The sequence below is a fragment of the Propioniciclava sp. LT432 genome (assembly GCF_059515965.1).
The window spans coordinates 57,112-110,046 of record NZ_JCAKNE010000017.1; the positions used below are offsets into that span (position 1 = coordinate 57,112).

General features: G+C 69.7%; 55 protein-coding genes and 3 pseudogenes (1 of these 58 only partly in view). 45 read left to right on the top strand and 13 right to left on the bottom strand.

The window, feature by feature from the left end:
• The 4 genes from AC5YDV_RS10885 to AC5YDV_RS10900 all read right to left on the bottom strand — a co-directional run.
• Positions 1-257, bottom strand: the beginning of a protein-coding gene (locus tag AC5YDV_RS10885) for a hypothetical protein (RefSeq protein ID WP_496182853.1). The gene continues 604 nt to the left of window position 1, outside the view; only the first 257 of its 861 coding nucleotides appear in the window; it begins with the start codon at positions 255-257; its stop codon lies beyond the left edge, outside the window.
• Positions 254-946: a hypothetical protein gene (locus AC5YDV_RS10890; RefSeq protein ID WP_496182852.1), complete on the bottom strand. Its 693-nt coding sequence runs from the start codon at positions 944-946 to the stop codon at positions 254-256. Before AC5YDV_RS10890 ends, AC5YDV_RS10885 begins: the two co-directional genes overlap by 4 nt.
• Before the next feature lie 80 nt (positions 947-1,026).
• A complete protein-coding gene (locus AC5YDV_RS10895; protein ID WP_496182851.1) occupies positions 1,027-1,548 on the bottom strand; it encodes a phage tail protein in 522 nt (173 codons plus the stop codon).
• A 13-nt stretch (positions 1,549-1,561) separates the two neighbouring features.
• Entirely contained in the window at positions 1,562-3,079 is a 1,518-nt protein-coding gene (locus AC5YDV_RS10900) for a phage tail sheath family protein (RefSeq protein ID WP_496182850.1), read from the bottom strand.
• A 171-nt stretch (positions 3,080-3,250) separates the two neighbouring features.
• Here AC5YDV_RS10900 and AC5YDV_RS10905 point away from each other — a divergent pair, with 171 nt between their 5' ends.
• Complete coding sequence (locus tag AC5YDV_RS10905; RefSeq protein WP_496182849.1) at positions 3,251-3,649, top strand: hypothetical protein; 399 nt, start codon at positions 3,251-3,253, stop codon at positions 3,647-3,649.
• Between the two features lie 24 nt (positions 3,650-3,673).
• On the opposite strand, the gene AC5YDV_RS10910 is transcribed toward AC5YDV_RS10905, so the two are convergent.
• On the bottom strand, positions 3,674-4,384 hold the full coding sequence (locus AC5YDV_RS10910; protein ID WP_496182848.1) for an AfsR/SARP family transcriptional regulator: 711 nt from the start codon (positions 4,382-4,384) through the stop codon (positions 3,674-3,676).
• 193 nt (positions 4,385-4,577) lie between these two features.
• Positions 4,578-5,618, bottom strand: a pseudogene (locus AC5YDV_RS10915) (AI-2E family transporter); the annotation flags it as partial.
• Positions 5,619-5,775: 157 nt separating this feature from the next.
• Here AC5YDV_RS10915 and AC5YDV_RS10920 point away from each other — a divergent pair.
• From AC5YDV_RS10920 to AC5YDV_RS11005, 18 genes are all read left to right on the top strand, one after another.
• Entirely contained in the window at positions 5,776-7,002 is a 1,227-nt protein-coding gene (locus AC5YDV_RS10920) for a M20 metallopeptidase family protein (protein WP_496182847.1), read from the top strand.
• 33 nt (positions 7,003-7,035) lie between these two features.
• Positions 7,036-8,637, top strand: a complete 1,602-nt coding sequence (locus tag AC5YDV_RS10925) for an ABC-F family ATP-binding cassette domain-containing protein (protein ID WP_496182846.1) — start codon at positions 7,036-7,038, stop codon at positions 8,635-8,637.
• A gap of 151 nt (positions 8,638-8,788) precedes the next feature.
• A complete protein-coding gene (locus AC5YDV_RS10930) occupies positions 8,789-9,283 on the top strand; it encodes a DUF456 domain-containing protein (protein WP_496182845.1) in 495 nt (164 codons plus the stop codon).
• A 286-nt stretch (positions 9,284-9,569) separates the two neighbouring features.
• A complete protein-coding gene (locus AC5YDV_RS10935) occupies positions 9,570-10,961 on the top strand; it encodes an acyl-CoA carboxylase subunit beta (RefSeq protein ID WP_496192489.1) in 1,392 nt (463 codons plus the stop codon).
• On the top strand, positions 10,958-11,428 hold the full coding sequence (locus AC5YDV_RS10940; protein WP_496192490.1) for a hypothetical protein: 471 nt from the start codon (positions 10,958-10,960) through the stop codon (positions 11,426-11,428). Before AC5YDV_RS10935 ends, AC5YDV_RS10940 begins: the two co-directional genes overlap by 4 nt.
• Position 11,429: 1 nt before the next feature.
• Positions 11,430-12,185 (top strand): hypothetical protein, encoded by a 756-nt coding sequence (locus AC5YDV_RS10945; RefSeq protein WP_496184672.1) that lies wholly within the window; start codon positions 11,430-11,432, stop codon positions 12,183-12,185.
• Positions 12,182-12,478 (top strand): hypothetical protein, encoded by a 297-nt coding sequence (locus tag AC5YDV_RS10950; RefSeq protein WP_496184671.1) that lies wholly within the window; start codon positions 12,182-12,184, stop codon positions 12,476-12,478. Before AC5YDV_RS10945 ends, AC5YDV_RS10950 begins: the two co-directional genes overlap by 4 nt.
• On the top strand, positions 12,475-13,287 hold the full coding sequence (locus AC5YDV_RS10955) for a hypothetical protein (RefSeq protein ID WP_496184670.1): 813 nt from the start codon (positions 12,475-12,477) through the stop codon (positions 13,285-13,287). Before AC5YDV_RS10950 ends, AC5YDV_RS10955 begins: the two co-directional genes overlap by 4 nt.
• 8 nt (positions 13,288-13,295) lie before the next feature.
• A complete protein-coding gene (locus tag AC5YDV_RS10960; protein WP_496192491.1) occupies positions 13,296-14,807 on the top strand; it encodes a hypothetical protein in 1,512 nt (503 codons plus the stop codon).
• Positions 14,807-16,306, top strand: coding sequence for an SCO6880 family protein (locus AC5YDV_RS10965; protein ID WP_496184668.1), 1,500 nt, complete (start codon positions 14,807-14,809; stop codon positions 16,304-16,306). Before AC5YDV_RS10960 ends, AC5YDV_RS10965 begins: the two co-directional genes overlap by 1 nt.
• Positions 16,303-17,844, top strand: coding sequence for a putative type IV secretion/conjugal transfer ATPase (locus AC5YDV_RS10970; RefSeq protein WP_496184667.1), 1,542 nt, complete (start codon positions 16,303-16,305; stop codon positions 17,842-17,844). The genes AC5YDV_RS10965 and AC5YDV_RS10970 overlap by 4 nt, the downstream gene beginning before the upstream one ends.
• Entirely contained in the window at positions 17,841-18,974 is a 1,134-nt protein-coding gene (locus AC5YDV_RS10975; RefSeq protein ID WP_496184666.1) for a lytic transglycosylase domain-containing protein, read from the top strand. Before AC5YDV_RS10970 ends, AC5YDV_RS10975 begins: the two co-directional genes overlap by 4 nt.
• Before the next feature lie 36 nt (positions 18,975-19,010).
• On the top strand, positions 19,011-19,469 hold the full coding sequence (locus AC5YDV_RS10980; RefSeq protein ID WP_496184665.1) for a hypothetical protein: 459 nt from the start codon (positions 19,011-19,013) through the stop codon (positions 19,467-19,469).
• Positions 19,466-20,950 (top strand): type IV secretory system conjugative DNA transfer family protein, encoded by a 1,485-nt coding sequence (locus AC5YDV_RS10985; RefSeq protein WP_496184664.1) that lies wholly within the window; start codon positions 19,466-19,468, stop codon positions 20,948-20,950. The genes AC5YDV_RS10980 and AC5YDV_RS10985 overlap by 4 nt, the downstream gene beginning before the upstream one ends.
• Positions 20,943-21,602, top strand: coding sequence for a hypothetical protein (locus tag AC5YDV_RS10990; RefSeq protein WP_496184663.1), 660 nt, complete (start codon positions 20,943-20,945; stop codon positions 21,600-21,602). The genes AC5YDV_RS10985 and AC5YDV_RS10990 overlap by 8 nt, the downstream gene beginning before the upstream one ends.
• 6 nt (positions 21,603-21,608) lie before the next feature.
• Positions 21,609-22,004 (top strand): hypothetical protein, encoded by a 396-nt coding sequence (locus tag AC5YDV_RS10995; RefSeq protein WP_496184662.1) that lies wholly within the window; start codon positions 21,609-21,611, stop codon positions 22,002-22,004.
• A gap of 122 nt (positions 22,005-22,126) precedes the next feature.
• Positions 22,127-22,486, top strand: a complete 360-nt coding sequence (cmtR, locus tag AC5YDV_RS11000) for a Cd(II)/Pb(II)-sensing metalloregulatory transcriptional regulator CmtR (RefSeq protein WP_028708027.1) — start codon at positions 22,127-22,129, stop codon at positions 22,484-22,486.
• The gene (locus AC5YDV_RS11005; RefSeq protein ID WP_030153505.1) at positions 22,483-23,079 is read left to right on the top strand and encodes a cadmium resistance transporter; all 597 of its coding nucleotides are present in this window, start codon (positions 22,483-22,485) and stop codon (positions 23,077-23,079) included. The genes cmtR and AC5YDV_RS11005 overlap by 4 nt, the downstream gene beginning before the upstream one ends.
• Before the next feature lie 66 nt (positions 23,080-23,145).
• Here AC5YDV_RS11005 and merA read toward each other — a convergent pair whose 3' ends face one another.
• Complete coding sequence (merA, locus tag AC5YDV_RS11010) at positions 23,146-24,594, bottom strand: mercury(II) reductase (RefSeq protein ID WP_496184661.1); 1,449 nt, start codon at positions 24,592-24,594, stop codon at positions 23,146-23,148.
• Positions 24,595-24,672: 78 nt separating this feature from the next.
• On the opposite strand from merA, the gene AC5YDV_RS11015 reads away from it, so the two are divergent.
• Both AC5YDV_RS11015 and AC5YDV_RS11020 read left to right on the top strand, forming a co-directional pair.
• Entirely contained in the window at positions 24,673-25,062 is a 390-nt protein-coding gene (locus AC5YDV_RS11015; protein ID WP_496184660.1) for a heavy metal-responsive transcriptional regulator, read from the top strand.
• Between the two features lie 708 nt (positions 25,063-25,770).
• Positions 25,771-26,283: pseudogene (locus AC5YDV_RS11020) on the top strand (recombinase family protein); the annotation flags it as partial.
• Positions 26,284-26,363: 80 nt separating this feature from the next.
• On the opposite strand, the pseudogene AC5YDV_RS11025 reads toward AC5YDV_RS11020, so the two are convergent.
• Positions 26,364-26,546: pseudogene (locus tag AC5YDV_RS11025) on the bottom strand (IS110 family transposase); the annotation flags it as partial.
• 945 nt (positions 26,547-27,491) lie between these two features.
• Between AC5YDV_RS11025 and AC5YDV_RS11030 the strand changes: the two are divergent.
• A complete protein-coding gene (locus tag AC5YDV_RS11030; RefSeq protein WP_206080018.1) occupies positions 27,492-27,872 on the top strand; it encodes a DUF305 domain-containing protein in 381 nt (126 codons plus the stop codon).
• Between the two features lie 332 nt (positions 27,873-28,204).
• Positions 28,205-28,387 carry a hypothetical protein gene (locus AC5YDV_RS11035; protein WP_164987540.1) on the top strand — a complete coding sequence of 61 codons (183 nt, stop codon included), beginning with the start codon at positions 28,205-28,207 and terminating at the stop codon, positions 28,385-28,387.
• A gap of 225 nt (positions 28,388-28,612) precedes the next feature.
• On the opposite strand, the gene AC5YDV_RS11040 is transcribed toward AC5YDV_RS11035, so the two are convergent.
• Both AC5YDV_RS11040 and AC5YDV_RS11045 read right to left on the bottom strand, forming a co-directional pair.
• Positions 28,613-29,740, bottom strand: coding sequence for a sensor histidine kinase (locus AC5YDV_RS11040; protein ID WP_324523417.1), 1,128 nt, complete (start codon positions 29,738-29,740; stop codon positions 28,613-28,615).
• On the bottom strand, positions 29,737-30,450 hold the full coding sequence (locus AC5YDV_RS11045) for a response regulator transcription factor (protein ID WP_312722743.1): 714 nt from the start codon (positions 30,448-30,450) through the stop codon (positions 29,737-29,739). The genes AC5YDV_RS11040 and AC5YDV_RS11045 overlap by 4 nt, the downstream gene beginning before the upstream one ends.
• Before the next feature lie 387 nt (positions 30,451-30,837).
• Here AC5YDV_RS11045 and AC5YDV_RS11050 point away from each other — a divergent pair, with 387 nt between their 5' ends.
• The 6 genes from AC5YDV_RS11050 (at position 30,838) to AC5YDV_RS11075 (ending at position 39,580) form a co-directional block, all read left to right on the top strand.
• Positions 30,838-31,605, top strand: a complete 768-nt coding sequence (locus tag AC5YDV_RS11050; protein WP_496184659.1) for a M23 family metallopeptidase — start codon at positions 30,838-30,840, stop codon at positions 31,603-31,605.
• A gap of 325 nt (positions 31,606-31,930) precedes the next feature.
• Positions 31,931-33,436 (top strand): multicopper oxidase family protein, encoded by a 1,506-nt coding sequence (locus AC5YDV_RS11055; protein ID WP_496184658.1) that lies wholly within the window; start codon positions 31,931-31,933, stop codon positions 33,434-33,436.
• Positions 33,437-33,540: 104 nt separating this feature from the next.
• Entirely contained in the window at positions 33,541-33,858 is a 318-nt protein-coding gene (locus AC5YDV_RS11060) for a hypothetical protein (protein ID WP_496184657.1), read from the top strand.
• 89 nt (positions 33,859-33,947) lie between these two features.
• The gene (locus AC5YDV_RS11065; RefSeq protein ID WP_496184656.1) at positions 33,948-36,392 is read left to right on the top strand and encodes a heavy metal translocating P-type ATPase; all 2,445 of its coding nucleotides are present in this window, start codon (positions 33,948-33,950) and stop codon (positions 36,390-36,392) included.
• A gap of 103 nt (positions 36,393-36,495) precedes the next feature.
• Positions 36,496-39,264, top strand: a complete 2,769-nt coding sequence (locus AC5YDV_RS11070; protein WP_496184655.1) for a heavy metal translocating P-type ATPase — start codon at positions 36,496-36,498, stop codon at positions 39,262-39,264.
• Positions 39,236-39,580: a metal-sensitive transcriptional regulator gene (locus tag AC5YDV_RS11075; RefSeq protein WP_496184654.1), complete on the top strand. Its 345-nt coding sequence runs from the start codon at positions 39,236-39,238 to the stop codon at positions 39,578-39,580. Before AC5YDV_RS11070 ends, AC5YDV_RS11075 begins: the two co-directional genes overlap by 29 nt.
• A gap of 105 nt (positions 39,581-39,685) precedes the next feature.
• On the opposite strand, the gene AC5YDV_RS11080 is transcribed toward AC5YDV_RS11075, so the two are convergent.
• Positions 39,686-40,285: a DUF305 domain-containing protein gene (locus AC5YDV_RS11080; RefSeq protein WP_496184653.1), complete on the bottom strand. Its 600-nt coding sequence runs from the start codon at positions 40,283-40,285 to the stop codon at positions 39,686-39,688.
• A gap of 249 nt (positions 40,286-40,534) precedes the next feature.
• Here AC5YDV_RS11080 and AC5YDV_RS11085 point away from each other — a divergent pair, with 249 nt between their 5' ends.
• The 13 genes from AC5YDV_RS11085 (at position 40,535) to AC5YDV_RS11145 (ending at position 49,289) form a co-directional block, all read left to right on the top strand.
• Positions 40,535-41,308: a prolipoprotein diacylglyceryl transferase gene (locus AC5YDV_RS11085; RefSeq protein ID WP_496184652.1), complete on the top strand. Its 774-nt coding sequence runs from the start codon at positions 40,535-40,537 to the stop codon at positions 41,306-41,308.
• 28 nt (positions 41,309-41,336) lie between these two features.
• Positions 41,337-42,920, top strand: a complete 1,584-nt coding sequence (gene lnt, locus AC5YDV_RS11090; RefSeq protein ID WP_496184651.1) for an apolipoprotein N-acyltransferase — start codon at positions 41,337-41,339, stop codon at positions 42,918-42,920.
• 46 nt (positions 42,921-42,966) lie between these two features.
• On the top strand, positions 42,967-43,428 hold the full coding sequence (locus AC5YDV_RS11095) for a hypothetical protein (RefSeq protein WP_051208216.1): 462 nt from the start codon (positions 42,967-42,969) through the stop codon (positions 43,426-43,428).
• Between the two features lie 187 nt (positions 43,429-43,615).
• Entirely contained in the window at positions 43,616-44,791 is a 1,176-nt protein-coding gene (locus tag AC5YDV_RS11100; protein WP_496184675.1) for a YibE/F family protein, read from the top strand.
• 100 nt (positions 44,792-44,891) lie between these two features.
• A complete protein-coding gene (locus AC5YDV_RS11105; protein ID WP_496184650.1) occupies positions 44,892-45,512 on the top strand; it encodes a DUF305 domain-containing protein in 621 nt (206 codons plus the stop codon).
• 130 nt (positions 45,513-45,642) lie between these two features.
• Entirely contained in the window at positions 45,643-45,966 is a 324-nt protein-coding gene (locus AC5YDV_RS11110) for a thioredoxin domain-containing protein (RefSeq protein WP_166233264.1), read from the top strand.
• Positions 45,966-46,943 (top strand): cytochrome c biogenesis CcdA family protein, encoded by a 978-nt coding sequence (locus tag AC5YDV_RS11115; RefSeq protein WP_496184649.1) that lies wholly within the window; start codon positions 45,966-45,968, stop codon positions 46,941-46,943. The genes AC5YDV_RS11110 and AC5YDV_RS11115 overlap by 1 nt, the downstream gene beginning before the upstream one ends.
• A 5-nt stretch (positions 46,944-46,948) precedes the next feature.
• Entirely contained in the window at positions 46,949-47,569 is a 621-nt protein-coding gene (locus AC5YDV_RS11120) for a peroxiredoxin family protein (protein WP_166233266.1), read from the top strand.
• Positions 47,570-47,684: 115 nt separating this feature from the next.
• The gene (locus AC5YDV_RS11125) at positions 47,685-47,927 is read left to right on the top strand and encodes an SHOCT domain-containing protein (RefSeq protein WP_028707587.1); all 243 of its coding nucleotides are present in this window, start codon (positions 47,685-47,687) and stop codon (positions 47,925-47,927) included.
• A 65-nt stretch (positions 47,928-47,992) separates the two neighbouring features.
• Entirely contained in the window at positions 47,993-48,325 is a 333-nt protein-coding gene (locus AC5YDV_RS11130; RefSeq protein ID WP_496184648.1) for a heavy-metal-associated domain-containing protein, read from the top strand.
• A 79-nt stretch (positions 48,326-48,404) separates the two neighbouring features.
• Positions 48,405-48,806 (top strand): cation efflux transmembrane domain-containing protein, encoded by a 402-nt coding sequence (locus AC5YDV_RS11135; protein WP_496184674.1) that lies wholly within the window; start codon positions 48,405-48,407, stop codon positions 48,804-48,806.
• A complete protein-coding gene (locus AC5YDV_RS11140) occupies positions 48,766-48,996 on the top strand; it encodes a hypothetical protein (protein WP_232550274.1) in 231 nt (76 codons plus the stop codon). The genes AC5YDV_RS11135 and AC5YDV_RS11140 overlap by 41 nt, the downstream gene beginning before the upstream one ends.
• Entirely contained in the window at positions 48,993-49,289 is a 297-nt protein-coding gene (locus AC5YDV_RS11145; RefSeq protein ID WP_166233269.1) for a hypothetical protein, read from the top strand. Before AC5YDV_RS11140 ends, AC5YDV_RS11145 begins: the two co-directional genes overlap by 4 nt.
• Before the next feature lie 139 nt (positions 49,290-49,428).
• Here AC5YDV_RS11145 and AC5YDV_RS11150 read toward each other — a convergent pair whose 3' ends face one another.
• Positions 49,429-49,770, bottom strand: coding sequence for a hypothetical protein (locus AC5YDV_RS11150; RefSeq protein WP_496184647.1), 342 nt, complete (start codon positions 49,768-49,770; stop codon positions 49,429-49,431).
• A 267-nt stretch (positions 49,771-50,037) separates the two neighbouring features.
• Between AC5YDV_RS11150 and AC5YDV_RS11155 the strand changes: the two genes are divergently transcribed.
• Both AC5YDV_RS11155 and AC5YDV_RS11160 read left to right on the top strand, forming a co-directional pair.
• Positions 50,038-50,241, top strand: coding sequence for a CopG family transcriptional regulator (locus AC5YDV_RS11155; RefSeq protein ID WP_496184646.1), 204 nt, complete (start codon positions 50,038-50,040; stop codon positions 50,239-50,241).
• Positions 50,238-50,600, top strand: a complete 363-nt coding sequence (locus tag AC5YDV_RS11160) for a type II toxin-antitoxin system death-on-curing family toxin (protein WP_496184645.1) — start codon at positions 50,238-50,240, stop codon at positions 50,598-50,600. Before AC5YDV_RS11155 ends, AC5YDV_RS11160 begins: the two co-directional genes overlap by 4 nt.
• 56 nt (positions 50,601-50,656) lie before the next feature.
• Here AC5YDV_RS11160 and AC5YDV_RS11165 read toward each other — a convergent pair whose 3' ends face one another.
• A complete protein-coding gene (locus tag AC5YDV_RS11165) occupies positions 50,657-50,980 on the bottom strand; it encodes a hypothetical protein (RefSeq protein ID WP_496184644.1) in 324 nt (107 codons plus the stop codon).
• A gap of 432 nt (positions 50,981-51,412) precedes the next feature.
• Here AC5YDV_RS11165 and AC5YDV_RS11170 point away from each other — a divergent pair, with 432 nt between their 5' ends.
• Positions 51,413-52,783 (top strand): IS1380 family transposase, encoded by a 1,371-nt coding sequence (locus AC5YDV_RS11170; protein ID WP_496182203.1) that lies wholly within the window; start codon positions 51,413-51,415, stop codon positions 52,781-52,783.
• The last annotated feature ends 152 nt before the right edge of the window (positions 52,784-52,935 follow it).

Genomic DNA, 52,935 nt, shown 5'->3' on the forward strand with positions numbered 1-52,935 from the left:
CCGGGCACCGTCGCGTGAAGGGACACCGCCGCGCGAGGTGTGGCGCCGGGGTCTGGCGGGTTGACGCGATCGAGCGGAGAAGTGACATCACTCGCCGGCAGGGCTGGCGCCCACGTGGTTGGGACGAGCCCTCGGCGTTCCAGACCGGAGCCCTCGGCGTTCCAGACCGGAGCCCTCGGCGTGTAGAGGGCGGGACGCAGGCGCCAGCGGCCAGGGGAGTCGTCGCCGAAGGCGGCGAGGCGGTCGAACGTGGTCATGGGACACCGACCAGGTCCAGGTAGGCGTGGCGGCGGGCATCCGACAGCCCGAGGATCTCCGACTCGGACCATCCGAACGCCTGCGCCAACACGGCCACCTGGGCGAGCAGGCGTGGTGCTTCGAGCTGGATGCGGTCCCAGACGAGGGCGCCGGGATCCAACCCGGCCTCGAACGGCTCGCCACAATCGGGGCAGACCACCTGCGCGTGCAGCGCCGCGGGGCCGGCGAGTTCGTCCACGACGGCGTCCACGGCGGCCCACTCCACGGACGGCGACGGTTGCGGCCGGTCCATCGGGACCACGCACCACGCGCGAAGTTGTGCGCCGGCGTCCGGGCGGCCGTGGACGCGGTCGAGCTCGCGCAGCGTCGGCAGCCGGACGTCGAATCCCGCTACGCGGGCCGACGCCGCCTTCGGCGTCCGCACCGCCGGGCCGTGGGGGAGCTCGATCTCCGCCTCGAGTGCCGCTCCGCAGGACACGCACGCGACCACCATGTCGGCCGACGGGCCGAAGGCGTCCGCGTAGGACGCCCAGAGCAGCGACGCGGTGGTCGCCATGTCCAGTTCCAGAGCGGACGCCTCATCCGCGGGTCCGCCTGACCAGACCAGCAGCCTGGCCGTCCGCCGCGGCGGCGAGAGCCCGGACGCCGACTCCCACGCCGCCACGATGTTGGCAGCTGTCCACGTCATGTTCGTCCCTTCGCAGGTTCCTGCCACTGTTCAACCCGAGCCCTCGGCGCTCCGAACCCGAGCCCTCGGCGGGGGAGGCGTCAGGGTTCGGTGAAGGTGGGTTCGGTGGGCTCGTTGATGTCGGTGTCGCGTTCCCAGCCCTCGTTCTCCAGCTTGATCGACTGGATCGCCACGGCGTTCGCGTTGGCGTCCAGCTCCGGCAGCGCCTGGAACTCCGACACCCAGCACCGGAACACCTTGTAGCCGAGCACGACCTGGCCGGCCTCGTTGAAGACCTCCAGGATGATGTCCTTGCGGAAGTCCTTCAGGGACACCTCCACCCCCGCCCCCGCGCCGTAGTTCCAGACCTTGTTGGCCCACCGCTCGAACTCCGGGTCATGGGTGACACCGCGCTCGAGCGTGATCGCTTCGTACTCCGAACGTCCCGGCGACTTGCGGGACGAACTGGGATCCCCGCCGGCACGGTGCTTGACCACTTCCGTCGTCCGCTTCAATGCGCTGACCTTGCTGATGCCGGCGACGTACTTGCCGTCCCACTTCACCCGGAACTTGAAGTTCTTGTACGGATCGAAGCGCTGGGCGTTGACGGTGAACTCGGCCATGGGTCGTCCTTCCTCACGCCTGCGCTGCCGCGGACTTCTGCTGGATGGAGATCAGGACGAACTCCGCCGGCTTCAGCGGCGCGAACCCGACCTCGATGTTCACGACACCGCGATCGATGTCGTACTGCGTGGTGGTCTCCGAACTGCACCGCACGAAGTACGCCTCGCGGGGGCTGGCGCCCTGGAAGGCGCCCTTGCGGAACAGGTCCTGCAGGAACGCGCCGACCGACAGGCGGATCTGCGTCCACAGCGGTTCGTCGTTGGGTTCGAACACCACCCACTGGGTCCCGCGGTACAGGCTCTCCTCGAGGAACAGCGCAAGCCGCCGAACGGGGATGTACTTGTACTCGTCCGACAACCGGTCGGATCCGCGCAGGGTGCGCGCTCCCCACGAGACCGTCCCCGCACCGGGGAACGAGCGGATCGCATTGACCCCGTCCGGGTTGAGCTGCCCGTTCTCGTCATCGGTCAGGCTGATGGACGGCCCGAGCGCGCCCACCAACCCCGCCTCGATCCCGGCGGGCGCCTTCCAGACGCCGCGGGTGGCGTCCGTGCGGGCGTACACGCCGGCGATGGCGCCGGACGCCGCGAAGTTGCCGACGGCGCCCCCTCGCAACGGGTCGGAGGCCCTGACCCGCGGGAAGTAGATCGCCGCGTTCCGCGCGTCCGTGCCGACGAGGCCCGCCCCGGTCCCGACCCAGCCCGCCACGTCGTTGAGGGTGGCGTCCGCGGGCGGGTCGACGATCAGGAACGCGCGGCGTCCCTTCACGTAGGCGAGCGCGGACGCCCACACCGACTCGGGCAGGTCCCCGGCCGGGGTCACCGGTGGCAGGACCAGGATGTTGAACAGGTCGACGGCGTCCAGCGCGCGGATCCCCCGCTTGCCCGCATCCGCGGGGACGTAGGAATCGGCGTCCGGGAGGGCGCCGTCGCCGCCGTCGGTGGTGACGGCGAAGGCCGCCGCAGCCGGTCGCGCCGCCGGGACGACACCCTTCACCCGGGCCAGGCGCGAAGAGGCCAGGACCGTGTCCACCCGCCGTGGCCCGTCCGTGGTGGAGACGTTGACGAAGACCTCGACCTCGTCCTCGAGGGTGAGTTGGAGGGTGAACAAGCCATCCCCGTCCGGCAGGCCCTGGGCCAGGGCCACGTCCGCGGCGTCGTCGGCGGTGGGGTGCGTCACGACGGCCGTCATCTCGTTGGCCCACGCACCTGGCCCGTTCGCCTCCAGGACCAGGTCCCCCAGGGCCAACTCGGCCGTGCCGGCGTCCTTGGCCACGCGCACCACGAGGGCGGGTCCACCGCCGTTGAGGTAGAAGTCGCGGACGGCGTAGCCCAGCCCCGACTCGCGCCACAAGGGGCCGAAGGCGCGGACGAAGTCGGCCAGGCTCGCCACCCGAACGGGTGTGTCGACGGGTCCGCGCAGGGCACGCCCGACGAAGGCCGTGATGGACGTGGCCACCCCGGTCATGGTCCGGCTGCCGGAGGGCACCTCCGTCACGTAGACGCCGGGGTAGGTCGGAGTGATCGACATGGGGCCTCCGTCGCTCGCAGGTGGTCACAGCCTCCCGCGGCGCCGTCACCCGGGCGTCACCGGACGCCGCGGGCTGCGGCCACGTGGTGATGGTGGAGTGACGCTGCCCGGGGCACGCTGGGAAGGACGGCGTGCTCCCGGTGCGCCGCGCTCCGGCCTCCAGGAGGATCCATGGTCAAGGTCACCGTCAACGCCGGTCTCGCCGTCGAGGCGGGTCCGACGCTCAGCCTCACCACCGTCATCCAGCCCGACAGCTACTCCGTGGCCAGCGTGCCGTTGACGGGGTCAGGGGCGGGGGCCACCGCCGAGGTCCCCCTGTTGCCGGACGCCGGCACGGTCGTCCTGCTCGCGGTCAAGGCGTACCAGTCCGGCGGGCAGCCGGCCACCGTCACCGTCACACCGCTCAACGGTGCCGAGGCTGGACCGGTCCTCACCGTCAGCGGCACTCTCCTGCTGGCGAATGCCCAGGTGCTCACCGCCCTCGTGGACGGCGGGCCTCGGTCGCTCACGTTGGCCAACCCCGGGTCCAGCCCGATCACCGTGGACGTTCTGTGCGCACTCGACTCGTGATCGAGTCGGGCCCGGGTCGATGGGTCAGCCCCGTGCGTCGGGAGAGACCTGGGTGAGCCCGACCCGCGCGTAGAAGTCCGGGCTGGGCTGGACGCGCAGTTCGTTCCACAGGTGCCGCTCGAAGCGGGCGAAGGCGCGGCGTGCCTCCATGAGGTTGCCCTCGGCGAGGTGGACGTCCACCAGGACGCGCTGGGCCGACTCCCGCAGGGGCTCCGCGCCGACGGCGGCCGAGGCGACCTCGACGGCTTGGGCGAACTCCCGACGGGCGCACAGGATCTGGCCGACCCGGTCCAGCGCGTGGAGCACGCGCTGGCGGAGCCGTTCGCGATGACTCCACACCCAGTCGTCGAACCAACCCGGCAGGAGGTCGAGCGCGCAGAACGTCGTGCTGCCCAGCCTCAGGTCCTCGGAGGTGGGGATGCCGCCGAGGACGCGATCGGCCCAGCCGGCCGCCTCCTCCGAGTCGACCCGCACCTCGGGCGTGAGGAACAGCGACACCTTGGAGCCCTGGACCACGTCGAGGCCCGCTTGGCGCAAGCGCCACAGGCCGGTGCGGAGGCAGCCGCCGGCGCGGTTCTCGTCGCTGTTGGGCCAGAGCGTCCCGGCGACGTAGTGCCGGTCGAGCGGGCGGCGGTCCAGGGCGAGGAAGGCGAGCAGCCGCTTGCTTCCCTCGGGTACCTCGCGGTGAGTGCCGTCGATCGTGATCCAGGGGCCGCCCAACAGGTGGACGGTCATGTCAGGGTGCAGGGGGGCGGGGGGCGGTGCTCCCACGGATCTTGCCGGGGTGGTGGGCATGTTCGAGAGTAGCGCGGCGATCGTAATCCGGGAATGGCATGGGAGGCGGAGCCCTCGGCGCTGGAAACCGGAGCCCTCGGCGCTGGAAACCGGAGCCCTCGGCGCTGGGAACCCGAGCCCTCGGCGGGGACCGCTACTCGTCCGCCTCTTCGTCCGCTTGCCGCTGCTCGGTCTCGCGGGACTCCAGTTCGACCTGCCGTGGGTCGGCCAACTGGGGTTCGTTGGAGATGAACGCGTTGACCCACCGCATCTGCGGGTCGTGGTCGATCAGGACCGCCTTGGCGAGCAGGGTCATCGGCAGGGCGAGCAGCGCGCCGAGGGCGCCGAGCACCGAGCTCCACAGCAACAGCGACACGAACGACACGAGCGCGGTGACGCCCACGGCGTCCCCGTTGAACTTGGGCTGGATGATCGACTGGATGATGAAGTTCGCCACCGAGTAGATGATCACCACCAACAAGGCGGTGAGGGGGTCGTTGGCCAGCAGCGCCATGATCGCCGGCGGGATGAGGCCGATCACGAAGCCCACGTTGGGGATGTAGTTCGTGATGAAGCTGAGGATGCCCCACACCAGCGCCAGCGGGACGCCCAGGATCTCCAGCGCGATGACGTCGATCAGGGCCACGATGAGGCCGAAGGCCGAGGTGACCAGCCAGTAGCGACGGACGCCCGCGATGAAGTCGGCGATCGAGTTCCACACGCGGGGCTGGTGGCGCAGCAGCGCGCTGTTGCGCGCGCCGAACGTCTCCGAGTCGAACGCCATCATGAACACCATCACGATGATCACCGTCAGCATCGTCACGACGTTGGTGACACTGCCCAGCGCGCTGGACAGGACCCCGGCGAGGCTGGTCGGGTTGACGCCCCGGATCTGGTCGATGACCTCCTGCTCGGTGACGCCGAGCTGGGTCAGCCACTCGAGGGTGTCGTGGTAGAGCCTCCAGAACTGGTCCTGGTAGCGGGGCAACTCCTGGACGAGGGCGGTAATCGACCACGTGAGCGCGTACGCGAACAGGGCGAGGATCGCGAAGACGGCCAACGCCAGGACGATCTGCGCCAGCAGCTTGGGGACCTTCTTCGACACCAGCCAGGTGTAGATGGGGTACGCGGCGATGAAGAGGTTGGTCGTCAACAGCAGGGGACCGAGGATGTCGGCGTACTCGCGCATGCCGAACAGCACCACGATGCCAGCGGTCACGGTCAGCAGAATGACGGTGATGCTGGGCATCACCGGGGGGCGATTCGTCTGCTCCATGGGACCACCCTAGGGGCTCGCGCCGACATCAGCGCGGGGCCCCCAGAGTGTCAGTGGCTCGCCCTAGGGTGGGGCCATGCCCGACTACCTCGCCGAAGCCGCCGCACTCGCCCCGGAGATCACCGAACTGCGCCACAGGCTCCACCGCTGGCCCGAGCTCGGCGACGACCTCCCGCGCACGCAGGCGGCCGTGCTGGAGGCGCTCGACGGGCTGGACCTCGAGATCACGCTCGGCCGGGCGTCCACGTCCGTGACCGCGGTGCTGCGAGGCGGAGCGGCGGCGTCCGGGGCGGCGGCGTCCGGCGAGCGGCCCGTCGTGCTGCTGCGCGGCGACATGGACGCCCTGCCCGTGCAGGAGGAGACAGGCATGCCGTTCGCGTCCGAGCGAGCGGGCCACATGCACGCATGCGGCCACGACCTCCACACGTCGACGCTGGTGGGCGCGGCCAAGTTGCTGCACGCGCACGCCGACGAACTGCCCGGCGACGTCGTGTTCATGTTCCAGCCGGGGGAGGAGGTCCTCACCGGCGCGGTCAAGATGCTCGACGAGGGCGTCCTGGACGCGGCCGGACGCCGTGCCGACCGCGCGTTCGGCCTCCACGTCATGTCGGCCAACCTGGCACCCGGCATGTGGACCACGCGTCCGGGCACGCTGATGGCGGCGTCCGACCTGGTGGTGGTCGACATCATCGGACGCGGTGGGCACGGCTCGGCGCCCTTCCTGGCCAACGACCCGGTGCCCGTGATGGCCGAGGTGATCCTGGCGATCCAGACGATGATCGCGAAGAAGTTCAGGGCGTCCGACCCCGTCATCGTCAACGTGGGCGTCGCGAACGCGGGCAACGCGAACAACGTGATCCCGGAGCGGTGTCACCTGGAGATGTCCGTGCGGTCGTTCTCGAAGGGGGCGCGGGCGCGCGTCCAGACCCTGCTGACGGAGTTGGTCGAGGGCATCGCGTCCGCGCACGGCTGCCGAGCCGAGGTCAGCTGGCCCGGCGGCGTCCCCCCGACCGTGAACGACCCCGAGGCCGTGGACCTCGTCGGGCGCGTGCTCGGCTCGCTGGTGGGGGAGCGGTACTCCGTGCTGGCCGAACCCGTCGGCGGCTCCGAGGACTTCTCCCACGTGCTCGACCGCGTGCCGGGGGCGTTCATCTTCTACTCGGGCGTGCCGGAGGGGCACGACGCGGCCACGAGCGCGTACAACCACTCCGCGACGGCCTGGTTCGACGACGCTCCCATCGCTGAGGCCATGGCCGTCTACGCGACGCTGGCCCACGAAGCGCTCGTCGAGCTGGCCGGGTAGCCGTACTGCTGGCCGGAGGTAGACTCAGCCCACGTGATTGTCGCGCGTGAACTGACGGTGGCCGTGGGCGCCCGTACCCTACTCGAGCCCACCAGCTTCCAGATCGCGTCCGGCGACCGCATCGGACTCGTCGGACGCAACGGTGCCGGCAAGACCACGCTGACCAAGATCCTCGCCGGAGAAGGGCAACCCGCCGGCGGTTCCGTCAGCCGCACGGGCCTCATCGGCTACCTGCCGCAGGACGCCAAGGTCGGCGACCTCACCCAGTCCGCCCGCGACCGGATCCTGTCGGCGCGCGGGCTCGACTCCATCCTGTCCCGAATCGCGACGTACACGCATGCCATCGCGGACGCCGCGACAGACGAGGAGCAGGAGGACGCGCTACGCCGCTACGCGCGCGCCGAGGCCGAACTGGACGCCGCGGGCGGCTACGCCGCGGAGTCCGAGGCCGCCCGGATCTGCGCGAACCTCGGCCTGCCGGATCGCGTCCTGACCCAGGAGATCGCCACGCTGTCGGGTGGTCAGCGGCGTCGCGTCGAACTGGCGCGCATCCTGTTCTCCGGGGCGGACATCCTGCTGTTGGACGAGCCGACCAACCACCTGGACCACGACTCCATCGTCTGGCTGCGCAGCTACCTCGCGACCTACCCCGGCGGCATCCTCGTGATCTCCCACGACACCGGCCTGCTGGACGCCGTGGTCAACAAGGTCTTCCACCTGGACGCGATGCGCTCCGAGATGGACCTCTACAACCTCGACTGGAAGAAGTACCTCGTCCAGCGCGAGACGGACGAGAAGCGCCGCAAGCGCGAGCGCGCCAACGCCGAGAAGAAGGCCGCCCGGCTGCTCGAACAGGCCGCGAAGCTGGGTGCGAAGGCCACCAAGGCCACCGCCGCCCAGAACATGGCCAAGCGCGCCGAGAAGATGCTCGCCGCGACGGAGGGGGAGCGCGCGCAGGATCGGGTCGCGAAGATCCGGTTCCCCGAGCCGGCGCCGTGCGGCCGAGTGCCACTCACGGCGTCCGACTTGAGCAAGCACTACGGGTCGCTGGAGGTGTTCACCGGCGTCGACCTCGCCATCGACCGCGGGGCGAACGTCGTGGTGCTCGGATTCAACGGCGCGGGCAAGACGACGCTGCTGCGGATCCTGGCCGGGATCGAGACCCCGGACACCGGTGAGGTCGTCCCCGGGCACGGTCTGAAGCTGGGCTACTACGCGCAGGAGCACGAGACCATCGACGGCTCGCGGTCGGTGCTGGAGAACATGGTGTCCGCGTCGCCGAACCTGGACGACACGTCGGTGCGGAAGATCCTCGGCTCGTTCCTGTTCAGCGGGGACGACGTGGAGAAGCCCGCCCGGGTGCTGTCAGGTGGTGAGAAGACGCGTCTCGCGTTGGCGATGCTGGTGGTCTCGTCCGCCAATGTGCTGCTGCTGGACGAGCCCACGAACAACCTCGATCCGGCGTCGCGGCGCGAGGTGCTGGAGGCGATCCGGACGTACGCCGGCGCCACGATCCTGGTCACCCACGACCCGGGCGCCGTGGAGGCCCTGCAGCCCGATCGGGTGCTGCTGTTGCCGGACGGCGACGAGGACCTCTGGAACCCCGAGTACGCCGAGTTGATCACCCTCGCCTGACCCGCCGAGGGCTCGGGTTCGGGACGCCGAGGGCTCGGGTTGGCTGCGCCGAGGGCTCGGGTTCGGTGCGCCGAGGGCTCGGGTTCGGGACGCCGAGGGCTCGGGTTCGGTGCGCCGAGGGCCTGCTCCGCCGACCAGTTACCCTGTCCGCGTGCCCAGTGAACTGATCGCCGCCCTTTCCGTCGTCCTGGTCGTCATCGGTGTGTGCGGAATCGTCGTTCCAGTGCTGCCGGGAAGCGTGAGCATTCTGGCCGGCCTGCTTGTCTGGGCTATTTGGGGCGGATCGGCCTACGGGTGGTTGGTCTTCGGCATCGGCGCGGTCTTCGTGGCGGTCGGGTCGAGCGCGCAGTACCTGATCACCGGACGGCGACTCAAGGAACGTGAGATCCCCAATCGGTCTGTCGTCATCGGCTTGGTGGCCGGCGTGATCGGGCTGTTCGTGATCCCGTTCCTGGGGCTACCGATCGGCTTCATCGTTGGGTTGCTGGCGTCCGAGTACCTGCGCGTCCGTGACCTGCGCAAGGCGGCGTCGACATCGTGGACGGCACTGAAGTCCGTGGGACTGGGCATGCTCGTCGAACTTGGCTGCGCGCTCGTGGCCGCGACCGTGTTGCTGGTGGGGATCTTCACGCACTTCCTGGGCTGACGGGAGCCCTCGGCGTCCCGAACCCGAGCCCTCGGCGTCCCGAACCCGAGCCCTCGGCGTCTCGAACCCGAGCCCTCGGCGCAGCCAACCCGAGCCCTCGGCGGCCCGAACCCGAGCCCTCGGCGCAGAAGGTGTTGCCGCGGGTTGCCGCGGAAGCGTCCACAGGTTGGACGGCCAATGACCACTCCTTGACCTTTTAGTCCCGGCCACACGTTCCCTCACAGTGGTTGCTACGTTTCGTAGTAGCCGTTATGGGCGAACCCCCACTGAGGACGAGGTTGTACCGATGACAGACCACTTGGCGACGTTGCGCGAGAAGAGGCAGCAGGCGCTCGAGGGTGGTGGGGCCAAGCGCATCGAGACCCAGCACGCCAAGGGCAAGCTCACGGCGCGCGAGCGGCTCTCCATCCTGCTCGACGAGGCCTCCTTCCAGGAACTCGGAGCCCTGGCCACCCACCACAACTCCGATTTCGGGATGGACAAGCACCGCTATCCCGGTGACGGCATCATCACCGGCTTCGGCAAGATCCAGGGTCGACGCGTGGCCGTCTACGCGCAGGACTTCACGGTCCTCGGCGGGTCGTTCTCCGAGGTGCAGTCCAACAAGATCTCCCGGATCCTCGACCTGGCCATCGAGGCCGGCATCCCGGTGATCGGGCTCAACGACTCCGGTGGCGCCCGCGTGCAGGAGGGCGTCCGCTCCCTGGCCGCGTACGGCGAGGTGTTCGTGCGCAACGTCAAGGCGTCCGGCGTCGTGCCGCAACTCTCCCTGATCATGGGGCCCTGCGCGGGCGGGGCGGTCTACAGCCCCGCGTTGACCGACATCACGATCATGGTCGACCAGACGTCCAACATGTTCCTCACCGGCCCGGACATCATCAAGACCGTCACCGGCGAGGACGTCAGCGCCGAGGAACTCGGCGGTGCGTGGGTGCACAACGCCACGTCCGGCGTCGCCCAGGTGCTCGCCGCAGACGAGGCGGACGCGCTGCGCAAGACCAAGCAGCTCCTCAGCTACCTGCCCCAGAACAACACCGAGGATCCGGCGCCGCTGGAACCGTACGACCCCGCCGACCGCATGGACGAGGCGCTCAACACGCTCATCCCGGACGACGACAACCTGCCGTGCGACATGAACGCGCTGCTGGCCCGCGTCTTCGACCGCGACTCGATGTTCCCGCTGCACAACGACTGGGCGGCCAACGCCCTGGTCGGGTTCGCCCGTCTCGACGGGTTCTCCGTGGGCTACATCGCGAACAACCCGCAGGTGATGTCGGGTTGCCTCGACATCAACGCCTCGGACAAGATCGCCCGCCACATCACGCTGTGCGACCAGTTCAACATCCCGCTCATCACCTTCGTGGACTGCCCGGGCTACCTGCCCGGCGTCGAGCAGGAGTACAACGGCGTCATCCGCCACGGCGCCAAGATCATCTACGCCTACTGCCAGGCGACCGTGCCGAAGATCTCGCTCGTGACCCGCAAGGCGTACGGCGGCTCGTACGTCGCGCTGAGCTCGAAGCAGATGAACAACGACGTCGCGTTCGCGTGGCCGTCCGCCCAGATCGCCGTCATGGGCGCCGAGGGGGCCGCCCGGCTGTTGAACCGCCGCGCCATCGAGGCCGCGGACGACCCGAAGGCCGAGGATACCAGGTATGCGATCCAGAGATCGATGTGATCGTCGCTGGGCAACTGTTCATCGAGGTTCGCACCTACCGGTGGCAGACCCGCTCAGGCAGCGTCGGCAAGGCCATCGCGCGGGACCTGCGCCGACACGTGGCACGCCAGCTGGGACTCGAGCAGGATCTGGTCGCGGTCGACCCGACCGTGCTGGGCACCCTGCCCGACACGTCTGCGGACGCGCGTGCCAATGCGGAGGTGGAACTGCTGGGCTTGCTGCAGGAGGCCGAGCAGGGTGGGGTGATCGACCGGCGGCAGCGGCTCATCGTGGAAGACGTGATGGACCAGGCCTGGGACACCCAGCTGGCCTCCTTGCGGAATCGTGCGCTGGGTGGCCTGACCGCACCTGAGGTGACCGCGCCGGTGGCGAGCCGTTGGGCTGTGAGCCACCGTACGATCCGACGGCAGGTCGGCCAGGCGACTCATGCGATCGCCGAGGCGCTCGCCGCGTGGGAAGCAGCTTGAAATGGCGACCCCAGTGAGCGTGGGCGAACTTCAGCAGGCTTGGATCGCCGTGGCGCGTGGTGACTTCCGCACGCTCCCACCAGCCGAACCGTGGCCGAAGGGCAGCAGTGAGCAGCGCTTGTTGGTGGTCGGCGTCGCCGGCCAAATGGGAACGTCCACGGTCGCGCTCGCCCTGGCAGAGGACCAGGGCGCAGCGCGGCTGGTCGACTGTGCCCCCACGAGCACTTCCGGCTTGGTGGGGGTGTGCGACCGCGAGCTGGGCCGCGACGCCAACGGTTGGTGGGAGGGTCACCGGCGCGGCTTGTTGGTGCAACGCTCCCCGCTGCACACCGCTGCGGCCCCGGACGCCTGCCCTCAGCCGCCTGCGGTCGAGGCCGGCTTGACGGTGGTCGATGCCGGCTTTCCCGCACCCGCCATCGCCGCCAGCCCAGGCTGGCTGGCCGACCTGCTCAACGAACCCACCGTCCCGGTGGTGGTGGTCACCCGGTGCAGCGTCCCGGGCATGCGGCTGCTCGCTTCGACCCTCCACCTCATCCAAGGCTCCGACCGGCAGGTTCGGGTCATCGTCCAAGGACCGTCTCGCCAGCGCTGGCCCCGGGGCGTCCAACTCCCCACAGCTACCGGCGACCCCACCACCACCGTCACCACCCTGCCCACCCTTGGGGCCTTTGCCACCGCTGGGCTGGGCGCCCCCGACCTCCCGGCCGCCATCACCGCGGCCGTCCACGCATGCCTCCAGGAAGGATCCCTCCGATGAACGAGCTCAACCTCACTTTCGTGCCCCTGCTCGAGATCTGCCCCACGCTGCCCGAGGCCGCCACCACGGCGGTGAACGAGATCAGCGGCTACGTGCTGGGTGGCGTGGCGGCCCTGTTCTTGGTCGCCATCGTGATCGGCATTGGCGCGATCCTGGCCGGACGCATCTTCGGGATGCCCCACGTGACCAAGGGTGGGGTGATGACGCTGGTGGTCACCGCGATCGTGGCGGTGGCCTTGCCGGTGGTCTACGCCGTCGTGGTCGGCCTGCGCGGGACGGGTTGCATCGGATGAGGAGGCGCAACCGAAACCCGCAGGTACCGGTGGCCCCGTGGTCGCGGGAGCGTCTGCTGGCGACCCTGCTGATCGGCATCCTGACGATCCTCGTGCTGACGAGTGGCCTGGCTGTGGCGATCTGGCAGGCCGCGACCGGGGGTGTTCCGCAGGCGGGTACCAACTTGGTCGAGGCCGGCCCGGGGTCGTCGGATACGGTCCGGGACCGGATCGCTGCTGAGCCGATGTTGGCGGTCTCGCGTGATGACGCGACCAGGGGAGCGCCGGCGGTCGTCCAGCCTGAGGGCATCGTCATCCCCGAACCCGCGCGACTGCATGGCCCGGCCGGGGTGCCGACCGGGTTCCCGCACACCCCGGAGGGCGCGGTGGGCCAGTTGGCGCAGATCGAGGCGACGGTGCTGGACAGCATGAGCATCGACACGGCCCGCGCGGTCCACGGTGCGTGGGTCCGTGAGGGTGGCCCCTCCTTGGAGGAGTGGGTGATGACCCGCAGCGTGCAGAGCTTCGTCCGTGCGAGCGGCACGACCGAGCGGACGGCGGTGGTGAAGGCCACCCCGGTCGCCGCCCAGGTCAAGGGCACTGATGGGCCGGACTGGGTGGTGGCGTGTGTCCTGTTGGACGTGCACGCCAGCCTGCAGGCCGAGGCCCGGGTCGGGTTCGGGCACTGCGAGCGGATGGCGTGGGTCGAGGGCCGGTGGGTGATCGATGCGGGCCAGCCGCCGGCGTGGGCGCCCTCGACGTGGCCGGGGTCGCAGAAGGCCGCGGAGGCGGGCTGGCGGCCGTGGGTGATCGAGGGGGTGCAGCGATGATCCCGATCATGCCGTGGGACATCCTGGGCCTGCTCGGCTCGGCGGTGGGCAATGTGATCACCGACGGGTGGATCACTTTGATGATGGGCCTGTGGTCGGCCTCCTTGTGGCTGCTGGCGGTCGTGCTCGGCTTCCTGGATGCCATGTTGGTGCCCGACCTTCGCCTGGAGGGTCCGGGCCGGGACATCTACATGATCACGATCGCGTTGGCGATCGCGCTGGCGGGGGTGTTGACGATCCTGCAGGTCGGGGTCGCGCTGGTGCGCCGGGACGGTCGCAGTGTGGGCCGGCTCCTGGTCGGCGTGGCGGCCATGTGGTTCTTCCTGACGGCGGGGATCGCCTACATGGTGTTGGTGTTGGCTGCGGCGTCGGCGATCACCCGCTCGTTGATGCACCCCCTGCTCGGGGTCACGACCTGGCGGGAGTTCCAGCCGTGGACACCGTTCGCGTTGGAGGACGTCACTGACGCCGTGCTGGCCACCGTGTTGGGGTTCTGCGCGGGCTTCTTGGTGATCGCTGCGATCGCGTTCTTCCTGATCATGGTCGCCCGGGGGGCAGCGTTGATGGTTCTTGCGGTCACCAGCCCGATCGCCGCGGCCGGGCTGGTGTCGGATGTGGGGCACGGGTGGTTGTGGAAGCTGGCGCACTGGTTCCACGCGGCGGCGTTCACCCCGACGGTGGTGGTGCTGGTGTTGGGCATCGGTATCCAGATGTCCAACGGTGTGGCGGCTGGCCTGTCGGATGGGGTGGCTGCCTCGATCGCGACGGCGTTCGCCTCGACCATGCTGATCGCTACCTCGGCGGTCTCGCCGTTGGCGTTGTTCCGGCTGCTGGCCTTCATCGACCCGGGCACCGCCTCGGGTTCTTCGGCGCGGGCGGGGTGGGCGGCCGTGGGTGGCCTGTCCGGCCTGATCGGCGGCAAGCAGCCCGCGGGTGGCACCAGCTCGGCGGCCTCGACCACGAACGCGACCGGCGGGTCGCAGGGTGAGTCGCAGGCGCAGAGCAGCAACCAGGGCCGGCTCAGCAACGCGCTGGGTTCCCTGACCGGTGGCAACCAGGCGTCGGCGTCCTCGCAGTCGGGTGGCGGTGGTGTGCTGGGTCGCCTCAACCCGTTCAACCAGCAAGGCAACCAGCAGCAGGGTCAGCAGCAGAGTGTGTGGAACCAGCATGGTGGCGGGCAGCAGAGCCCGTTGGCTGCGGGGGTGGCCGCTGCGCGCAGTGGGTTCGCCCAGGGGATGGAGAAGTTCGCCAGCGTGGGCGCCCAGGGGGCTGCGATCGGTGCGGACCTGCTGGGTCAGGCCGGGGTCGGTCACAACGGCTACTACCCCGACTTCCACGGCTCGCCGCGTTCCCAGCAGCAGGCCCAGGTCGCCAACCAGCACAACGCCCAGCAGCAGGCTGCCAACCCGAACCCGCCGGCGGCTGGGAATGTGCCGACGCCGCCGATCCCGACGCTCAGCTACGGCCCGTCTGATCCGGGCAACTCCTCCGGTAACTCCAACCAGACAGGGAATCCGTGATGACCCTCTACAACGACTACTCCCGCGACAAGGTTGGCATGTTCTTCGGCCTGACCGCGGCTCAGTTGGCCACCCTTGTGGTCGGCGCGATGCCGGCCCTGCTCGCGTTGAGCGGCAGCCGGTGGCTGCTGACCGCCGTCCTGGTGGTGGGCTGGATCGTGCTGGCGCTGTTGACGGTGATGCCCATCCACGGCCGCTCGGCGGTCGGCTGGACCGCAGCGGGGCTCCGGTTCCTGACCGGCCGGGTGACCGGCTGGTCGGTGTGGCGCTCGAAGCTGGCCCGGGGGGTGGTCGAGGACGTGGCCGCCCCCGACCTGCCCGGCGTGATGAACGCGCTGGAGATCCACGAGGGCACCCCGCGGCCCCCGTTGATGCAGCGCGTGGCGATCATCCAGGACCACGTGGCGCGCACATGGGCGGTGACGGCGAAGGTGACCCACCAAGGGATCATGACCGCCACCGAGCACGAACGCGTCGGCATGGGCCGAGGGCTGTCGGACCTGCTCGACATCTGCTCGCGTGGCGAACTGGTCTCTGAGGTGTTGTTCGTGGTCCGCACCGTGCCCGATGACGGTGCCGAACGCGCCCAGTGGGTCTCCCGCCACCGGGTCCGGCAGGGCACCGGTGCGGCCGAGGTCAACGACCAGCTCGCCGCCGCCCTCACCCGCGCGAGCGTGCGGACCGAGGCGTTCGTCACGCTGGTGGTGCCCGAGGGCCGGATCGCCCGCCGGGCCCGTGAGGTCGGCGGCCGGGTCGAGGGCCGCGCCCGCGTCCTGGAGCTGGTGATGGGCGAGGTCGAGGCCCAGCTGCGCGGCGCTCTCGGGTTCACCGAGGTGGTGTGGCTGACCTCCCCCGAGCTCGCGATCGCCGTGCGGACCGGGTTCGCTCCGGCCGACCGGGCCGGCATCATCACCGCCGGGGCCGAGCGGGAGCACGACCCGAGGGTGAACGCGAGTGTGCCGTGGTCCCAAGCCGGACCGTCGGGGGCGGACACGCTGGCCCGCTGGTACTCCCACGACGCCTGGAACTCCGCTTCGGTCGGGATCGCGTTACCCGCCCGCGGCGTCCTGATGGGGGCGATGGCCCCGATGCTCACCCCGAGCGAGGCGTTGGAGCGGCGCACCATGGTCGTCGCCTACCCGATCAAGACCCTGCAGGCCGCCGAACGGGAGACCGGCAAGGGCGAGTGGGCCGCCGACATCGGTGAGGCCCTGCGCGAGGGCGCCAAGATGAAGACCCGCGCCAAGGAAGCCACCAACATCCGCCACCGCCGCCGCCTGGACGCCAAGCTCGCCGCCGGCAACAGCCTGACCGTCCCCTATGCGGTGTGCACGGTCACCGTGCCGAAGACCTACTCGATCGGCGACTTCGCCCACCAGCTCGAGGCCTCAGTCCGCCGGGCCGGTTTCGCCCCCCAAGTCCTCGACCTGGCCCACGACGTCGCCTTCGCAGCCTCCTCGCTGCCGTTGGGCATCAGCCTGAGCAGGAGCACCACATGAACAAGCCCACCCCCACCCACAGCCGGACTATTCCGCGGAATAACGGCCATTCCGGCCGGTCCGTCGACGCCCTGTTGTCGGACTTCGGCCACCAGCTGCCCCGCCAACCCGAGGAGGCTGCGCCCACGCACGACCGGACGCCGCTGTTCCGCCCGGCGAACCGGCGCGGCCCCCTGCGCCGCAACCAAGGCTGGGCGCCGTCCCTGCCGCCGGTGGCCGGTTGGCGGATGACCTCAGACCAGGCGCCCGCGTTGTGGCCGTTCGTGGCCGGCCCCGGCCTGCCCCCGACCGGCGCGCAGATCGGTGTGGACGACTTCTCCGGGGGAGCGTTCTACGCCGACCCGGTCGGCTGGACCCTCGATGACTCCATTCCGGTCACCAACACCAACGTGTTCTGCTTCGGTGACCCCGGCCGCGGCAAGTCCGGCACCACCAAGGCGTTCGTGCTGCGCATGTCCGACTTCGGCTACAAGACCCTCATCCTGGGCGACATCAAGGACGAGTACGAGAGCCTGTGCCACTGGTTCGGTGTCGAACCGATCGCCGTCGGCCAGGGCCTGCACGCGCGAATCAACCCCTTGGACTTCGGGCCACTCATCCACGGGTGGGAGAACCTCACCCCAGCCGAAGCACGAACGCGGGCGACCGTCGTGTTCGGCCGCTGGGGCACACTGGTGCGCGGTCTGGTCGGGTCGCAGAAGGTCGGCGACGTCCACGTGCCCTACGGGCCCACCGAGGCGCGCGTGGTCGACCAAGCCCTACGCACCCTCACCGGCTACGCCGACGGGCAAACCCGCCTGACCGAGACGACCCTGCCCGAGTTGAGCAAGCTGATCGAGGACCCCAGCGACGAGCTCGTCAACGACTGCCGCTACGCCAACCGGCGCCAGTTCCTGGACGACACCCGCCTGCTGCGCGATGCCCTCAACCGGCTCGTCCGCGGCGTCCTCGCGGGCATCTTCGACGCCCACACCACCATCGACGTCGACTGGACCGCCCCCATCCAGTCCCTGTCCCTGTCCCGGCTCAAGCCGCTGGGCGATGAGGCGGTCGCGATCGCGCTGGCGTGCACCAGCTCGTGGGGCCGCGGCGTCCGCGAAGTCACCGACCCCAACCAGCTCAACATCACCATCCGCGACGAGGTGTGGCTCCAACTCCGCCTCGGCCCGGACGCGGTCAAGAGCTTCGACGCCGACCTGCGCCTGTCCCGGTCGGAGGGGTCGGTGCAGTGGTGCAACATGCACCACCCGGCCAACTTCGAGGCCATCGCCGATGCCGGCTCACAGTCCTCGATGATCGCCCGCGACCTGGCCAAGCTGGCCTCCACGACGATCTACCACGGCATCGACGACCCCGACGCCGTCCCCACAAGCCTGGGGCCGGTCGCCCACCACGCCATCACCGAGTGGGCCTGCCAGAACAAGGGCCGCGCCCTGTGGAAGGTCGGCGATCGCCAGTTCCGCGTCCAGACCGTCCTCCACCCCGCCGAACGCGCCCTGTTCGACACCAACGAAGCCCTCGCCGGAGTCAGCTCATGAAGACCCTCATCGTCGGCATCCTCACCCTCGGCTTGCTGGCCACCTGCGGCCCGTTCGCGGTCGCGGTGCTCAGCGTGGTCCTGTTCGTGCCCACCGCTGAGGAGGCCAGCCAGGAGTACTGCGTCGCCACCCCCGTCATCACCACCCCCGAAGACGACACCACCCCCAGCGACGACCAGACGCCGGCGGTGGAGGGGACGGAGGTTCCGTCGGTGAGTGGGCTGAGTGCCCGCACCACCGGGGCGACCGACGGGTTCGAGTTGCCGCCGGCCGACGACAACCTGCGCCGGGCGAGCCTGAACAACCCGCCCACCGAGATCCCCGCCGACATCCTCGCCCTCTACCAAGCCGCCGCGCAGGCCTACAACCTGCCCTGGACACTCTTGGCGGGGATCGGGATGGCCGAGACCAACCACGGACGGCTGAAGGCGACCAGCTACGCCGGAGCGAAGGGGCTCATGCAGTTCATGCCCGCCACCTTCGCCGCCTACGGCGTCGACGGCGACGGCGACGGGGACGCCCACATCCTCAATGACGCCGACAGCATCTTCTCCGCAGCGAACTACCTGACCGCCAGCGGCGTCCACAACGGTCCCGACGGCGTCCGGGGCGCCCTGTTCGCCTACAACCGGGCGCACTGGTACGTCAACGACGTCCTGTTCTACGCCCACGCCTACGGCGGGGGAGCGGTCCCCGGAACCCCCGGGCAGGGGTGTGTCCCGAACGTCGGCATCATCGACGGCGAGATCCCCCAGTCCGACCGCGACGTCGGGTCCGAATACCGGCTCACGGTGGCCACCATCATCGTCAAGCGCGCGGTCGCCGCCATGTTCCCCACGATCACCACGATCGGCGGGTGGCGGTCCAGCTCGAAGATCTCCACCAGCGACCACCCCCACGGCAAAGGCCTGGACGTGATGATCTCCAACTACCGCGACCCCGCCCAGATCGCCCTGGGTGATGCGATCTGCGACTGGCTCATCGCCAACCACGAAGTCCTCAAGATCAAGTACCTCATCTGGCGCCAACAGTCCTGGAGCCCGCAGCGGCCGTACTGGCGACCGATGGCCGACCGCGGCTCGGACACCGACAACCACTTCGACCACGTCCACATCAGCGTCCTCGAGTAACCCCACCCCGTCCAGCCCTAGATAGGGAGTCCGTTCATGCAGCAGCAACGTCGCCACAACCCCTACCCGCTCACCTGGGAGATCCCCCTCGGCGTCCTCCTCGGCGCGGTCCTGGTGCTGTTCTACGGCCTGCACGCCGGTCGCGGGCTCGCGACCTGGCTGGCCGGGTACGGCTGGCACTGGCCCACCCCGACCAACCTGGTCTCCAGCATCCCCGGCGTGGTGGCCGGTGACCCGCACGCCGGGCTGGCCGACGGCGCCCTACCTGCTGGGGCGACCGCCCCGGTGTTGGTGTGCATCATCGTCGCCGAGCTCGTCCTGCTGGCCGGGCTCACCCTCCTCACCGTGTGGGGGTGGGCGCGGTGGGGGCCGGGCCGCATCCTCGGCATGGCCACCCCCACCCAAGTCGAACAAGTCCTCGGCGTGAGCCGCCTGCGCAAGGTCCGCCACGTCATCCGCCCCGACCTGTACCCCAAGAAGCGAGCACTCCGATGAGCATGATCACCCACCATGAAGCCAAGCCACGCCGCGTCCGGTTCGACCCCCACCAGGTGGGGTGGCGGATCGGCCGCGCCCACCACCCGCGTGCCGGGGACCTGTGGTGCCCGTGGGACCGCACCTGCGGGGTGATCGGCCCCCAGGGCTCGGGCAAGACCCTCGACATCCTCGTGCCCGCCCTGCTCACCGCCCCCGGTGCAGCGTTGGTGACCCTCACCAAACCGGCCGACCTGCTGCTGTCGTGGCAGGCCCGCACCCGCGACGGCCGGCCCTGCCACGTCCTGGACCCGTTCGGCGCCGTCCCGGGCCTGCCCGAACTGGTGTGGAACCCGATCGACGGGTGCGTCGACCCGCTGGTGGCGGAACGCCGGGCGAAGGCGTTCACCGCCGGCACCGTCAAGGCCGGCGCCTCCGGCAGCGGCGACGCCGCAGCCCGGTTCTACGCCGCCGAGGCCGCCAAGGTGCTGCAGGGCTACTTCCACGCCGCCGCGCTCACCGGGCAGACCCTCGACGTCGTCCTGCGCTGGGTCGCGAACCCGCTGGCCACCCAGGAACCCGCCGAGATCCTGCGCGAGCACCCCGACGCCGCCCCGTTCTGGCACGGCCTGCTCACCGGCGCGCTCACCGGCGACGACCGCACCGCCGGGAACACGATCACCACCGTCCAGCAAGCGTTGACCTTGTTCTTCCAGCCAGACATCCGGCGACGGTGCATGCCGCGTCCAGGGCATCCGGCCACCGACATCGCCGACATCATCCGGCGCGGGGGCACCATCTACCTGCTGGGCCGTGAGGACCCCTACGCCAGCGCCAGCCCGCTGATGACCGCCCTGGCCGAACACGTCCTCGACACCGCCCTCGCCCTCGCCACGGCCAGCGAGCACAACAAGCTGTGCCCGCCGATGCTGGCCTGCCTCGATGAGCTGCCCTCGACCGCACCCCTGCCGACCCTCCGCATCCGGATGGCCAACGAACGCGCGTTGGGCATCTCGTTCATCTGGGCTGCACAGACGTGGCGGCAGCTTGCGGCCCTGTACGGCGAGCAGGAAGCCCGCGCCCTGCTCGGCCTGACCAACGTGCTGGTCATGTTCGGCGGCAGCAAGGACGGCGGGTTCAACCGGGAGATCTCCGAACTCGTCGGCAGCGTCCGCGTCGCCCGCACCACCTGGCAGACCGGCGGCAAGGGTGGACGCAGCGTCAGCGGGGAGGACATGGCCATCCTCAAACCCGAGGAAGTCCGGCAGATCCCCACCAAGCAGGCCCTCGTCGTCCCCGAGAACGCACCCCCGATCATCGCCAAGCTGTCGCGCTGCATCGAGGGCAAGACCGGACGCCAACTGTTGGCCGAACTCGACGCCACCCGCACCATCGTCGAGCGTGCGCGTGCTGACGAGGTCTCCATCGAGGCCCGCCAACTCGCCGCCCTGGCCAACGCCCGCCGGCACGCACTCACCGACGCGGCCGACCACGATGGATAGGACACCGGACAAGTCGCTGGTGTGGACGTTCCCCACCCCCAACACCCCACTGTTGGCCGTCGCCTACCGCGACCTCTACCTCGCCGCAGAGGGCACCGCCCAGCAGAAGGAGATGCTCGGCGACCCGGCCCTGCTCCCGCGCCCGTGGGACCCGGCCACCTGCCAGGACCCGCTCCTACGCCAGGAAGTGTGGGACTGGCTGGAAGAGTTCGTGGTCTGGTTCAACCGCGAGTACGTGTGGGACCCCAACGCCGGCATGATCCCCTCCTGCTGGCCCCAGCACCCCCACCTCGTCCACGAGATTGCCGTGCTCGCCGACCAACGCCGACGTGCCGGCATCGCGACCACCAGCGACCTGCTCGAGGACTGGCACCGCTACGCCGTCCCCGCCTTCATCGACCGGATGAAAGCCCGCCTGAAGAACCAGTGCGACGACAGCCACCCCAGCTGGCCCGCCCGCGGCCGCCACGCCCGCCTCATGAACGAGTTCGACACCCGCCTGCGCGCCTACGGCAGCGACGTCACCACCCTCACCCAGCAACTCGCCCAGCACCACCGGGCCGCCCTCCTGGCCGAACCGACAGCGCGCCCCAACCTCCGCTTGGTCGACGGCAGCCAAGTCGACCCCGACACCGGGGAGATCCTCCGATGACCCCCCATGCAGCCCTACGAGCTTGACGCCTGGCTCGGCGACACCGAGCTGACCAGGGACCAGCGCGAGGACTTCGAGCGGAGTATCGACATGATCGCCGCCCGCTACCCGGGCCGGGACCACGGACAGCATCCCGACGAGGAGATGATGGGGGAGGCCATGAGTGGCGCGATCAGGGTGCTGCTGGGCGATGACACGCTGGAGGGTCTCGCGCAGGAGTGGTCGCGGGCGCGCGTGGCTGAGCGGGAGGCCATGGGTCGGCTGACGGGGGCGGTCATCGCTACTGCGGATGCTGGGGTTGCGGAAACGGTGATCGCCGAGCGAACGGGCCTGAATCGCCGCTCGGTGCGGCTGGCTGTGGCCTTGGCCGTTATGTGGCGGGGTTCTGTCGCCGCTTCGTGAGTTCCCTGATGATCGGGCGAATCGTCCCGTGGGTCGATCCCCAACTGACACAGCCTCGTTCGCACGCTTAGCGACTCCGGGCTGCGTAAAACCACTTCAGTCCTCGCTGTATAGTTCAGCGCATGCTGACCATTGCTTCTCGCCTGGACGTGATGAACCGGTTGGGCCGCGCGCTGGCCGACCCGACCAGGTCCCGGATCATCCTGACGCTGCTCGACCGGCCGGCCTACCCGGCAGAGCTGGCCCGCGATCTGGACCTCACACGCTCCAACGTGTCCAATCATCTGGCGTGCCTGCGCGACTGCGGCATCGTTGCTGCCGAACCCGAGGGCCGCAAGACGCGCTACGAGATCGCCGATCCCCACCTGACGCAGGCGCTGACCGCCCTGGTTGACGTCACCCTCGCGGTTGACGAGAACGCCCCGTGCATCGATCCTGCCTGCTCGGTGCACGGATGCGACGCAGCAGAGGCGGGCGCGTGATCCTGGCTGCGGTCCTGCAGGCAATCGGCCTGTTCATCGCGACCAACATCGACGACATCATCGTGCTCTCCTTGTTCTTCGCCCGCGGCGCGGGCCAACGCGGGACGACCACCCGCATCTTGGTCGGCCAGTACGTGGGGTTCGCCTGCATCCTCGGTGCCGCTGTGCTGGTGACTATCGGAGCCGGAGCATTCCTGCCCTCAGCAGCTATCCCGTACTTCGGGCTCATCCCCCTGGCCCTCGGTCTCTGGGCTGCATGGCAAGCCTGGCGCGGAGACGATGACGACGATGACGCCAAGGTCACGGGCACGAAGGTCAGCGCGTGGACCGTCGCAGGAGTCACCTTCGCCAACGGCGGAGACAACATCGGCGTCTATGTCCCCGTCTTCCTCAGCGTGGAACCCATCGCAGTGGTCGCCTACTGCCTCGTCTTCCTCGCGCTCGTCGCGGTCCTGGTCGTAGTCGCCAAGTTCGTTGCCACCCGGCCGCCGATCGCTGAAGTCCTCGAGCGCTGGGAACACATCCTGTTCCCCATCGTCCTGATCGGCCTCGGCATCGTCATCCTCGTCAGCGGAGGAGCGTTCGGTCTCTGACGGAGCCAAAGCGAACGAGAGAGGTCGCCAGGCTCGACGCTCCGGTATAGGGATCCCTGTGCGGGTTCATGCTGCGCAGCAGGAGAGTTTGGTGATGTCGGTGGTGAAGGTTTGGGCGGTGAGTTTGAGGCCTTCGGCCATGGTCAGGTAGGGGCTCCAGAGGTTGGCGACCTGGTCGGTGGTCATGCCGGCCTCGAGGATGTAGACGCCGGCGGCGGCGAGGTCACCGGCGTCCTGGGCGAGGGCGGTGATGCCGATGATGCGGCCGGTGTCGGCGTCGGTGACGATCTTGATGAGCCCGCGGGTGTCACGGTTGACGATGGCGCGCGGGACGTGCGCCAGGGGCAGGACGCGGCTGTCGCAGCGGATCCCGGCAGTGCGGGCCTGCTGGTCGGTCATTCCGACGGAGGCCAGGGCGGGGCTGGTGAACACGACCCGGGGCAGGTGGCGGGAGTCGACCTCCCGGCCGGCTCCGGTGAGGGCGTTGTCGGCGACCAGGGCGCCGTGGGCCGCGGCGACGTACACGAACTGCGGGTGGGCGGTGACGTCACCCGCGGCCCAGATCCGCGGGTTCGTGGTGCGCAGGTGGCTGTCGATGATGACCTCGCCGCGCTTGCCGGCGCGCACGCCGATGGTGTCGAGGCCGAGCGTGCCGGTGACCGGGCGGCGGCCGGTGGCAACGAGGAGCTCGGCCGCGCGGAGCTCGTGTGAGCCGTCGGCGGTGGTGGCGGTGACCGTGACCTCGCCGGTGGCCGGGTCGCGGCGCACCGCGGTGGGCACCGCGCCGCGGATGATCTCGATGCCTTCGTCGGCGAGGATTTCTTCCAGGGCGGTGGCGGCCTCGGGTTCCTCGTGGGAGGCCAGCCGTGAGCGGACGAGCATGGTGACCTGGGCACCGAGGCGGGAGAAGAGCTGGGCCTGCTCCATGGCGACGTAGCCGCCGCCGATGACCAGCAGCGACTCCGGGACGTGGTCCAGCTCCATCGCGGTCGTCGAGGTCAGATAACCGGCCTCCTGCAGGCCGGGGACCGGCGGCGCCCAGGGCGTGGAGCCGGTAGCGATGAGGTGGTGCGCGGCCCGGACGGTTTCCGCCGTGCCGTCCGGGCCGGTCACGCGGAGTGCCGGCTCAGTCGGTGTGCCGACGAAGGTGGCCTCGCCGGGGTGGAGGGCCCACCCGTACTCGGCGGCCAGGGCCGCGTACTTCTCGCTGCGCAGCGATCCGACGAGCTTGTCCTTGCCGGCGACCATGGCGGGCATGTCGACCGGTGGGGCGTCGGGGAGTGGCAGACCGGGGAACCGGGCGGCGTCGAGTGTGACGTGGCGGGCCTCGGCGGCCGCGAGCAGGGCTTTGGAGGGCACACACCCGGTGTTCACGCAGGTACCGCCGATGGTGCCGCGCTCGATCATCACCACCCGCTTGCCCAGGGTGGTGGCGCGGATCGCGGCCGCGAACGCCGCCCCACCGGACCCGATCACTGCCAGGTCATACGACCTGCCCTTGTCCGTTGCCGTCATAAGTCCTCCCTTGTTGCCGCGCCTCAGGACCAGGATCGACCTTCCAGTGCACTGGAAGGTCAAGGCAGAATGAGTGGCATGCGGATCGGTGAGGTGGCTCAGGCGTCGGGCACGACAGCTAAGACCCTGCGGTACTACGAGGACGTCGGACTCCTCCCCGACCCCGACCGCAGCCCGGCGGGGTACCGGGACTACGGCCCCGAGGTGCTCGACCGGCTGCACTTCATCCGCCGGGGCCAAGCCGCCGGGCTGACCCTGGCCCACATCGGCCAGGTGCTGGCCATCCGAGACCGGGGCCAGGCCCCCTGCCAGCACGTCACCGACCTGCTCGACACCCGCCTCGCGGTCATCGACCGGCAGCTCGCCGAGCTCGCGCAGCTACGCACCACGATCGCCATCCTGCGCGAGCACGCCACCACCGGCGACCCGGCCACATGCTCCCCCGAGGACGTCTGCCGCTACCTGTGACCCGCGAAGGTCACCGGCCCGTGGCACCATCGCGACATGGCCGATGACACCCAGCAACGATGCTCGTGCTGCGGCCGCCAGCGGCCACGAAGGTCGCTCCACGCACTCGGGAGCGAACCGGCCTACATCTGCCGAAGGTGCGCGCTCTGGGTCGCCCTTCGCATCGCTCGCGACTGAACGACTCCGCCCGCAACGCGGGCACGCCGCCGGCCGCGGCGAACATCGTCGGATGGTGCGCGAAGGAACCAAAGGGCGCGAATGACGACCAATCATCACGCCGCCAGCGCGATCGCGGGCGCCCGTTGCCGCACTCCTCATCCGACGGTCTGAGCTCCACCGCCTGGCAGCGGTCCGAAGCCTGGAGAGGGCATCGGAGCCGGACGGGACCCCCTAACGCTCAGTGGTCCGCCCTCGCAGCGGTTGCGGTCGGTCCAGTTGTCCGTCCCGTAGAAGAACCCGTTGCGGAGGCGGTGCAGGTCATCGGCGGAAACCCACGCCCGAATGTTCGCAAGACCGCCCGAGAAGGGTTGTCCGGTGACGGTGCGTCATATGGGACGGCCTGTCGTCCCGTAAACGAACGATTCCGCTACAGCGATGACGAGGGTGCGTTGCCCTGTCCAGGATGCTTGACGCTTCGCGGCTCTCAACCCACGGCGTTTGTAGCGGAACTCAGTGCCGGATTCTATGGCTCGATACTTCCAGTGCTGGATGAGTATCGCTACGGTCAGTACCGTGGGGCATCTGCTGGGTTATGCGCGTGTGTCGACGACTGATCAGGACGCTGCGCTGCAGGTCGATGCGCTGACTGCCGCGGGGTGTTACCGGGTCTTCGTCGACACGATCTCTGGCTCCCTGGATCACCGTCCCGAGCTGACGAAGCTGATGGACCAGTTGCGCCCGGGGGACACGCTGGTGGTGTGGCGGCTGGACCGGTTGGGTCGCTCGATCCGGCATCTTATCGACCAGCTGCAGATCTTGTCCGAGCAGGGCGTGGGGTTCCGCTCCTTGCAGGAGACGATCGACACGACCTCCTCGGGCGGGCGGCTGGTGTTCCACGTCTTCGCCGCGCTGGCCGAGTTCGAACGTGACCTGATCCGTGAGCGCACCAACGCAGGACTGGCCGCCGCCCGGGCCCGTGGCCGCAAAGGCGGGCGACCGCCCGCACTGTCGCCGGACCAGGTCAAGGCGGCCCGTCGGATGTATGAGCAGAATGAGATGACGGTGGCGAAGATCGGTGCGGTCCTGGGCGTCAGCCGCGCCACCATCTACCGCGCGCTCAACCGCCAAAGTGTCCCAGTTTGGCTACGCACCCAGGCCAACAAGGCGCGGTATCCGGCCCGGGTCGTGGCGAAGCTGCCGGTGCCCAACATGGTGCCGGTAGCGTCCACGACCGCGGCGACGTGGACGTCCTTGTGGGTGTCCACGCCGGCGAATACTGGCGGGCGTGATTGATGCGTCCCGGTGGGGTCGGGTTTGACGTTCATGTCGTGCTCCGATCTGTTCACATGGGCCGGACACGGCATCGCGCGCCACCAGAGCGGCGGACAAGACAGTGATGAGCGCCTGTTGGCGCAGGCTTTCCTTAGGTCACTCCGGCGGCGAGGCGTGACGCCTCGCCGGGTGTTCTCAAGGGACCGACAGATCCGAGGAAAGACAGCAGATGTCGATCGGAGTGAGGGTCAGGAACCCCTGAGAACACCCGGCACCAGCATCCTTGCGCGTCCGTCGCTGTGTGGGTCAGGACCCTCGAGAACACCAGCACAAACAGTCTCACTGTTCGCTGTGAACGACACGACCCCGCCGGGCCCAACCACCGGCCAGTGACTCCGCACGACGGGCATCGTCTTCCTGGGCGGGAGAACCCTCGTCCCCGTCCTCAGACAGTGACGCGCAGACACTCCCGCTCATCGCCACCCAGCGACCGCAACCAACGCCACAGTCGGCGAACCCACGCTTGTGCGTGATCCGGTGCCACCCAAGACGAGTCACCCGCGTGGCAGGTCCACGCCTCGGCCACCAATTCCCTGAACCGGGCCAGCCTCGACCGGGAGAGTCGACCCCAGAGCCCACCGATCTCTTTCACGAGCCATCACGCTCAGCCGGATAGCGGCGAGACCCGGAGCCTCCTCCCACAGCCACCGTAGCGACCACCACCCGTCACCAGGAGGCACTCCAAGTCATACAAGCCCGAAATCCGGCAAGGTGAGCGGCCCGCCCGCGTGCGTCAGCCATGCTGGTGACGAGAGAGATAGTGATCCGAAGGAGATGCCATGAGTAGCGAAGACGATCGATCCTCAGAGCGGGCGTCGCATCAGGGGACAGGCCACACTTCACACGATCGTTCGGGGAAGGCCAGTGACCCCGGCCTGGGCACTTACGTGCGTTTCGGTCTGATGATCTTGACCTCTTCAGTGGTGATGTACATCGTCATGTACCTGAACACTTACTCGATCGACCACGTCTTCTGGAGTTGGACGCGGTTCTTCATGACGATGATGTCCGCGGCGACCATGACTGTCGTCATGTTGACCTTCATGCTGGGGATGTACCGCAACCGGATGGTGAACGCGGTGATCGTGGTGGGAGCTGTCGTGGTGTTCGGTGCGGGCCTTGCCCTGGTCCGCACCCAGGCCACCGTCGGCGACGTCGCGTGGATGCGGGCGATGATCCCGCACCACTCGATCGCGATCCTCACCAGCGAGCGCGCCCACCTCGAGGATCCGCGGGTCCGTGAGTTGGCGGACTCGATCATTGAGGCGCAGCGCAAGGAAATCGAGGAGATGAAGGCCTACATCAAGGAGTTGGAGTAGGGGAACGAGCTCCCGGTGCAGGCGGCCGAGGCGACGCGCGATGCTCGGCGACGTCCCGTGCACCAGCCCGCGTGGTGATCGTGGAGGGCGATTCCGTGCACGGGCCGCAACCCGAACGCGTGGTCAGCGAGGCCGATCTGCTGGTGGGGGCGCGAGTGGAGGGCTTGGAGGCCGCCAGTTGACCAGCTCTGTGAGGTGCGATCGGTGGCGGCATGGAGGGAGCTGAGGAACGCCGACAGATAGTTGGCGTGGGTCTTGCCACTGACCGGAGCGCGCGTCGGCGATTTGTGCGTTGGACCGGCCTCTCGGCGACGGGGCCGAGCACCTCCGCCGTGATCGAAGGCATCATGATATTGGTCGCTGTGGCGTTCATCCTGTGGACCTCGGTGGTGCTTTCCTCAACCCGCTCCAGTTGGAGAACGTGGGCGTCGGGCTGGCATTCGGTGGTCGCGTCCGCCGTCAACGGCGCCGTCGCCGTCGCCGTTGTCCTCATGCGAGCCGCATGCGCCGCTTGATCAGGCTGACTGCTGACGGAAATACCTGATGACCGACCTGTGGACCTCGGCCCGGAGTCGTGCCGGGTGTCATATGGAAGCGGACGTTCTGCCTACTGTCTCCTGGACGACGCGGACGGCTTGGCGTCAGCTCGCAGGCCACCCGGACGAGGGCGTGACGCCGGCGCAATGAGCGGCTGTCCGGTCAGCGTCCACAGCGGAGGAGCGGGTGTCACGGTCTTGCCCTCACCGCCCCGATTGGTGCGTTTCCCTGGGGAGGGTGAGTCGCAGGGTGGCGCCGGTGCCCTCCCCGTCGCTGGTGGCGGTGAGGCTGCCCCCGTGGGCTTCGGCGAGTGCTTTGGCGATGGTGAGCCCGATGCCGGATCCGCCCTTGTCGGCCTCCCTGGCGGCGTCGCCGCGGTAGAAGCGCTCGAAGATGTGCGCGAGTTGTTCGGCGGTCATGCCTTGGCCTGTGTCGGCGACGCTGATGGTCACGGCGTCCGGGGTCGAGGTTGACGTCACGTCGACTCGTCTCCCCTGGGGGGTGTGTCGGAGGGCGTTGGTGAGCAGGTTGCCGAGGATCTGGGCGACGCGCTGGGGGTCGGCTCGGACCGGCACGTCGTCGACTCGGACGGTGAGGGTGACGCCTTTGGTGTCGTAGGCGTGCCTGGCCTGACGGATCGCCGGCTCGACCAGATCGGTGAGCGGTTGCACGCTGGTCTGGAGTTCGATGCGTCCTTCTTCGGCTCGGGACACCTCGTCGAGGTCGCGGGCGAGCCGAGTGAGGCGTTGGGCTTGTTGCTCGACGACAGCTTGGGTGTTGTCGTCCCAGGTGAGGACACCGTCGGCGATCCCTTCGAGGTGGGCGTTGAGGGTGGCGATGGGGGTACGCATTTCGTGGGCCAGGTCGGACAGGAGGCGCCGGCGGGTGTTCTCGACGTCGCCGAGGCGGTCGGCCATGGTGTTGAACGTGTCGCCCAGGGTGCTCAACTCGGGGCCGCCGCCCGTGACGGTGACCCGGGCGTCGTAGTCGCCACGGCTGAGCCGGCCGGCCGCCTGGGTCAGGAGCTCGACGGGATGGCCGATGCGGCGGGTCAGGTACCACGAGATCCCGAGGGAGGCGGCGAGCGCGACCAGCAGCCCGACGGTGAGGGAGATCATGCTGGCGTCGGCGAAGGCGCGTTCGATGTGGACGATCTCGGGAGAGTCGGGCGGGTGGCCCGTGTCCAGGAGGTGGGCGTGGAACAGCGGTGGCCCGATGATCGCGGCGGTCAGGCCGGCGCTGGCCACGATGGCGAACAGGACGATGGCTTGGGCGACGAACAGCCTGGTGCCGAGCCGCCACGCTGCGATCGCCTCAAGCAGGCGGGTCACCCTCGTCCCATCCGGTAGCCGACGCCGCGGATGGTGGTGATGTAGCGCGGTTCGGTCGGGTCGTCGTCGAGTTTCTTGCGGAGGTTGGCGACGTGGACGTCCACGACGTGTTCGTCGCCGACCCACGCGGTGTCCCACACGGCGTCGATCAGTTGGCGGCGGCTGAGCGCCAAGCGGGGTTGGGCGGACAGGACGTCGAGGATGTCGAACTCGGTGCGGGTGAGGGCGACGGGGTGGTCGCCGATCCACACTTCGTGGCCGGCGGCGTCGATGCGCAGGTCGCCGAACACACGCTGATCCTCCACCGCGGGGGCGGCGGCGGGTGGGCGGCGGGGGCGCCGCAGCACGGTCTGGACGCGGGCGACGAGTTCGCGGTTGCTGAACGGCTTGGTGAGGTAGTCGTCGGCCCCCACGGACAATCCGATGAGCCGGTCGACCTCGTCGCCGCGAGCAGTCAGGATCAGGATGTAGCAGTCGGAAAAGGTGCGGATCTGGCGGCACACCTCGATGCCGTCGAGGCCGGGCAGCCCGAGGTCGAGCACGATGACGTCGGGGTCCTCGGCCCTGGCCTGGTCGAGGGCCTCGGGGCCGGTGTGGGCCTGGCTGACCTGGTGGCCCGCGCGGGTGAGGTAGGACGCGATGACGGCGGCGAGTGCGCGTTCGTCATCGACGACCAACACCTTGGTCGGCTGTGCACCTTCGCTGTTCATGTCAGCCAGTATGGCCGCGACCCGCTGAGCACTGGTGAGCTGGGTCGGGCTCCCGGGCGGGTCTTGATGCGATCTTGAGACGATCCCGGTCGGACGATGTGGCAGCGCCGGGCGCTGAGTCAAGCCCGTGTTCGACCCGAGGCCGGCGTGCTGCCTTCGGTCTCTAGCCGGGGCCTCGTCGTGGGGCCGCACGGGGTCTTCCACAACAAGGAGTCAATTCGCGTGACGTCGTACCGTGCTGTCCGTGCCGTAGCCATGACACCCAGCCGATCCGCAGGTGAGCGCCCGCGAGGTCCTTTGCCGGGAGCTGGCCCTCGGCGTGCGGCGCCTGCTGCGCAGCGCCGTCCGACGGTGGTTGCGCTGTCCAGCCTGGGGTTGGCGGCGGCCGTGGTCGCTAGCGTGGGGGTGGTCGGTCTGGGTGCGGCCACCTCGGTGGCCGCGGTGCCGCGTCCGGACGCCGTGGGCGCCCCGCTGCCCGTGGCGGAACTGCGCGGCGTGCAGACCAGCCGCGGCGAGACTCGCGTGACCAGGCAGGGGGATGCAATGCTGCCGGAAGGCCCAGCGGTGGGCGACGCCCGCGCTGCACGCAAGGCGGTGGCGGAGCGGCAGGCTGAACTGGAAGCCACGGCGGAGGCGATCGACCGGGAGACGCAGCGGCTCTCCGATGTCGCTGCGCAGCAACGGCAGCTGGCTGCGCGGGAGGCTGAGCGGGAGGCTGAGCGGGCGAAGGCGGCCGAGGCTGCTTCGAAGGCCTTCGTGTGGCCCACCGCGGGTGGGGTGTCCAGCGGGTTCGGGTACCGCGTCCACCCGATCCTGAAGACGCGCAAGCTGCACAACGGCGCCGACATCGGCGGGGCCTGCGGGCAGCCGATCGTGGCGGTCCGCGCCGGCGTCGTCACACGGGCGGAGCGATCAGGGTCGAATGGTGGGGCTGGCCACAATGTCCGGATCGACCACGGCCCGGTCGGCGGCGCCGAACTGGAGACGGCCTACCTGCACATGGGCGACGTGGCGGTGAAGGTCGGCCAGCGGGTCGAGACCGGGCAACGGTTGGGCACGGTGGGCTCGACGGGTCTGTCGACGGCCTGCCACCTCCATCTCAGCCTCTACAAGGACGGCGCGGGCAGCGACCCGCTCGCCTACCTCACGAAGTAGTCGCGATCTTGACCGAACCTGAACCCGCGCCACACGGCGACTCCACAGCAGGCGGCCACAGTGGCAGGACGTCAGGAGAGGGGATTGCTATGGGCTGGGAGATGTGGGTCCTCATGCTCGTCGGCATGGCCGGCTTCTGGGCAGTGGTCCTGTTGGGCATCCGCGCGCTGTTCCTGGCGGGCGGAAACACGCCTGAGCCGCGATTCCGCGATGCACCCGAGAACGACGCCACCGCCGGGCGCTCGCAGCCTCGGGCTTCGGCCGAGCCGCCGGCCCGGACCGACTCCTCCTCAACGTCTCGAATAGCACCCATCGAAAGGCACCCATGACTGGCATGTCCCGACGCACGCTCCTGCTCGGCGGACTCGGCCTCGGCGCCGCCGCCCTGACGGGCTGCACCTCCGCGCCGGCCGCCGGCCCCGTCCCCTCCGCGTCTGGCCCGATGCCGACGCTCCCGCCGGCCACCCCGAGACCCGGGCAACGGATCGTCGAGCAGGTCTTGACCGCCAAGCCTGTGACCCTCGACCTCGGCGGACCCACCGTCCCTACCTGGGCCTACGGCGACACCGCGCCCGGTCCGCTCGTGAGGGCTACCGCGGGTGACTTCCTCCGGATACGTCTTGACAACCAGTTGCCCGCGGACACGACCATCCACTGGCACGGGATCCGGCTGCACAACAAGGCGGACGGGGTGCCCGGCATGACCCAGGACCCGGTCCCGGCCGGCGGGTCGTTCACCTACGAGTTCACCGCGCCGGATCCCGGCACGTACTTCTTCCACCCGCACGTCGGCGTCCAACTCGACCGTGGCCTGTACGCCCCCCTGATCGTCGACGACCCGAACGAGCCGGGAGCCTACGACGCCGAGTGGGTGGTCGTCCTCGACGACTGGGTCGACGGCACCGGCCGCACCCCCGACGACGTCCTCGCGAAGCTGATCGCCGACGGCGGCCCCGCCCCCAGCGGCGGCATGGGCGGCATGGGTGGGATGGGGGGCATGGACCACGGCGGTCACGGTGGCGGCAACGCTCCGCAACCGTGGGGCGACGCCGGCGACGTCACCTACCCCAACTTCCTGATCAACGGACGCGTCCCCACCGCACCCGACACGTTCGAGGCCAAGCCGGGCCAGCGCATCAGGATCCGGCTGATCAACGCGGCGTCCGACACGATCTTCACCGTGGCCCTCGGCGGGCACCGACTGACGGTCACCCACAGCGACGGCTTCCCCGTGGAACCGCAGGAGGTCGACGCCCTCTACCTCGGCATGGGCGAGCGCTACGACGCCCTCGTCACCCTCGACGACGGCGTGTTCCCCCTGGTGGCTCGTCCGTTCGGCAAGACCGAGGGCGGCCAGGGCTTGGCCCTGGTCAGGACCGGTTCGGGTCAGGCCCCCGGCCCCGACGTGTCGCCCGCCGAACTGGCCGGGCGCATCCTGCTGGCCACCGACCTGCGTCCCCACGAGTCGGTGAGGCTGCCTTCACGATCGCCGGACGCCACCGCGCACATGTCGTTGGAGGGGTCGATGAGCCCGTACCGGTGGGGCATCAACGGGGCCCCGTTCGGGCAGAACCAGCCGCTCACCGTGCGTGAGGGGCAACGGCTGCGGCTCAACGTGATGAACATGACGATGATGACCCACCCCCTGCATCTGCACGGGCACACGTTCGCGCTGCCGACAGGGCTACGGAAGGACACGGTGCTGTTGGCGCCGATGCAGTCGATGGCGCTCGAGCTGGACGCCGACAACGTCGGTGACTGGATGGTCCACTGCCACAACATCTATCACGCCGAGGCCGGGATGATGATCGGCCTGCTCTACCGCGGCTGAGCGGGAACGTTGACGCGACCTTGACGGTTCCCACAACCAGACCCGACCTTCGTCGACCAGCCTCGTTGGTGTAACGATCCGACCAACGTCAAGGAGTCCCTGCCATGAATCACGACCACACCGACCACCGCACCGCCCCGCCGGCCGGCAACGACCCGTACGACCGGTTCGCCGCCGACCCGTTCGCGCCGACCACCCCGGCACCGCCCGTTGGGCAGCAGGCCCCTACGGCCCAGCCCGTGCGGCACCGGTGGTGGATGCACCTGCTGATGTGCGCCCCGATGCTGGCTGTCGTCGGATTCCTCGTCGCCACCGGGGCGGCGGGCGGCGGCGTCATCGGCTACGCCCTGCTGTGCATGGCGATGATGGGCGCGATGATGCTGTTCATGAACCAGGGCTCCGCTGGCGGCCACAAGCATTGACCCCGACACCCCCACGAACCCCATCGCCGAGCCACCCCGATCCCCCGAGTGGCTCGGCGATGGCCCGTCCGCCCTGACAGGAGAATGTGATGAACCTGAACTCCACCGCCGAGTCGGTCGTGCTGCACGTGGGTGGCCTGCACTGGGCCACCACCGCCCACGGCGTCGAACAGACCCTCCTGACCCGGCCAGGCGTGCTGGCGGTCGACGCGAACGCGATCTCGCAGACGGCGACCGTCACGTTCGACCCGACGCGGACCGACGTCGCCGAACTTCAGGGCTGGGTGCGCGAGTGTGGCTACCACTGTGCCGGCGAGTCACAGCCCACCCACGTGTGCGTTCCCCGCATCGAACCGGCAGGTCATCCCGGCGGGCACGCAGCCCCGGACGCCCACGCGCGGCACGGCGGCCCCGGAACCACGGTGCCGCACGGTCATGGGGGGCACGACCAGGCGGCGAGCCACGCCGCGGGGGTGGGGATCTCGCCGCATGACGCGATGGGTCATGGCGGTCATGGGGGGATGTCGATGGACGCCATGGTCGCCGACATGCGCAACCGGTTCCTGGTCGCGGCGGTGCTGTCGGTGCCGATCACGTTGTTCTCCCCGATGGGACGCGACATGCTCGGCTTCGGGCTGCCGGCGCCGTTCGGTTTGCGGGACGAGGTGTTCGCCCTGGTGTTGTCGCTGCCGGTGGTGTTCTACGCGGGCTGGATCTTCTTCGACGGGGCTTTCCGCGCCCTGCGGAACCGGACGCTGGACATGATGGTGCTGGTCGCGATCGCGATCGGCGCCGGGTGGCTGTACAGCCTGTACGTCACGCTCACCGGTGGTGGCGAGGTGTTCTTCGAGGCGGCCGCGGTGCTGACCACGTTCGTCTTGTTGGGGCACTGGTTCGAGATGCGGGCCCGCGGCGGCGCGAACGACGCCATCCGGGCGTTGCTGGACCTGGCGCCGCCGATGGCGACGGTGATTCGTGACGGGGTCGAGGCCGACGTGCCCACCAGCGAGGTGCTGGTCGGCGACCTGGTGCTGGTCCGTCCCGGCGCGAAGGTGCCCGTCGACGGCGTCGTCCGGGAGGGCCGTTCCGAGGTGGACGAGTCGATGGTGACCGGGGAGTCCTTGCCGGTCGACAAGACGGTCGGTTCAGCGGTGGTGGGGGCGTCGATCAACACCACGGGGACGCTGCGGGTGGAGGCCACCAAGGTGGGCGCGGACAGCGCCCTGGCGCAGATCGTCGCGCTGGTGCAGCAGGCGCAGAACTCGAAGGCCCCCGGCCAGCGGCTCGCGGACCGGGCGGCGTTCTGGCTGGTGCTGGTGGCCATCATCGGAGGAGGGCTCACGTTCGGGGCCTGGCTGCTGGCCGGCGCGTCGGTCCAGACGGCGATGCTGTTCGCGATCACGGTGGTGGTCATCACCTGCCCCGACGCCCTCGGACTGGCGACGCCGACCGCGATCATGGTCGGCACCGGTCTGGGCGCCAAGCGAGGAGTGTTGTTCAAGAACGCCACCGCCCTGGAGACCTCCGCGAAGGTCAACACGGTGGTGATGGACAAGACCGGCACGCTCACCCGCGGCGAACCCGAGGTGACCCAGGTCATCGCCGTCGGGGGCGACCCCCACCTCGACCTGGTCGCGGCGGTGGAGCGCGAATCCGAACACCCGCTCGCGGCCGCCGTGGTCACCCATGCCGACGCCCTCGGCGTCGCGACCCGTAAGGCTGCCGAGTTTCGCAACGTGCCCGGCCACGGGGCCACCGCCGTCGTCGACGGACTGGACGTTGCGGTCGGAAACCGGCGGCTCATGGAGTCCCTCGGTGTCGACCTGTCGGCGGCGGGGCCGATCCGCGAGCGGGTCGCCGCCCAGGGCCAGACCGCCGTGTTCGGAGCGGTGGACGGCCGCATCGTGGCGGTCATCGGGTTGGCGGACGCCCCCCGCGAGACCTCCGCCCGGGCGGTCGCGGCGTTGCACGACCAGGGCGTGCAGGTCGTGATGCTGACCGGGGACAATCAGGCGACCGCACAGCGGATCGCCGCCCAGCTGGGGATCGACACGGTGATCGCGGACGTGCTGCCCGGCGACAAGGCCGCCCATGTGGCCGATCTACAACGCCAGGGGCGGGTGGTGGCGATGGTCGGTGATGGTGTCAACGACGCCCCTGCTCTGGCCCAGGCTGACGTGGGGGTCGCGATCGGGGCGGGCACCGATGTGGCGATCGAGACGGCCGACCTGGTCCTCATGCGGTCGGACCCCCTCGACGTGCCGACCGCCCTGACCATCGGCCGTGGCACGCTGCGGAAGATGCGGCAGAACCTGGGCTGGGCGGTCGGTTACAACGTGGTCGCCCTGCCGATCGCGGCCGGCGTGTTTGCCGGCGTCGGGCTGACCCTACGGCCAGAGATCGCTGCGCTGTCGATGTCCGGTTCCAGCCTGATCGTCGCTGTCAACGCCCTGCTGCTGAAGCGGTTGCGGCTCCCCGACGAGCACCACCGCCGACCAGGCACCCCGGCCGCGCAGGCTGCGTCGGGATCTTGACGCGACCTTGATCCGATCCTGCCGATCCGGACACGAGACCCACCTAACCTGACACCAGAAGCGGTACCCCTGGGGGGTATCAGGACAGGGTGAGGTGGTTGTGATGAGTTGGCTCGTCATCGGCGGCGCGGTGGTCGTCACCGGGTTGTTGTGGTGGTTCTTCTTCGGTCCGAAGCGGGCCGGACAGGTGAGCCTGGAGGACGGCGTCCAGGTGGTGCGGGTCACCGTGGACGGTGGCTACAGCCCGGACGTGATCGAGGGCGTCCGCCCGGGCGTACCGGTCAGGCTCCTGTTCGACCGGCAGGAGAGCGGTGAGTGCACCTCGCGGGTGGTCATGCCCGACTTCAAGGTCAACGCAGCGCTGCCGGCGTTCCGGACCACGGCGGTCGAGTTCCTTCCCACCGAAACGGGGGAGTACCGCTTTGCGTGCGGGATGAACATGGTGTCCGGGGTGGTCCGGGTCAGCGGGAGCCCCCCGGCCGATACCCAAGGCGGCGGCACCGTGGTGGAGCAGGCCTCCCGGCCGGTGGACGGAACGACCGCGGCCGGCGGCACCGCCCCCGACGCGGAGGCGGAGGAGGCTGAGCGTGCCGCCGAGATCCGCGACTTGACCCGCCGCCTGCTGGTGGGTGCGGTGCTGTCGGCGCCGGTGCTGGTCGCGGTGATGGCGGTGGAGTTGTTCCAGGCGATGTGGGTTCCCGAGTTCCTGATGAACCCGTGGCTACAGCTGGCGTTGATCGCTCCGGTGATGTTCTATACCGGCTGGCCGATCCACCGGACCGGCTGGAAGGCGCTGTCGCACCGGACCGCCGACATGAACTCGCTGATCACCTTGGGCACGTTTGCCGCCTTCGGCTACAGCCTGGTGGTCACGTTCCTGCCCTGGCTGCTGCCCGACGCGTTGCGGCACGTGTACTACGAGGCCGTCGGGGTGATCATCACCCTCATCCTGCTCGGGCGGCTGCTCGAGACGAAAGCGAAGGCCGGCACCGGTGAGGCAATCCGCGCTCTGATCGGGCTGCAGCCCCGCACCGCCCGGGTTGAGCGCGACGGTGCCGAACTCGAGGTCGGCGTTGATGAGGTGCGGGTCGGAGACATCGTGCTGATCCGGCCCGGGGAGAAGCTCCCGGTCGACGGCGAGGTGACCAGCGGCTCCTCCTCGATCGATGAGTCGATGGTGACCGGCGAATCCATGCCGGTGACCAAGTCCGTCGGGGACACCGTGATCGGCGCCACCATCAACACCACCGGCGCCCTGCGCTACCGGGCCACCAAGGTCGGCGCCGACACGATGCTGGCCCAGATCATCAAGCTGGTCCGCGAAGCCCAGGGCTCCAAGGCGCCCATCCAGCGGCTCGCCGACCAGGTGTCCAGCTACTTCGTGCCCGCGGTGATCGTGATCGCGGTGTGGACCTTCGTCGCGTGGGTGCTCGTCGGCCCGCCGCCGGTGTTCATCTTCGCGCTCGTCGCCGCCGTGTCGGTGCTGATCATCGCCTGCCCCTGCGCCCTAGGGCTCGCCACTCCCATGTCGATCACCGTCGGCACCGGCAAAGGGGCCGCGCACGGCATCCTGATCCGCTCCGCCGAAGCCTTGGAGACCGCGCACAAGCTGCAGACGATCATCCTCGACAAGACCGGCACCCTGACCCGCGGCGTCCCGGCCCTCACCGACGTCATCCCCGTGACCGACGGGGGTGAGGACCGCCTCCTGGCCGCTGTCGCCGGGGTCGAGCGGGCCTCCGAGCACCCGCTGGCGGCCGCGATCGTGGCCGGGGCGACCGAGCGCGGGCTCGCTGTGCCCGAGGTCGACGGGTTCGAGTCCGTCACGGGCCAAGGGGTGATGGCGCGGGTCGACGGGCGGCGCGTGCTGGTCGGCAATCGCCGGCTGCTGGACGCGTTCGGGGTGGACGCGGCCGTCCTGCTCGCCGCCCACGACCGGCTGGCCGGCGAAGGCAAGACCGCGATGCTGGTCGCAGTCGACGGACGCCCAGCCGGCGTGGTGGCCGTGGCCGACACCCTCAAGGAAGGCGCCCCGGCGGCGGTCGCCGCCCTCCAGGCCCGCCGCATCGAGGTCGTGATGATGACCGGTGACAACCGGCACACCGCCGCCGCGATCGCCCGCCAGGTCGGCATCACCCGCGTCGTCGCCGAGGTGATGCCCGACCACAAGGCCGCCGAGGTCCGGCGCCTGCAGGCCGACGGCAAGGTGGTCGGCATGGTCGGCGACGGCATCAATGACGCCCCCGCCCTCGCCCAGGCCGACGTCGGGTCGGCGATCGGGACCGGCACCGACGTCGCGATCGAGTCCTCCGACATCACCCTCGTATCGGGGGCCCTGGCCGGCATCGTGACCGCCGTCGACCTGTCCCGGGCCACCATGCGCAACATCAAGCAGAACCTGGTGTTCGCGTTCCTGTACAACATCCTGGGCATCCCGATCGCCGCCGGCGTGCTCTATCCGGCGTTCGGGATCACCCTCAGCCCGATCATCGCCGCCGCCGCGATGGCACTGTCGTCGCTGTCGGTGGTCGCCAACGCCAACCGGCTCCGCCGGTTCACCCCCCGCCCACTGGCCGCCACCACCCAGGTGGCCGGCGTCGACCCGCTCGTCGAGGTCGGCGGCAGCGTCGAAGCCTCACACCACACCCAACGAAAGGAAACCACCATGTTCGGCCTGTTCGGCAAGAAGAAGGACACCACCGCCAAGGTCGTCGACCCGGTCTGCGGCATGAAGATTGATCCGACCGACGCGGCCGCCACCCGCGACCACGACGGCACCACGATCTACTTCTGCTCCAAAGGCTGCGCCGAAACCTTCGACGCGGACCCGCACCGTTACGCGCATGGACCCTCCGGCGCCGGCCACCACTGACCCGGGCGCTTCCGCCCCTGCAGCCCACGGGAGTGCGTCGGCCTCACGGACCCGACGCGCCCTGCTGGGCCGGCTGCGGCGCATCGAGGGGCAGGTCCGCGGGATCGCCCGGATGGTCGACGGCGACGCCGACTGCATCGCGATCCTCACCCAGGTGGCTGCTGTCACCCACGCCCTCGACGCCGCAGCCTTGGTGCTGGTCGACGAACACCTCCGCGACTGCCTGCAACGGGGGGCAGCCACCACCGTGGCCGACGAGCAGGCCGAACAGGTGCAGCAGGCCCTCCGGGCCATCGGGCGGCTGCTGCGCACCTGAAGCAGTCCTGCGTGTGAAGAGGGGCGGGCGGGTCGCGAACGCGCGACCCACCCGCCCTTTCCGCGTCACGCCGCGTCGGGCCGCCCGCGGGGGGCAGGGCGACGATCAGGCCGTGCCGACCGGTCGGCCGCCCGGCCGGTCGTACCACTCCTGCAGCCAGTCCTGCATCTGCGCGATCTCGGCCAGTTGGGCTTCGCGGATGTCGGTGCACAGGGTCAGCAGTTCGTCGTGCTCGGCGTTCGCCAGGCACTTCTCGGCCTCCCGGATCGCCCCCCAGTGGTGGCGGATCATCGACCGCAGGAACGCCACCTCGAACTCCTCGCCGTCCAGGTCGTGGAACCGGTGCATCGACTGCATCCCAGTCATGTCCGGCTCGTGGGAGATGCCGTACCAGTCCTCCAGCCACTGCTGCATGGTCGCGATCTCGGCCGACTGGGTGGCCACGATCGACTCACACGTCGCTGCGAGCTCGTCGTGGACCGCCTTCTCGACGCACATCTCGGCCATCATCACCGCCATGTGGTGGTGGTCGATCATCCCGGTCAGGAAGTCGACCTCGAACCGGGCCGCCTGATCGGACGCCGCCGGTGCGCTCGCCTGTGCCGGTGGTGCGGCCGCCACCGCCACCCCGGTCAGTGCGCCGGTCGCCAGCAGGGCCGCAGTCAAGCCGGACGCCACCCGTCGGGTCAGGTTCGTGTGTTCCATCATGCCTCCCTTGGTTGTTCCCCTCAGGTGTGAGGATGGGCATCGACGCTACCCACCGGGGTTTCGCGGCGTCGAGCCCCGGATCGGGGTTCTTGGCCGAATCTTGAGGTTTTCGTCAGGCACCCCCGCCCAGTTTCATCGGCTTCTTGACGTGATCTTGGCTGCCGCTCAGGGGGCCCTTGACCCCGGCCCGCGACAGTGGGAGCCGGCGTGCCGCGCGGGTGCGTCGCTTGATGGAGGAGTCTCGCCGTGTGGCCGGTGTTGTTCTCAGTGTTCGGAATCCAGATCCAGTCGTACGGGGTGAGCAAGGCCCTCGCGGCGCTGGTCGCCGCGTGGCTGCTCGGCCGGGCCTTCCGCCGGCTCGGCTTCCCGGTGGAGCAGGCGCACTCGCTGGTTCTGTGGGCGGCGGTATGGGGGTTCGTGGCCGCCAAGGTGTACTTCCTGATCGACAACCGCGCCCAGTTCAGCTGGCACCTGCTCGGTAGCTCGGGGTTCGTCTGGTACGGCGGGCTGATCGGCGGCATCCTCACCGTCGTCGTCCTGACCCGCCGCTACCGGCTGCCTCTGGCCAGCGTGGCCGGCGCGACCGCGCTCCCGCTGTCGGTGGCGTACGGGATCGGCAGGATCGGCTGTTTCCTGGCGGGCGATGGCACCTACGGCACGCCGACCGACCTGCCCTGGGGGATGGCCTTCCCGGACGGCGTCGTGCCGGTGACCGTCCCGGTTCACCCGGCCCAGTTGTACGAGGCTGCCGGCGCGTTCGCGATCGCCGCCGTGCTCTGGCTGCTCGCCCGCCGCTGGCTGCCGCTGTCAGTGTTCGGCGGCTACCTCGCCCTCAGCGGGGCCGCGCGACTGCTGGTCGAGATCGTCCGGGTCAACGACCGCGTCCTGCTCGGCCTCACCGAAGCGCAACTGTTCGGCGTGCTCAGCATCATCGCCGGCGTCATGCTGATCGCTGTCGACCGCCGGCAGCGGACCCCCGAGCCCGCCGCCGCACACCCGATCGAGGCGGCACGCGTGTGATCCACTCGGTGAGACGGCCACGCCCGCGATGACGACCCTGCGGACCGCACGGGACGCGTCATGGGCCCGGCAGCGGTGGCCGCGTCACTGGGCACCGCTGGTCGCGGCGGGGGCGGCGGGTGCGGCGGGGTTGATGACGGGCACGGGTGTCGCACCGCTGGGCTGGTGGCTCGCCCCACCGCTTGGCGTCATGGTGCTCACCGTCGCCGTGCACCGGAGCACGTCGCTCCGGGCTGCGGCTGCCGTGGGGCTGGCCTACGGCCTTGGCCTGTCCGGACCAACCCTGGGCTGGATGGCCGCCATCCACCCGGCCGCCCTGGTAGGGCTGCTGTTGCTCTCCTCCAGCTGGTCTGCGGTCACGGCCGTGCTGGTCCGCGCCGCCGGCCGGAGCCGCGGCTGGCCCGTACTGGCAGCCCTGGCCTGGTTGGGCGTGGAGTTCCTCGCCGCCCGCGTCCCGTTCGGCGGCTTCGGCTGGCTGCGGCTCGGCTACACCCAGATCGACTCGCCCCTGGCCGGGCTGTACCCCTTCATCGGGGTGGCAGGCGTCAGCTTCTCCGTGGTCCTCACGGGACAGCTGGGCGCCTGGATCCTGCTGGGGCCCTCCAGGCGGCGCCTGGCCTGGTCCGCGGCGTGGCTGGTCGTCGTCACCGGCGCCGCCACCGCCGGTACCGTGACCCCGACCCCGCCCCCTGACGGCGTCGTCACCGCGGGCTGGGTCCAGGGTGGCGCACCCGGCGGCGGCGTCTACGGCCTCGGCCCGCCTCGCACCATCACCACCAACCAAGCACGGGCCACCCGCGAACTGGCCGCCGCGATCGACGCCGGCCGCCTGCCGGCCCCCGACTTCGTCGTGTGGCCCGAGAACGCCACCGACCTCGACCCCGACACCGACCAGCGCACCGGCCAGCTCGTCGAGCAGTCCGTCGCGGCCGTGGGGCGTCCCGTGCTGGTCGGCGCCATCCTCGACGGTCCCGGACCCCGCCAGCGGCGAACCGCCGCCCAATGGCGCGAACCCGACGGCCGGATCGGGCCCACCTATCAGAAACGCTCGATCGTCCCGTTCGGCGAATGGATCCCGTTCCGAGACGTGCTGCTGCCGCTGATCCCTGCCCTGCGCTACGTCGGCGCCCAGTCCGTGGCCGGCACTGATCCGGGTCTTCTCGACGTACAGCTCCCCGACGGACGCTCGATCAGCCTCGGCGTGCTGGCCTGCTTCGACGTCGCCTTCGACCCCGTCGTGCACGACCTCGCCACCGCGCAGGCCGTCATCGTGCAAAGCAACAACGCCATGTACCAGGGCACCGCCCAGATCGAGCAACAGTTCGCCATCACCCGGGCCCGGGCAGCGGAACTGCGCCGCGACACCCTCGTCGTCACCACCAGCGGCATCACCGGACTCATCGATCCCACCGGTCGGGTCACCATGAAGGTCACCGAACCGGGTCCCGCCGTTGGAGTGGTGCAACTCGGCCTGCGCACCGGGACCACCACCGCCAGCTGGCTCGCCACCCCCCTGGAGGTCACCGCGACCGTGGCCGCCGCGCTCTGGATCACGGCGCTCACGCTGACGCCTTCGCCGCGCAGGCGCTTTCATCCCTTGGTCGGATCTTGACCAGAGCCGGGCCGACACCACACCGACGTCACGCACCCTCGACGGTATGGACACCAGCCTGACCGACCCCCCGGCATCTACTCTGGCCGCCGACAGCGTCACCGCGGCCACCCCGTGGCGGGCCCGCGCCGCCGGGGCGTGGGCGGCCACCCGAGCCACGTTCGGGGCCCTGCTCGGGCTCGCACCGCATGTCCTGCACCACGTCGGGTTCCTCGCCGGCGCCGCCCTCCTGACCGGCGTCGTGGGCAACACGGTGCTCTACGCAGCCGGGATGCTGCTCAGCATCCCGATGCTCAACCGCCTCCGGAAACGGTTCGGCACCTGGAAGGCGCCAGCGCTGGGGGCGATCGCCTTCACCAGCCTGTTCACACTGTCCGCGTTCGTGATCGGGCCCGCCCTCAACCCGACACCCGTCGCACCCCAGCCCGCGGCGACCACTGGCCCCACCGGCCAGCCGCTGGAGGAACACGACGGGCACCACCCAGACACGAACCAGACCAGATCTTGACCCGGCCTTGACCTCCGGCTCATGCGCTGGCTGCCACGCTGGACGATCGTGACCACACCTCGCCTCGTCCCTCCGGTGGCCACCCCATGAGCGGGGGTCACCATCACCACCACGGGCATGATGGGGTGGACGCCGACGTGCGCGTCTCCCGGACGGCCCGCTCGCGACACTCGTGCTGTTGGCCGTCGTGGCGGCGATCACCATGGCGGGCTTGGTCTGGTTGTGGCCGACCGAACGCGTCCTGCCGGAGGGTTCGGTGCTGACGGCCGAGGGGATCGTGCCGGTCCGCGGGCAGATCACGAGCATCGAGCCGTGCCCGGCCGTGCCCGGCGCCCCCGCGACGGGGCCGGACGCCGGTGTCCAGCACGCCTGCCTCGTCGCCGAGGTCGAACTGGACCGCCGGGCGGGCGAACTCGTGGACGTGGAGCTGGTGGGAGAGACCGCGTGGAGCGGCCTGCAGCCCGGCGACGGCGTCCACGTGGCCGAGGTCGGCGCCACCGAGGGGGTGCCCGGGGGATGGTCGTTGATCACGGTCGACCGGATCCCGGTCCTGGCGATCTTCACCGTCTTGTTCGTGGTGGCGGTGCTGGTCGTCGCCGGCCGCAAGGGCTTCTTCGGGCTGCTGGGGCTGGTGGTGTCCGGGGTGGTGCTGTTCGGGTTCATGATCCCGGCCCTCACGTCGGGACAGCCGGCTGTGTGGGTGGCGATCGTGGGGTCGACCGCCATCATGTTCGTGGTGCTCTATCTGGCCCATGGGGTGTCGTGGCGGACCACGTCAGCGTTCGTCGGCACCTGGTTGAGCCTGTTGGTGACCACCGGCCTCGGCGCGCTGGGCGTCTCGATGGCCCGGCTGAGCGGCATCTCCAGTGAGGAGACCCTCGCGCTGACCAACCTGCTCAGTGACCTCGACTTCCCCGACATCCTCACCTGTGGTCTGGTGATCGCGGGCCTGGGCGTGCTGAACGACGTGACGATCACGCAGGCGTCGTCGGTGTGGGAGGTCCGGGCCGCCGGGCCGCACCTGAGCCGGGGCCAGTTGTTCGCCTCGGGCATGCGGATCGGCCGCGACCACATCGCTTCGACGATCTACACCATCGTGTTCGCGTACGCCGGCGCCGCGTTGTCGCTGTTGCTCCTGCTGTCGTTGTACGAGCAGCCGCTGAACCTGCTGCTGTCGACCGAGCAGTTCTCCGAGGAGATCATCCGCACCCTCGGCAGCGGCATCGGGCTCGTGCTGAGCGTTCCCCTCACCACCGGCGTGGCCGCCCTCACCGTTGCCGGCGCGGCCGCAGCCGGCGGTGGGTCGGGTCGGGACGTCGCCGACTCCGGCACCAAAGCCCGACGCCCCCGGAGAGCGATCTAGGTCAAGGTATGGCCAAGCTTCGTTGCGCAGCCTTGAAAGACGGCGGGTGCCCCGCTTCCCTCGGGGGTGCGGCCGATTGTCTGCGAGAAACAGGAGAACCATGAGCGCAACACCGAAGTGGGTCACGATCGTGATGGGCGCCGCGGTAGCGGCGACCATGCTGGGGGCGTGCTCGGCCACGCCGGCGGCCACTCCCAGCCCAGCCTTGACGACAGCAGGGTCAGCGAACCCGAGCAATGCGGCCGCCCACAACGAGGCAGACACCGCGTTCGCGCAGATGATGATCGTGCACCACCAGGGTGCGATCGAGATGGCCGACCTCGCCGCCCAGCAGGCCCAGAGCGCGGACGTCCAGGCCCTGGCCGAACGCATCTCGGCCGCCCAGGGCCCCGAGATCGAGACCATGAGCGGCTGGCTTTCGGCGTGGGGCGAGGATCCGATGCCGGCCAACAGCGACATGGCCGGGATGGACCACTCGGGCATGGACATGGACGGCAGAAGCCAGGAAGAGGTGATGGCCGAGCTGCGAGGCTTATCGGGCGCCGACTTCGACCGGCAGTTTCTCACCTCGATGATCGCCCACCATCAAGGAGCGATCGAGATGGCCCAGACCCAACTCGCCGACGGCCGCGACCCGCAAGCCATCGAGCTGGCGCAGAAGATCATCGCCGACCAGGAAGCAGAGATCGAGGAGATGCAGGGATTGCTCGCATCAGCGTAGGAACCCGACCGTGGCGAGGGGCCGGCAGGTGCTGCCGGCCCCTCGCCCTCGGACGACCGCACATGCTGTTCTCAGGCCAGACGAGATCTTGAGGCTGCCTTGACCGGTCCCCCCGGTGAGGGGAACCACCATGGTCGTCGTGAACACGACGAACAACACTTGGGCCCGGGTCGGCCACCAGACCGACCGGGCTGCGTCGCCCATGGTCACCCTGGTAACCGCAGAGGCCTGCCACCTCTGTGAGGACGCCCACACGGAACTCCTGAACCGCGCGACCCAAGGGCAGCTACTGCTCGACCAGGTGGACGCCGAATCACCGCAGGGCCAGAAGCTCCTCCATCAACACCGCCCGGCCATGTTCCCCCTCGTGCTGCTCGACGGCGCGTTCCTCAGCGCCGGACGCCTCCCGCGCCGCAAGCTCGACCGCGCCCTCGCGGCACGGAAGGCCTCGTGATGGGCTCGGAACTCCTGGCCACTGGCAGCATCCTGGCCGCCTTCTTCGCGGGCACGGTGGCACTGTTCGCACCGTGCTGCATCGTCTTCCTCGCCCCCTCGTATCTGGCTGCTGCGGTGAAGAACAACCGGTGGCGCCTCCTCCCGCTGACCTTCGTCTTCGCGGCAGGCCTGGCGCTCGTCCTCGTCCCGATCACGCTGGGGGTGAGTCTGCTGGCCGGTGCGATCGCCAAGTACCACGTGATCCTGTACTGGGCCGGTGGCCTGCTCATGATCGGCCTCGGCCTGCTGGCCCTCAGCGGCCGGATGTGGTCGATGCCGTCGATGCTGCGCGCCCCCGACACCACCCGCGGTGACACGGCGACCTTCTTCAGCCTCGGCGTGTTCTCGGGGATCGCGTCCAGCTGCTGCGCCCCCGTCTTGGCAGGCGTGATGACCCTGTCCGCCCTCTCGGGCAACCCGCTCGGGGGACTGGTGCTCGGGTTGGCGTTCGTGTTCGGCATGGTCATCCCGCTGCTGGTCATGGCACTCGTGTGGGATGCCGCCCGCCTCAACGAACGACGCTGGGGCCGGGCGAAGCCCATCAGGGTGACCGTCGCCGGCCGCACGCTGCACACCAACAGCGTGAACCTGCTCGTCGCGGTCGCCTTCGTCATCATGGGCGTCTGGGTCATCACCCTCGCTGGCACGGCGACGATGACCGGCTCCGGCACCTGGGTCCAGCTCGCCGCCGGCGACTGGGTCACCCAAGCCGCGCAGGCCGTCCTCGGCTGGCTGGCTCCCGTCCCCGACCCCGTCCTCGGCGCCGCACTGCTCGCGCTGGCCGGGGTCTTCGTCTGGACGACGCTCCGCGACCGCCGCCGCGACGCGCGCCAGGGAGCCGAAGAGCACGCCGACGCCGACCCCACCCTGCCGCACTGCCACAGCACGACCGACGCCGACCAGCCGATCGCCGACCACGACACCGCGAGGAACTGACGACCATGCCCAGCAACCAGCGCACCACCATCAGCCGCCGGCAGCAGCTCCGGGACCAACGGGCACGCGAATCAGCCAAGGAGACCAAGCGTCGCCGCCTGTTCAGAATCGCGACCGGACTGCTGACCACGCTCATCGTCGCCCTCGTCGGGTTCGGCCTGTGGAGCGCCCGCCCCGTCGAGGGTGGCCCGTCCGGCCAGGCGCCCGCGTTCACCCTGCCTACGACCGCGGGCACCACCGTGTCCCTGGCCGACTACCGCGGCCAGCCCGTGCTTCTCTACTTCAACGAGGGCGCCGGCTGCGGCTCCTGCACCCAGCAGATGGCCCTCATCGAGCAGGAGCCGGGCTTCGCCGCAGCCGGCATCACCGTGCTCCCCATCGTGATGAACACCGCCGCCCAGATCCAACCCGACCTGGACCGCTTCGGCGTCACCACCCCCTACCTGCTCGACGACGGCACGGTCTCGAAGGCCTACGACACCCTCGACAAGGGCATGCACCCAGGCCTGCCCGGGCACGGCTTCGTCCTGATCGACGCCGACGGCAACAAGCTCTGGCACGGCAACTACCCCTCCATGTGGCTCGACCCCGCCGAACTCCTGCACGAAGCCACCAGCCGCCTGTGAACGGGCGCGAACGCTGCGCCGCCGACCTTGTAGCGATCTTGACCGACCGCAGACGGGCCGCACGCCGTCGACGCAGCACCCTGGCCCTAAGGCCAGCTCAAGAAGGGAACCAATGATGATGTGGGGAGACAACAGCGGCTGGGGGATGTGGTTGGGAATGGGGATCAGCACGCTCATCCTCGTCGTCCTGATCGCTCTGTTGGTGTGGTCCATCAGCAGGATCGGCCGCGTCGAGGCGCCCAGGCCCCAGCGCGAGCGGCCGACCGCGTTGGAACTGCTGGACGAACGCCTCGCTCGCGGGGAGATCGAACCCGACGACTACCAGCAGCGCCGACGGATCCTCAACGACCAACGCTGAACCCTGCCGGGGGGGCGCCGACCCCGCCCTCCTACATGCCACGAACTACACCCAAGGAGCGCACCGTGACGAGGGCCACGATCAGGAGAGTCAGCACCTTCGGGGTGAGCGGTCTGACCTGCCCGGACTGCCTCGTCCTGCTCATGGAGCGCGTCCGACAACAGCCCGGGGTTCGGGAGGTGACCGTCGACCTTGAGCCTGCGGGTGAATCGTCCCTCACGATCGCCCCCGCGGAAGCCGTGAGCGCCGAGGACATCCGAGCCCTGGTCGACGAGATCGGCTTCGACTACATCGCCCGCCGCAGTCACCGCCGGCCCCTCCGGGGACAGGACGCTCGCTCGTGGTCTCCCCTGATCCACAGCAAAGCTGGCGGACCCGAGCTCACGCACCTGCCCTGACGCCCGCCCTGGACAGAGCACCAGCATGAGCGCCGACCACGCCCACGCGTCGTAGGGCACCCATCGCAGCAAGCTCACGATCGCGGTCGGGATCACTGCCGCCATCCTGGTCGCCGAGGTCATCGGCGCGTGGTGGACCAACAGCCTCGCGTTGTTGGTCGACGCCGGTTACATGCTCACGGCCGCGTCGGGGCTGCTGATGGCGCTCATCGCCACCAACCTCGCCCTGCGGCCACCCACCCCCGAACGCACCTGGGGCTGGCGGCGTGCCGAAGTGCTGGCCGCTGGCGCCCAGGCCGCGGTCCTGCTAGGGGTGGGGGTGTATGCAGTCGTCGAGGGTGGCGTTGCCCCCCGAGGAGTGGGGGAGCGTGCGTACCGGAAAGCGTCAGCGGCGCCCGCGACAATCGAGACGACCAAACAGGCGAGGAAAGGCGGACGTGGTGAGCCAGGACTTCGAGTACGTGACCATCGGCCCCAGTGACGAGTTCAGCGTCGGGACGTCTCCCGATGGGGAGCCCGGCATCCTGATCGAGCAGACGGCGTTCGAGGAACCGGATCGGTGGCTGTGCTTCGGTGAGGGGTTCGATGACGTGCGGCGTATGCGCGAACTGGCCGCTGCCCTGCACGACCTGGCCGCCCGCGCCGAGCGGGGGGAGTGGCGGACGGCATGAGCGCCGAGAACGAACCCGCGGCCGACCCGGGCCAGTTCCTGCGCGAGGTCGCCAACGCCGATGAGGGCTGGTCGGAACGCTACGGCGGTCCGGAAGGGATCGCCCGCTGGACCCTGAACCTGCAGGACGCCCTCAAGGAACAGGCCAGCGACCTGGCAGCGGTCCGAACCGCCGCCATCCGGGAGATGCTGACCACCCGCTCCCTGGCCGACATCGCCCAAGCCCTCGGCGTCAGCAAGCAAGCCGTGTCCAAGGCCGCCAACAGCCCCACCTGGACCGACCCCCGTTGGTGACGTGGCTGGCCACTACGAGGCCAGCAACCGAGGCCGACGCCCCCCCGGGGGCGTCCGCCGGCGGGCGGCTAGCCTTGAGGTGAGGGGCCGGTGGCCGGTGTCTCCCGGGGGTGGGTTCAGACAGGCCGCCGGCTCCCTTTCATTCGCGTAGCCGCTTGCGTCTCCGGGCCACCGAAGCCGCTGTTCGACCCAACAGCTGGGCCGCCTGTCGAGCCGTCAGGTCGGGACGCAACACCAGCGCATCCTCTTCCGGGGTGAAGGTTCCCGATCGGGTCGCAGCCACACGATCCGCTGCCGCGACAGCTCGAGCAGCAGCGTTGATCTTGTCCCGCTGCGTGTGGCTGTAGATCACCGCGCGACGCTTGTTCCGGTCCCGGTTCTCCTCCGCATACACACGGTCCCGAGCCACCGCAGCAGGGTTCCGGCGTCGCCACCGCTTCATCACCACCGCATGCACCGACCGGCCCACCAGCTCGGCCACCTCAACATCACTCGCAGGGCCGTCCAAGAGGGCAAGCTCGTCCGGAGTCCACCTCTGGCGACTCACAGCAACACCCGCCGGACGAACAGACGCACTGCACAGCGGACCACGGTCGGCTCCTCGGAATTGGGGGCGTCAGCCAGAAGAGACACCAACAGGGTAGGCCCATCAACGAGAACGCCGCGTGAGACTGGGTGCGAGCCAACACTGACCGTCAGTCGCTCATCGCGGCATGAGCGAGTGATACCAGGCTGGTATCATGGGCGCATGGCGATGACACTCCGATTGGAACCCGAGGACGAGAAGGCCCTCGCCTTGCTCGCCGAAGCCGAGGGCGTCAGCAAACAGGAAGCCACCGTGCGCGCGATCCGGGAAGCCGCCGCCCGCAGGGTCCGCGAGGACAAGGTGCGGCACCTGTCCGCCGTGGCTCGGGCTCGCTACGGCGACCTGCTCGACCGGCTGGGTCAGTGACCGAGTACCTCACGCTCGAAGACGTCCTGTCGCTGGTCGAGGATCTCGGCGTCGGACCCGTCCGCGACATCGGGCTGCTCGACTCCGCGGTCCACCGACCGCGTGTCAGCGTCTTCGGCCGGGACGCCTACCCCAGCCTGGATGACAAGGCAGCCGTGCTGCTGGAGTCACTGGTCCGCAACCACGCCTTGGTGGATGGGAACAAACGCCTGGGCTGGCTCACAGTCGTGGTGTTCTACGGCCTTAACAACATCCACCTGGACGCGCCCGACGACGATGCCTACGAACTGGTGATCGCCGTCGCCAGCGGGACCGCCAACTACCACGAGGTGGCGACCCGCCTCGCCGCGTGGCACTGACCAGCAGGAGTTGAGGATGTTCGAGCACACCCAGCCAACGTGATCGACGGTCGCCCTCAGTGCTTCTCAGATGCCCATCCGATGAACCAGCCCTCGGCAGCGGTCTGAGATGAGGGGAGGTTCTCCACGCCGACCTCCTGCGGACTCACCAGGGCCACGATGGCCGCCACGGGATCGAGCGCACACAAGGCCCGCGCAAACTCCCGGCTGACGCCCAAGGACACGGCGAGACCGTCCTCCGTCTGCCCCGCATTGCGAGCGGCGACGCAGTAGGGTGCCACGCGCTCCTCGACGAGATGCAGCATGTCCGCGAGGTCCCGAGCGCTCCGCAGGCCATCCCGCAACTCGCCCGCAGCGCATCCGGCGAACACGTCGTCCATCAGACGAGTATGGCCTACAGTCCCGCAGGCGAGACTGCCTGTCGGCGGCACTTCAGGACGTTCCCGGTCAGGATCGATTGGTGAGGCAAGTGATCCAGGAGGCCCGTTCACCCGCGCCGCGCGTCCACAAGCGGAGGCGCCAGCCCGCTATTGATGCCTACCTGAGGGCAGCCTCTCCGCTGCATCGTCCTTCCACCTGCCACACCAGCGAGTCACCCCGCTAAAGCACGGGCACACCGAGATCCCTGGCGGGGCGGTTTCCGCGGCCGAGGCGCTGCCGGTATTCCCGGTTTCGCACGGAGTAGCTCTGCATGGCTAAGCCTGAATCCACCATCTCTGTGAGGGCGGGGTAAACGAGGAAATGCCCTCTGGTAAGGGAGAATGGGACTTGTCTAAGGTTCCGTGGCTCCCGCCAAGAAGGGCACTTCCGAGATGCAACTGTCTTACACTGTTGGTCGGATGTCGGCATCGTTCGATGAGCCGAACTTGGTCGGGTCCGCTGGACTGGTGCCCGCGATCGCGCTTGCGGACCAGCTCGGCCTGGCGGGGCTGGCTGACAGGTTGTTGACGGTGCCCGGCGCGAAGGGTTGCGCCGGGTTGAAGCTGACCTCGGTGTTGGCCGGGATGATGGCCGGCGCGGACAGCATCGACGACTTGGACGTGCTGCGTCACGGGGCGATGGGCAAGCTGTTCGGTGGGGTGCGGGCTCCCTCGACGCTGGGCACGTTTCTGCGGTCGATCCGGTTCGGGCACGTCCGCCAACTCGACGCGGTCGCCGCCCGCACCTTGTGCCGACTGGCTGACCGGGTGCCGGGCCTGCTACCCGACAGTCAGATCGTGTGGCTGGATGTCGATGACACGATCAAACCGGTGTACGGCCGCTCCAAGCAGGGCGCCGAGCACGGTTACACCCGGGTGCGCGGGTTGAACGCCCAACTGGCGACCGTGTCCGGGGTGGAGGTTGCACCGGTGATCGTGGCCGCTCGGCTGCGTCGGGGCGCAGCAGCGTCGGCGCACGGCGCGGTGCGGCTGGTCCGTGACGCGATCGCCACCCTGCGTCGAGCGGGGGTCACAGGGCAGGTGCTGGTCCGGGCGGATTCGGCCTACTACCAGCAGTCTGTGGTCGCGGCGATCGTGAAGGCCGGCTGCCAATTCTCGATCGGTGCCCGGCTCAACAAGGGGGTCCGTGCCGCGATCGCGACCATCGACGATCAGGCGTGGACCCCGATCGTGTACCCGAACGCGATCACCGACCCCGATACTGGGGAGTTGATCTCCTCGGCCGAGGTCGCCGAAGTCGGCTACACGGCGTTCACCTCGTATGGGGCCACCGGGCAGGTCACCGCCCGGTTGATCGTGCGCAGGGTCCCCGAACGCAACACCAAGAAGCTGGCCGCGGCTGCCCAGGATGGCTTGTTCGAGGTGTGGCGTTACCACGCGGTGTTCACCAACCAGAGCTCCCCTCTGGTGGAGGCGGAGAAGACACACCGGGGGCACGCGGTCATCGAGCAGGTGTTCGCCGATCTGAAAGCCGGCCCGTTGGCCCATCTGCCGTCGAAATCGTTCAACGCCAACGCCGCCTGGCTCGCCATCGCCACGATCGCGTTCAACCTCACCCGCGCCCTCGGCGTCACCGCCGGCGGCCGGTACGCCCGGGCCGAGACCGCGACCATCCGCGCCCACCTGATCCACACCCCGGCCCGGGTAGCCACCTCGGCACGACGAATACGGCTGCACCTGCCCACCCGCTGGCCCTGGGCCAGCGGGTGGCAGCGGCTCTGGACCGCTGTCATGACCACCTGAACCCGGTAGCCCCCGACCGTCACGACCAAGGAACCCCAGTGGAAAGCCCGGACAGACCGGGCGATCACCCCTGCCCGAAAGCCACCGCACGGTCGCCCGAACACCACATCTACAAGCACAAACACCCTCAGACGTCAATCGGTGGATTCAGG

Coding starts and splice junctions, on each gene's coding strand:
- AC5YDV_RS11080 (WP_496184653.1), bottom strand. CDS start 40,285: ATGGAACACACGAACCTGACCCGACGGGTGGCGTCCGGCTTGACTGCG.
- AC5YDV_RS10970 (WP_496184667.1), top strand. CDS start 16,303: ATGAACAAGCCCACCCCCACCCACAGCCGGACTATTCCGCGGAATAAC.
- AC5YDV_RS10905 (WP_496182849.1), top strand. CDS start 3,251: ATGGTCAAGGTCACCGTCAACGCCGGTCTCGCCGTCGAGGCGGGTCCG.
- AC5YDV_RS10935 (WP_496192489.1), top strand. CDS start 9,570: ATGACAGACCACTTGGCGACGTTGCGCGAGAAGAGGCAGCAGGCGCTC.
- AC5YDV_RS11155 (WP_496184646.1), top strand. CDS start 50,038: ATGGCGATGACACTCCGATTGGAACCCGAGGACGAGAAGGCCCTCGCC.
- AC5YDV_RS11145 (WP_166233269.1), top strand. CDS start 48,993: ATGAGCGCCGAGAACGAACCCGCGGCCGACCCGGGCCAGTTCCTGCGC.
- AC5YDV_RS10920 (WP_496182847.1), top strand. CDS start 5,776: ATGCCCGACTACCTCGCCGAAGCCGCCGCACTCGCCCCGGAGATCACC.
- AC5YDV_RS11060 (WP_496184657.1), top strand. CDS start 33,541: ATGAATCACGACCACACCGACCACCGCACCGCCCCGCCGGCCGGCAAC.
- AC5YDV_RS11170 (WP_496182203.1), top strand. CDS start 51,413: ATGCAACTGTCTTACACTGTTGGTCGGATGTCGGCATCGTTCGATGAG.
- AC5YDV_RS10910 (WP_496182848.1), bottom strand. CDS start 4,384: ATGACCGTCCACCTGTTGGGCGGCCCCTGGATCACGATCGACGGCACT.
- AC5YDV_RS10895 (WP_496182851.1), bottom strand. CDS start 1,548: ATGGCCGAGTTCACCGTCAACGCCCAGCGCTTCGATCCGTACAAGAAC.
- AC5YDV_RS10995 (WP_496184662.1), top strand. CDS start 21,609: ATGCAGCCCTACGAGCTTGACGCCTGGCTCGGCGACACCGAGCTGACC.
- AC5YDV_RS11075 (WP_496184654.1), top strand. CDS start 39,236: ATGGACCCTCCGGCGCCGGCCACCACTGACCCGGGCGCTTCCGCCCCT.
- AC5YDV_RS11110 (WP_166233264.1), top strand. CDS start 45,643: ATGGTCGTCGTGAACACGACGAACAACACTTGGGCCCGGGTCGGCCAC.
- AC5YDV_RS10960 (WP_496192491.1), top strand. CDS start 13,296: ATGCCGTGGGACATCCTGGGCCTGCTCGGCTCGGCGGTGGGCAATGTG.
- merA (WP_496184661.1), bottom strand. CDS start 24,594: ATGACGGCAACGGACAAGGGCAGGTCGTATGACCTGGCAGTGATCGGG.
- lnt (WP_496184651.1), top strand. CDS start 41,337: ATGACGACCCTGCGGACCGCACGGGACGCGTCATGGGCCCGGCAGCGG.
- AC5YDV_RS11055 (WP_496184658.1), top strand. CDS start 31,931: ATGACTGGCATGTCCCGACGCACGCTCCTGCTCGGCGGACTCGGCCTC.
- AC5YDV_RS11165 (WP_496184644.1), bottom strand. CDS start 50,980: ATGGACGACGTGTTCGCCGGATGCGCTGCGGGCGAGTTGCGGGATGGC.
- AC5YDV_RS10990 (WP_496184663.1), top strand. CDS start 20,943: ATGGATAGGACACCGGACAAGTCGCTGGTGTGGACGTTCCCCACCCCC.
- AC5YDV_RS10955 (WP_496184670.1), top strand. CDS start 12,475: ATGAGGAGGCGCAACCGAAACCCGCAGGTACCGGTGGCCCCGTGGTCG.
- AC5YDV_RS10965 (WP_496184668.1), top strand. CDS start 14,807: ATGACCCTCTACAACGACTACTCCCGCGACAAGGTTGGCATGTTCTTC.
- AC5YDV_RS11120 (WP_166233266.1), top strand. CDS start 46,949: ATGCCCAGCAACCAGCGCACCACCATCAGCCGCCGGCAGCAGCTCCGG.
- AC5YDV_RS10890 (WP_496182852.1), bottom strand. CDS start 946: ATGACGTGGACAGCTGCCAACATCGTGGCGGCGTGGGAGTCGGCGTCC.
- AC5YDV_RS11115 (WP_496184649.1), top strand. CDS start 45,966: ATGGGCTCGGAACTCCTGGCCACTGGCAGCATCCTGGCCGCCTTCTTC.
- AC5YDV_RS11125 (WP_028707587.1), top strand. CDS start 47,685: ATGATGTGGGGAGACAACAGCGGCTGGGGGATGTGGTTGGGAATGGGG.
- AC5YDV_RS10950 (WP_496184671.1), top strand. CDS start 12,182: ATGAACGAGCTCAACCTCACTTTCGTGCCCCTGCTCGAGATCTGCCCC.
- AC5YDV_RS10900 (WP_496182850.1), bottom strand. CDS start 3,079: ATGTCGATCACTCCGACCTACCCCGGCGTCTACGTGACGGAGGTGCCC.
- AC5YDV_RS11065 (WP_496184656.1), top strand. CDS start 33,948: ATGAACCTGAACTCCACCGCCGAGTCGGTCGTGCTGCACGTGGGTGGC.
- AC5YDV_RS11070 (WP_496184655.1), top strand. CDS start 36,496: ATGAGTTGGCTCGTCATCGGCGGCGCGGTGGTCGTCACCGGGTTGTTG.
- AC5YDV_RS10945 (WP_496184672.1), top strand. CDS start 11,430: ATGGCGACCCCAGTGAGCGTGGGCGAACTTCAGCAGGCTTGGATCGCC.
- AC5YDV_RS11045 (WP_312722743.1), bottom strand. CDS start 30,450: ATGAACAGCGAAGGTGCACAGCCGACCAAGGTGTTGGTCGTCGATGAC.
- AC5YDV_RS10975 (WP_496184666.1), top strand. CDS start 17,841: ATGAAGACCCTCATCGTCGGCATCCTCACCCTCGGCTTGCTGGCCACC.
- AC5YDV_RS11030 (WP_206080018.1), top strand. CDS start 27,492: ATGTACCTGAACACTTACTCGATCGACCACGTCTTCTGGAGTTGGACG.
- AC5YDV_RS10980 (WP_496184665.1), top strand. CDS start 19,011: ATGCAGCAGCAACGTCGCCACAACCCCTACCCGCTCACCTGGGAGATC.
- AC5YDV_RS11015 (WP_496184660.1), top strand. CDS start 24,673: ATGCGGATCGGTGAGGTGGCTCAGGCGTCGGGCACGACAGCTAAGACC.
- AC5YDV_RS10985 (WP_496184664.1), top strand. CDS start 19,466: ATGAGCATGATCACCCACCATGAAGCCAAGCCACGCCGCGTCCGGTTC.
- AC5YDV_RS11095 (WP_051208216.1), top strand. CDS start 42,967: ATGGACACCAGCCTGACCGACCCCCCGGCATCTACTCTGGCCGCCGAC.
- cmtR (WP_028708027.1), top strand. CDS start 22,127: ATGCTGACCATTGCTTCTCGCCTGGACGTGATGAACCGGTTGGGCCGC.
- AC5YDV_RS11105 (WP_496184650.1), top strand. CDS start 44,892: ATGAGCGCAACACCGAAGTGGGTCACGATCGTGATGGGCGCCGCGGTA.